This is a genomic window from Kitasatospora sp. NPDC008050, assembly GCF_042957465.1.
Taxonomy (GTDB): Bacteria; Actinomycetota; Actinomycetes; order Streptomycetales; family Streptomycetaceae; genus Kitasatospora.
Map to the genome: position 1 here is coordinate 75,768 of NZ_JBIBIJ010000013.1, position 57,671 is coordinate 133,438.

Annotated in this window: 3 protein-coding genes (2 of these 3 cut by a window edge); all 3 read right to left on the reverse strand. The window is 74.4% G+C overall.

What is annotated here, in order from left to right:
- A protein-coding gene (locus ACFZB9_RS24635; RefSeq protein WP_391450479.1) for an SDR family NAD(P)-dependent oxidoreductase crosses the window boundary here: on the reverse strand, positions 1–27,012 show its 5' portion. The gene continues 4,308 nt to the left of window position 1, outside the view; the window shows 27,012 of its 31,320 coding nt (coding positions 1–27,012); the start codon lies at positions 27,010–27,012; its stop codon lies off the left edge, out of view.
- An 85-nt stretch (positions 27,013–27,097) separates the two neighbouring features.
- Complete coding sequence (locus ACFZB9_RS24640; protein ID WP_391450481.1) at positions 27,098–42,655, reverse strand: type I polyketide synthase; 15,558 nt, start codon at positions 42,653–42,655, stop codon at positions 27,098–27,100.
- Positions 42,656–42,830: 175 nt separating this feature from the next.
- Positions 42,831–57,671, reverse strand: the 3' portion of a protein-coding gene (locus ACFZB9_RS24645; RefSeq protein ID WP_391450483.1) for a type I polyketide synthase. It continues 909 nt past the right edge of the window; the window shows 14,841 of its 15,750 coding nt (coding positions 910–15,750); its start codon lies beyond the right edge, outside the window; its stop codon occupies positions 42,831–42,833.

Sequence of the window (57,671 nt, forward strand, 5' to 3'; positions counted from 1 at the left end):
CGACTTCACCGACCCCAGCCAGAGCGGCCGTTCGGCGGACCGGTCCTGACCGTACGTCGCGATCAGCGCCTGCGCCTCGATCGGATCGCCCAGCCTCGTCCCCGTGCCGTGGGCCTCCACCGCGTCCACGTCGGCAGCCGACAACCCACCACTGGCCAGCGCCTGCCGGATCACCCGCTGCTGCGAGGGACCGTTCGGCGCCGTCAGACCGTTCGACGCGCCGTCCTGGTTCACCGCGCTGCCACGCACCACCGCCAACACCTGGTGCCCGTTGCGCCGTGCGTCGGCGAGCCGTTCCAGCACCACCATCCCCACGCCCTCGCCCCAGCCCACACCGTCCGCCGCCTCGGCGAACGCCTTGCTCCGGCCGTCCGCCGCGAGGCCTCGCTGCCGGGAGAACTCCACGAACGTCGTCGGGGTGGACATCACCGTCACACCGCCGGCCACCGCCAACGAGCACTCACCACTGCGCAGCGCCTGCGCCGCCAGGTGCATCGCCACCAGCGACGAGGAACACGCCGTGTCCACCGTGACCGCAGGGCCCTCCAAGCCCAGCGTGTACGACACGCGGCCTGACGCGATGCTCGGCGCGCTGCCGCTGCCCTGGTAGCCCTCGAACTCGCGTCCGCCCAGCAGACTCGCGTAGTCGCTGTACATCACACCGGCGAAGACACCGGTCTGACTGCCGCGCAGCGAGACAGGGTCGATCCCGGCCCGCTCGAACGCCTCCCAGGACGTCTCCAGCAGCAACCGCTGCTGCGCATCCGTCGCCAACGCCTCACGCGGACTCATCCCGAAGAACTCGGCATCGAACGCCGCCGCGTCACGCAGGAACCCGCCCCACTTCGTGGAGGACGTGCCGAGGTGCTCCGGGTCCGGGTCGTAGAGCGTCTCCACGTCCCAGCCACGATCGGTCGGGAAGCCCGAGATCGCATCCACGCCCTCCGCGACCAGCCGCCACAGACCCTCCGGCGACCGCACCCCACCCGGGTACCGACAGGCCATCCCCACGATCACCACCGGATCGTCCGCCACCGACGGCAACGCCCTGAGCGGAAGCGCCACTTCGGCCTCGCCACCGACCAGCTCGTCCAGCAGGAACCGGACCAGCGCCTCCGCCGACGGATAGTCGAACACCACCGTCGCCGGTAGCCGAAGACCCGTCACCGCCCCGAGCCGGTTCCGCAGCTCCACGGCGGTCAGCGAATCGAACCCGAGGTCCTGGAACGCCTTCCTCGCATCCACCTCGGCCGTACCGGCATGACCGAGCACCAGGGCGATCTGAGTACACACCAGATCGAGCAGCGCCTCGCCACGCTCCTCCGCCCCCAGGGCGGACAGACGCCGCACCAGGTCGGTAGCGCCCTCGGCCGTCACGCTCCGACGGATCGGCGTGCGGATCAGGCCGCGCAGCAGCACCGGCACCGCACCCTGCGCCCGGAGCGCCGCCAGGTCCAGCCGGACCGGGAGGACAGTCGGCTCCGCCTGGGCCAGGGCCGCCTCGAAGAGCGCCAGCCCCTGCTCCGGGGAGATCGGCGGCATCCCGGCCCGTGTCATCCGCTCGATGTCGGACTCGCTCAGGGCGCCGGTCATGCCACCGTCCTGGCTCCACGGCCCCCACCCCAGTGACACACCCGGCAGACCGGCAGCGCGACGGTGCCGAGCCAGCGCGTCCAGGAAAGCGTTGCCCGCCGCATAGTTCGCCTGCCCCGCGTTGCCGAACGTCCCCGCCACCGAGGAGAAGAGGACGAAGGCCGCGAGGTCCAGACCCCTGGTCGCCTCGTGCAGGTTCCATGCCGCGTCCACCTTCGGACGCAGCACGGCTGCCAGCCGCTCGGGGGTCAGCGAACCGATGACGCCGTCGTCCAGCACACCCGCCGTGTGCACCACCGCCCGCACCCGGTGACGGGCGACCAGCTCGGCCACCGCCGCCCGGTCCGCGACATCACACGCCTCGACCACCGTCTCCGCGCCCAACGCCGCCAGCTCGGCAACGAGTTCGGCCACGCCATCGGCCTGCGCACCACGGCGGCTGACCAGCAGCAGACTCCGCACCCCGTGCTCCACCACCAGGTGACGAGCCACGAGCCGGCCCAGGCCACCGGTACCACCGGTCACCAGCACGGCACCGTCACCGTCACCGGCCCACGACGGGGCACCCGCCTCGGCCGCCGCCGACACCCGCACCAGCCGCGCCGCCAGCACCTCACCAGCACGCACCAGCAGCTGCGGCTCATCCAATGCCAGTGCACCCGACGGCAGTTCGCCCTCGCCCTCCAGATCCACCAGGCCGAACCGGCCCGGATTCTCCGACGACGCCGACCGCACCAGACCCCACACCGCCGCACCCGCCAGATCCGCACCCGACACCGCACCACGCGTCACGAAGACCAACCGCGAGCCCACGAACCGCTCCTCGACCAACCACGACTGCACCAGACCCAACACCCGCGACGCCACCGCATGCACCGACTCCACCACGCCACCGGACGCACCAGCGGGAAGCTCGACCACCACCACAGCCGGCACCTCCACCAGCGACGACAGCTCCACCTCCAGCCCGACCCTCACATGCGACACGGACTCGGCGTCCACCGGCTGAACCGCCGTCCAGTCGAGCCGGAACATCGCATCCCGCGCAACCGACGCCGACCCGCCCAACTGCTCGGCACTGATCGGCCGGACCACGAGCGACTCCACCCAGGCGACCGGCGCCCCTGCGGCATCCGCGACCGCCAGCGACACACCGCCGGCACCAGCACGCGACAACCGCACCCGCACCGACGACGCACCCGCCGCATGCACCGACACACCGGACCACGAGAACGGCACACCCGCCGAGCCCTGGCCCTCCCCACCATCACCGACAAGGGCCGACGCATGCAGACACGCGTCCAACAAGGCCGGATGCAGACCGAACGCCCCACCCTCCACGCCCTCGGGGAGCAGGACCTCGGGGAGCAGGACCTCGGCGAACAGGTCGTCGCCGAGCCGCCAGGCAGCCCGAAGGCCCTGGAACACCGGACCGTACTCGAAACCCGCCTCCGCGAAACGATCGTAGAGACCGGTCACGTCCAGCGGCTCGGCACCAGCCGGCGGCCATGTCGTCGCGTCGAAGGCCACCGGAGCCGCGCCGGACGCCAGCACGCCGCTCGCATGCAAGGTCCAGGCCTGCTCAGCCGCACCGTCCTCGGACGAGTGCACGCTGACCGCACGGCGGCCGGAATCGTCCAGCTCGCCCACCCATACCTGCACCCGCACACCGCCCTCGTCCGGCAGCACCAGCGGCGTGGCGAGCGTCAGCTCCTCGACCAGGTCGCAGCCGACCTCGTCACCCGCACGGATCGCCAGCTCCAGCAGCGCCGCGCCCGGCACCAGCACCGAACCCAGCACCACGTGTCCGGCGAGCCACGGCTGCGCCTGCACCGACAGCCGGCCCGTGAACAGGAACCCGGCCGAACCCGCCAGCTCCACCGCGCCCGAGAGCACCGGGTGCGCCAGGGACTTCAGCCCGACGGACTCGGCGCTGCCGGCGAAGGTCATCGTCGCCGGCCAGAACCGCCGGTGCTGGAAGGCGTAGGTGGGCAGGTCGATCCGGCGGGCGCCGGTTCCGGCCAGCGCAGCCGTCCAGTGGACCCGCACGCCATGGACGTGCAATTCGGCCAGCGCGTGCAGCGCGGTCGCCGACTCGTCCCGGTCCCTGCGCAGCGCAGGGAGCACGACGGCCTCCTCCGGCAGGGAGTGCCGAGCCATCGCGGACAGTACGCCGTCCGGTCCCAACTCCAGGAACCGGCTGACCCCGTGTGCCTGCAATGTGCGCACACCGTCGGCGAAGCGCACGGCCTCGCGGACGTGGCGCACCCAGTACTCCGGCGAGCGGAGCTGCTCGCCTGTCGCGAGGCCGCCGGTCAGGTTGGAGACGACCGGGATGGCCGGCGCGGCGAAGGACAGGCCATGGAGCACGGCACGGAACTCCTCCAGCATCGGGTCCATCAGCAGGGAGTGGAAGGCATGCGACACCCGCAGCCTGGACGCCTTGCGGCCCAGCTTCTCGACCTGCGAACGAAGCGCCTCCACCGCCTCCTCGGCACCCGAGACCACCACCGACGACGGCCCGTTGACGGCCGCGATCGAGACGAACTCACCCAGCAGCGGGAGGACTTCCGCCTCCGTCGCCTGCACCGCGAGCATCGCGCCACCGGCGGGCAGCGCCTGCATCAGGCTGCCGCGCGCCGCCACCAGGGTGCACGCGTCCGCCAGCGAGAACACCCCGGCCACATGCGCCGCAGCCACCTCACCGATCGAATGTCCGGCCACGAAGTCCGGCTTGACGCCCCAGGATTCGAGCAGCCGGAACAGCGCCACCTCGATGGCGAACAACCCCGCCTGAGCGTGAATCGTCCGGTTCAGCAGCTCGGCATCCGTACCCCACACCACCTCGCGAACGGCACCGAAGCCCGGCTCCGCGCACACCGCGTCGAAGGCTTCGGCGAACACCGGGAACCGCTCGTACAACTCCCGTCCCATGCCGAGCCGCTGCGCCCCCTGTCCCGAGAACAGGAACGCCAGCAGTCCTGCCGTCCGAGCACCGGTGGGCGACTCGCCGCGCGCCAACGCACCGAGCCCGGTGAGCAGTTCCTCCCGATCGGCGGCGACGACCACCGCGCCGTGGTCGAGCGCGGCCCTCGTCGTGACGAGGGAGTAGGCGAGGTCGACCGGGCGCAGGGCCGGTTCACGCGTGACCAGCGCGAGCAGCCGCTCAGCCTGCGCCCGCACGGCCTCCGGCGTCGCGGCCGATACCACGCACGGCACCGAGGCGGCCGCTGGCGCGGGCTCGGACTGGGCGAGGGCCGGTACAGCGGCCGGTGCCTCCTCCACCAGCACATGCGCGTTGGTGCCGCTGATCCCGAACGACGAGACGCCCGCGCGGCGCGGACGGTCACCCGCACCCCACTCCCGCGCCTCGGTCAGCAGCTGGACCGCCCCCGCCGTCCAGTCGACCTGGTGGGTCGGTTCGTCCACGTGCAGCGTGGACGGCAGCGCCCCGTGGCGCATCGCCATCACCATCTTGATCACACCGGCCACACCGGCGGCCGCCTGCGTGTGACCGATGTTCGACTTCACCGACCCCAGCCAGAGCGGCCGTTCGGCGGGCCGGTGCTGACCGTAGGTCTCCAGCAGCGCCTGCGCCTCGATCGGGTCGCCGAGCCTGGTCCCTGTGCCGTGCGCCTCCACCACGTCGATCTGGTCGGCGGCCAGGCGCGCGTTGGCCAGCGCCTGGCGGATCACCCGGCGCTGGGAGGGGCCGTTCGGCGCGGTGAGACCGTTGCTCGCACCGTCCTGGTTGACGGCGGAGCCGCGGACCAGGGCGAGCACGGGGTGGCCGTTGCGCACCGCGTCGGAGAGCCGCTCGACCACCAGGAAGCCCGCGCCCTCGGCGAATCCGGTGCCGTCGGCAGCCGTCGCGAAGGACTTGCACCGGCCGTCCGAGGCGAGCGCGCCCTGCCGGCCGAACTCGGCGAAGACACCAGGGGTGGCCATCACGGTGACACCGCCGGTCACGGCGAGGGAGCACTCCCCCTGGCGCAGCGCCTGCACCGCCAGGTGCAGCGCCACCAGCGAGGAGGAGCAGGCAGTGTCGACCGAGACGGCGGGCCCTTCGAGGCCGAGCTTGTAGGAGACGCGGCCCGAGACCACGCTGCCGTTGCCGTCGCTGCCCGGGTAGTCGTGGTACATCACACCGGCGAACACGCCGGTGCGGGAGCCGCGCAGCGAGGTCGGGTCGATCCCCGCCCGCTCCAGTGCCTCCCAGGAGAGTTCGAGTGTCAGCCGCTGCTGCGGATCCATGGCCAGCGCCTCGCGCGGGGAGATCCCGAAGAAGCCCGGGTCGAACTCCGCGGCCCCGTCCAGGAAGCCGCCCTCGCGGGTGTAGTAGGCGGTCGGACGCTCGCTGTTCGGGTCGCGCAGAGAGGAGAGGTCCCAACCGCGGTCGGTCGGGAAGCCGGAGATTCCGTCACCGCCGGACATCACCAGCTGCCACAGCTCCTCCGGGCTGGTCACACCGCCCGGGTAGCGGCAGGCCATGCCGACGATGGCGATCGGCTCGTGCTGGGAAGCGGTGAGCTTGCGACTGTGCGCCCGCAGCCGGGCGGCCTCCTGCCGAGCGGCGCGCAGTGCGGCGCCGTCGGCCGGGTCGTCGTCGGCAAGCTCGGCGGGCTCGGCGGGCTCGGCAGGCACGCCGGCGAACAGGGCGTCGCCCTCGTTCTCCTCGTCGCCCTCGCCGCCCTCGCCGCCCTCGGTGGCCGGGGAGGACGCGACGCGGACCTCCGCCAGCTCCAGCAGGCTCTCCATCAGCCCCGCGTCGCGGAGTCGGCTGGTCGGGATCGACCGGAGAGCCGTGCGGATCGCGTCCTCATCGGTGCGGTCGCCGTCACCGTCGCCGAGCATCGTCAGGATGTGGTCGGCGACCGCCCGGGCGTTGGGGTGGTCGAAGGCGAGGGTGGCGGGCAGGCGCAGGCCGGTCAGGGAGTTCAGGTGGTTGCGCAGCTCGGTTGCTGCCAGGGAGTCGAAGCCGAGTTCCTGGAAGGCCCGCTCCGCCTCGACCGCCTCGGCCGAGGTGTGGCCCAGCACAGCGGCGACCTCGGTACGGACGAGCTGCAGCACCGCGCGCTGCCGCTCCGGCAGGGCCAGGCCCGCGAGCCGCTCCCCCATCGTCGCCGCCGGTGCGGAGCTCGCCGCCGCGGCCCGCCGCACCATCGGCGTCAGGCCGCGCAGCAGCGCGGGAACCTCGTCGGTGCGGGTACGCAGGGCGGTGGTGTCGATCCGGATCGGCACCACGGTGGCCCGCTCGGAGCGCAGGCCGGCCGCGAAGAGCGCCAGGCCCGCCTCGTGCGTGAGTGCGGGGATGCCCTGGGTGGCCATCCGCTTGCGGTCGACCTCGGTGAGGAACTGGCCCAGACCCGCGCCCACCTCCCACAGCCCGAAGGCCATCGAGGTGGCCGCCAGGCCCTCGGCGCGGCGCCGGGCGGCGAGCGCGTCGAGGAAGACGTTGGCCGCCGCGTAGTTGCCCTGCCCCGCCGTCAGCACCAGGCCACCGGCCGAGGAGAACAGCACGAACGCCGCCAACTCCATGCCGCGGGTCAGCTCGTGCAGGAACCAGGCCGCATCCGCCTTCGGCGCCAGCACGGAGTTCAGCTGCGCCTCGGTGAGGGAAGTCACCAGAGCGCTGTCACCGGTGCCGGCCGCGTGCACGACCGCCGTCAGCGGCCGCTCGGCCACGATCCCGGCGACCAGCTCCGCCAGCGCGTCCCGGTCCGAGACGTCGCAAGCCGTGATCCGCACGAGCGCGCCGAGCGCGGTGAGTTCCTCGACCAGCTCCGGCGCGCCCGGCGTGCCCAGGCCGCGCCGGCTGGTCAGCACCAGGTGCCGCACACCGCGCTCGGTCACCAAGTACCGCGCCACCACCGCACCCAGACCGCCGGTACCGCCCGTGACCAGCACCGCACCCTCGGCATCGAGCAGCACCTCACCCGCGCCAGGAGCCAGCCGGACCAGCCGCGGCACCAGCACCTCACCCGAACGCACCGCCGACTCCGGCTCACCCGAAGCCACCGCCACCAAGGCGAGGGCCGGATCGACACCCGCCTCCAGGTCCACCAGCACGAACCGCCCCGGATTCTCCGCCTGCGCCGACCGGACCAGACCCCACACCGGAGCCTGCACCACATCCACCGCCAGCTCCTCGGCCACAGCCACCGCACCACGCGTCACCACCACCAACCGCGCCCCGGCGAACCGCTCGTCCGCGAGCCAGGACTGCACCACCCCCAACACGCGACCCGTCACCGCACGCACCCCACACGGCACATCCGTCCACGCCCCCACCCCGCCACAGTCCAGCACCACCACATCCGGCGCCGGACCCGACTCCGACAATCCCTCCCACCCCGACCACGACACCCCCGCCGCCGCCCCCGCGGGCACCACCGACCACTCGATCCCGAACAACGGGCCGTCAGCAACCGCACCCAACTGCTCAGCCGACACCGGACGCCCCACCATCGACCCGACCGACATCACCGGCCGACCCGACACATCGGCGAGGGCCAAGGACCAGCCGCCGTCACCGGCCCGGGCCAACCGGACCCGCACCGACGACGCACCCACCGCGTGCAGCGAGACGTCGTTCCACACGAAGGGAATCGCCAACTCGCCCGAGCTGGTGAGGATCGCGGCATGCATCGCCGCGTCCAGCAGCGCGGGGTGCAGACCGAACGCCCCGCCGTCGACACCCTCGGGCAGCGCGACCTCGGCGAACAGCTCCTCACCACGCCGCCAGACAGCCCGCAGGCCCTGGAACACCGGCCCATAGCCGAACCCGGCGTCCACAAAGCCCTCGTAGGCGCCGTCGACGGACACCGTCTCGGCCCCGGCCGGCGGCCACTCGGTCAGCTCGAGCGCGCCGCCGGAACCGGCGGAAGGCGTGGTCAGGAAGCCGGAAGCGTGCCGGGCCCAGCCGTGTTCCGGACCGTCCTGGGGGCGGGAGTGCACGGTGACCGGGCGCCGCCCGGACCCGTCGGGCTCGCCGACCCAGACCTGCAGCTGCACGCCGCCCTGCTCGGGCAGCACCAGCGGCGCGGCGAGCGTCAGCTCCTCCACGTGATCGCAACCGGCCTCGGCGCCGGCCCGCAGGGCCAGTTCGAGCAGGCCCGTACCGGGCACCAGCACCCGGCCCAGGACGGTGTGGTCCGCCAGCCACGGGTGTGACTCCAGCGAGACCCGGCCGGTGAACAGGAACCCGTCCGCGTCGACCAGTTCGACGGCCGCGCCGAGCAGCGGGTGGTCCGCCGAGCCCACACCGGCCGCGCTCAGGTCGGCGAGCGGGCTCGTGGCGTCGAGCCAGAACGGCCGCCGTTGGAAGGCGTAGGTGGGCAGCTCGACCCGGCGGGCACCGGTACCGGCGAAGAAGGCCCGCCAGTCCACGGGAGTTCCGGTCACGTGCAGTCGGCCGGTGGCCGCCACCAGCGTCGAGACCTCGTCCCGGCCCGCGCGCAGCAGCGGGACCACGAGCGTCTCCGCCGCCTCCGCGAGGCAGTCCCGCGCCATCCCCGTGAGGACGGCATCGGGCCCGAACTCCAGGAACCGGGTGACCCCGTGTGCCTGCAATGTGCGCACGCCGTCGGCGAAGCGCACCGCCTCGCGGACGTGGCGCACCCAGTACTCCGGCGAGCGGAGCTGCTCGCCCGTCGCGAGGTCGCCGGTCAGGTTGGAGACGACGGGGATGGCCGGCGCGGCGAAGGACAGGCCCTGGAGCACGGCACGGAACTCGTCCAGCATCGGATCCATCAACGGGGAGTGGAAGGCATGCGACACCCGCAGCCTGGACGCCTTGCGGCCCAGCTCCTCGACCTGCGAACGAACCGCCTCCACCGCCTCCTCGGCACCCGAGACCACCACCGACGACGGCCCGTTGACGGCCGCGATCGAGACGAACTCACCCAGCAGCGGCAGGACTTCCGCCTCCGTCGCCTGCACCGCGAGCATCGCACCACCGGCGGGCAACGCCTGCATCAGACTGCCGCGCGCCGCCACCAGGGTGCAGGCATCGGCCAGCGAGAACACCCCGGCCACATGCGCCGCAGCCACCTCACCGATCGAGTGACCGGCCACGAAGTCCGGCTTGACGCCCCAGGATTCGAGCAGCCGGAACAGCGCCACCTCGATGGCGAACAACCCCGCCTGAGCGTGCGCGGTGCGGTTCAGCAGCTCGACGTCCTCGCCCCACACCACCTCCCGGACCAGGCCCAACGCGGCACACACCGCGTCGAACGCCTCCGCGAAGACCGGGAAGCGCCCGTACAGCTCCTGTCCCATCCCCAACCGCTGCGACCCCTGCCCCGCGAACAGGAACGCCAGCGGACCACCGCCACGGGCGGACCCGGTGAAGACGCCGGGCGCGGCCTCGCCCTCGGCGAGAGCGCGAAGTCCGGCCAGCAGCTGCGCGCGGTCGCCACCGACCACCACGGCACGCCGTTCGAGCGCGGCCCGGGTGGTCGCCAGCGAGTGTGCCGTGTCCTGCGGTGCCAGCTCCGGCTGGGACGCCACGAACGTGTGCAGCCGCTCGGCCTGCGCACGCAGTGCCTCCGGCGTCGCGGCGGAGACCAGCCACGGGAGCGCCGTACCGGACCCCTCGGGTGCCCCGGCTACCTCGGTCGCCCCGGCTACCCCGGTGTCCCTGCCAGCCGGCCGCGCGGCCGGCTGCGGGCCCTGCTCAAGGACGACGTGCGCGTTGGTGCCGCTGATCCCGAACGCCGACACGCTCGCCCGGCGCGGCCGGCCGGTCGCCGGCCACTCCTTGGCCTCGGTCAGCAGCTCGACCGCACCCTCGCTCCAGTCCACGTGCGGGGAGGGCTGATCGACGTGCAGGGTCTGCGGCAGCAGACCGTGACGCATCGCCAGCACCATCTTGATCACGCCCGCCACACCCGCAGCCGCCTGTGCGTGGCCGATGTTCGACTTGATCGACCCCAGCAGCAGGGGCTGTTCGGGAGCCCGGCCCTGCCCATAGGTGGCGAGCAGCGCCTGCGCCTCGATCGGGTCGCCGAGCGTCGTCCCCGTGCCGTGGGCCTCCACCGCGTCGACCTCGGCGGCCGACAGACCGGCGCTCGCCAGCGCCTGGCGGATCACCCGCTGCTGCGAGGGGCCGTTGGGGGCGGCGAACCCGTTGCTCGCACCGTCCTGGTTCACCGCCGTGCCGCGCACCACCGCGAGCACCTGGTGGCCGTGGCGCAGCGCGTCCGACAGCCGCTCGACCAGCAGCACGCCGACGCCCTCGGACCAGCCCACGCCGTCGGCCGCACCGGCGAACGCCTTGCAGCGCCCGTCGACGGACAGGCCGCGCTGCCGGCTGAACTCGATGAACATGCCCGGGGTGGACATCACGGTGGCGCCGCCGGCCAGCGCCAGCGAGCACTCGCCGGTGCGCAGCGCCTGCACCGCCAGGTGGAGCGCCACCAGCGAGGACGAACAGGCCGTGTCCACCGTCAGCGCCGGGCCCTCCAGGCCGAGCGTGTACGACACCCGGCCCGAGACGACGCTGCCGCCGCTGGTGCCGGAGGGGTTCGCGTTGAGCGCGTAGTCGTGGTACATCACGCCGGCGAACACGCCGGTCCTGCTGCCGCGCAGCGTGGCCGGATCGATGCCCGCCCGCTCCAGCGCCTCCCACGCGGTCTCCAGCAGGAGCCGCTGCTGCGGGTCCATGTAGAGCGCCTCGCGTGGCGAGATGCCGAAGAAGCCCGGGTCGAACTCGGCCGCGTCGTGCAGGAAGCTGCCGCGACGCGTGTAGCTCCGGCCCTCCTTGCCCGGCTCGGGGTCGTAGAGGTTCTCGATGTTCCAGCCGCGGTTGGTCGGCAGGTCCGAGACGGTGTCCGCACCGTCGACCAGCAGCTGCCACAGCTCCTCGGGCGAGCTCACGCCGCCCGGGTAGCGGCAGGCCATGCTGACGATCGCGATCGGCTCGTCGTCCGTGCCGCGCACGTCGGTGCGGTGCGTCGCGGCGTCGGCATCGGTGTCGGCATCGGTGTCGGCATCGGTGTCGGTGTCGCCGAGCAGCGCGAGGATGTGGGTGGCGACGGCGCGGGCGTTGGGGTGGTCGAAGGCGAGGGTGGCGGGCAGGCGCAGTCCGGTGCGGGCGTTGAGCTGGTTGCGCAGCTCGGTCGCGGCCAGGGAGTCGAAGCCGAGCTCCTGGAAGGCCCGTTCGGGTGCGATCGCCTCGGCCGAGGCGTGGCCGAGCACGCCCGCGACCTGGGCCCGGACGATCTGCAGCACGGCACGCTCACGCTCGCCCGTGGTCAGCCCCGCGAGCCGCTGCTCCAGCACGGCCGCCGAGGCGGTGCCGCGGGAGGCCCCGACGCGCCGGGTACGCGGGGTCAGGCCGCGCAGCAGCGCGGGAACCTCGTCGGTGCGGGTGCGCAGGGCGGTGGTGTCGACCCGGATCGGCACCACGGTGGCCCGCTCGGAGCGCAGGCCGGCCGCGAAGAGCGCCAGGCCCGCCTCGTGGGCCAGGACGGGGATGCCCTGGGTGGCCATCCGCTTGCGGTCGACCTCGGTGAGGAACTGGCCCAGGCCCGCGCCCACCTCCCACAGCCCGAAGGCCATCGAGGTGGCCGGCAGGCCCTCGGCACGGCGCCGGGCAGCGAGCGCGTCCAGGAAGACGTTGGCCGCCGCGTAGTTGCCCTGCCCCGCCGTCAGCACCAGGCCACCGGCCGAGGAGAACAGCACGAACGCCGCCAACTCCATGTCCCGGGTCAGCTCGTGCAGATACCAGGCCGCATCCGCCTTCGGCGCCAGCACGGCGCCGATGCGCTCGGGCGTCAGCGCGCCGATCAGGGCGTTGTCGCCGATGCCGGCCGCGTGCACGAGCGCCGTCAGCGGACGCTCGGCCACGATCCCGGCGACCAGCTCCGCCAGCGCGTCCCGGTCCGAGACGTCGCAGGCCGTGATCCGCACCCGCGCGCCGAGCGCGGTGAGCTCCTCCACCAGCTCCGGCGCGCCCGGGGCATCGAGGCCGCGCCGGCTGGTCAGCACCAGGTGCCGGACATTGCGCTCGGTTACGAGGTGGCGGGCGACCACCGCGCCCAGACCGCCGGTACCGCCCGTGACCAGCACCGCACCCTCGGCATCGAGCAGCACCTCACCCGCGCCAGGAGCCAGCCGGACCAGCCGCGGCACCAGCACCTCACCCGAACGCACCGCCGACTCCGGCTCACCCGAAGCCACCGCCACCAGGGCGAGGGCCGGATCGACACCCGCCTCCAGGTCCACCAGCAGGAACCGCCCCGGATTCTCCGCCTGCGCCGACCGGACCAGACCCCACACCGGAGCCTGCACCACATCCACCGCCAGCTCCCCGGCCACAGCCACCGCACCACGCGTCACCACCACCAACCGCGCCCCGGCGAACCGCTCCTCCACCAGCCAGGACTGCACCACCCCCAACACACGACCCACCACCGCACGCACCCCACACGGCACATCCGTCCACGCCCCCACCCCACCACAGTCCAACACCACCACATCCGGCACCGGACCCGACTCCGACAACCCCTCCCACCCCGACCACGACACCCCGGCCCCAGCACCACCAGCCGGCACCACCGACCACTCGATCCCGAACAACGGACCGTCAACGACCGCACCCAACTGCTCAGCCGACACCGGACGCCCCGTCACCGAGCGCACGGAGAGCACCGGCCGGCCGGCCGGGTCGGCAACCGCCAGCGACAACCCGCCGTCGCTGAGCCGCGTCAACCGCACCCGCACTGCCGATGCACCCACCGCATGGAGGGACACGTCGTTCCAGGCGAACGGGATCACCGTCTCGCCGCTGCCACGTCCGCTGTCCAGGATCGCGGCGTGCATCGCCGCGTCCAGCAACGCCGGGTGCAGGCCGAACGCCCCGCCGTCGACACCCTCGGGCAGCGCGACCTCGGCGAACAGCTCCTCACCACGCCGCCAGACAGCCCTCAGGCCCTGGAACAGCGGCCCGTACCGGTAGCCCTGCTCGGCGAACATCTCGTACGCGCCGTCGACCGGCAGCGACTCGGCTCCGGTCGGTGGCCAGAACGCCGCATCGAACGGCAGCGGCTCGGCACTGCCGTCGGCCAGCACACCCCGGGCGTGTTCGGCCCAGACCTCGTGCTCCTGATCCTGGTCGTCCGGCCGGGAGTGCACGCTCAGCGCGCGCCGTCCGGAGTCGTCCGGCACGCCGACGCGCACTTGGAGGCGCACGCCGCCCTGCTCGGGCAGCACCAGCGGCGCGGCGAGCGTCAGTTCCTCCAGCAGCTCGCAGCCGACCTCGTCCCCGGCCCGCAGGGCCAGTTCGACCAGGCCCGTGCCGGGCAGCAGCACAGTGCCCTGCACCGCGTGATCGGCGAGCCACGGGTGCGACTGCACCGAGAGGCGGCCGGTGAGCAGGACTCCGCCGTCCTCGGCCAGTTCGACGGCCGCACCCAGCAGCGGGTGCTCGGGCGACTCCAGGCCGGCGAACCGGACGTCACCCGTGCGCGCCACGGAGCCGGTGGGCCAGAAGTGCTGGTGCTGGAAGGCGTAGGTGGGCAGGTCGACGCGACGGGCGCCGGTGCCGGCGAGGACGGCGGTCCAGTCGACCCGCACACCGTTCACGTGCAACGCGGCCAGCGCGTGCAGCGCGGTCGTCTCCTCGCCCCGGTCCTTGCGCAGGACAGGGACCGTGAGGACGTCCTCGGTGAGCGTCTGCTGGGCGAGTGCGGAGAGCACACCGTCCGGGCCAAGTTCGACGAAGCGGGTGACGCCCTGGGCGTGCAGCGCGCGCACGCCGTCGGCGAAGCGGACGGCCTCGCGGACGTGGCGCACCCAGTACTCCGGCGAGCGGAGCTGCTCGCCTGTCGCGAGGTCACCGGTCAGGTTGGAGACGACCGGGATGGCCGGCACGCCGAAGGACAGGCCCCCGACCACCTGGGTGAACTCTTCGAGCATCGGGTCCATCAGCGGCGAGTGGAAAGCATGGCTCACCCGCAGGCGGGACGTCTTGCGACCCAGCTCCTCGACCTGCGAACGAACCGCCTCCACCGCCTCCTCGGCACCCGAGACCACCACCGACGACGGCCCGTTGACGGCCGCGATCGAGACGAACTCACCGAGCAACGGCAGGACTTCCGCCTCCGTCGCCTGCACCGCGAGCATCGCACCACCGGCGGGCAACGCCTGCATCAGGCTGCCGCGCGCCACCACCAGCGTGCAGGCGTCGGCGAGGGTGAACACCCCGGCCACGTGGGCAGCAGCCACCTCACCGATCGAGTGCCCGGCCACGAAGTCCGGCCGCACGCCCCAGGATTCGAGCAAACGGAACAGCGCCACCTCCACCGCGAACAACCCCGCCTGAGCGTGCACGGTCCGGTTCAGCAGCTCGGCGTCCGCACCCCACACCGCCTCCCGGACCGAACCGAAACCCGGCTGCGCGCACACCGCGTCGAAGGCTTCGGCGAACACCGGGAAACGGGCGTACAGCTCCCGTCCCATGCCGGGCCGCTGCGAGCCCTGTCCCGAGAACAGGAACGCGCGCTTGCCCGCACGCACCGAACCCTGCACCACATCCGGCGTCGGCTCGCCCGCCACCAGCGCGGCGAGCCCGGCCTCACGGTCCGAAGCCAGCACCACCGCACGGTGGTTGAACACCGAGCGCTCGGCGGCCAGGGACAGGGCGATGTCCACCGAGGAGTGCTCGACCCGCTCCTGGAGGTGGGACAGCAGACGCGCCGCCTGCGCGCGCAGCGCGGCCTCACTCCGGCCCGCGAGCACCCACGGCACCACACCAGGCGTGACCACCGACTGCTCAGCCGACGGCAGTTCGGCCGGCTCGCCCTGCTCCAGCACAACATGGGCGTTAGTGCCGCTGATCCCGAACGAGGACACCCCCGCCCGGCGCGGACCGGCACCCTGCGGCCACACCTGACTGTCCGTCAGAAGTTCGACCGCGCCTTCGCTCCAGTCCACGTGCGAGGACGGCGCATCCACGTGCAGCGTCTTCGGCAGCACGCCGTGACGCATCGCCATGACCATCTTGATCACGCCCGCCACACCCGCAGCCGCCTGTGTGTGACCGATGTTCGACTTGAGGGATCCCAGCCGGACCGGCCGGTCCTCGGGTCGGTCCTGTCCGTAGGTGGCGAGGATGGCCTGCGCCTCGATCGGGTCACCCAGGGTGGTCCCGGTGCCGTGGCCCTCCACCACGTCCACATCCGCCGGGGCCAGGCCACCACTGGCCAACGCCTGCCGGATCACCCGCTGCTGCGAGGGACCGTTCGGCGCCGTCAGACCGTTCGACGCACCGTCCTGGTTCACCGCGCTGCCACGCACCACCGCCAACACCCGGTGCCCGTTGCACCGTGCGTCGGACAGCCGCTCCAGGACCAGCATGCCGACACCCTCGCCCCAGCCCACCCCATCCGCCGAGTCCGAGAACGAACGGCAGCGACCGTCGACCGACAGACCGCCCTGCCGGGAGAACTCCACGAAGGTGCTCGGGGTCGACATCACCGTCACGCCGCCGGCCACCGCCAGCGAGCACTCGCCACTGCGCAGCGCCTGCGCCGCCAGGTGCATCGCCACCAGCGAGGAGGAACACGCCGTGTCCACCGTGACCGCAGGGCCCTCCAGCCCCAGCGCGTAGGAGACCCGGCCCGAGGCAATGCTTCCCGCGCTCCCGCTGCCCTGGAGTCCCTCGAAGTCGCGCCCGCCCAGCAGGCTCGCGTAGTCGTGGTACATCACACCGGCGAAGACGCCGGTCCGGCTGCCGCGCAGCGAGACCGGGTCGATCCCGGCCCGCTCGAACGCCTCCCAGGACGTCTCCAGCAGCAACCGCTGCTGCGCATCCGTCGCCAGCGCCTCACGCGGACTCATCCCGAAGAACTCGGCATCGAACTGCCCTGCCTCGTACAGGAATCCGCCCGAGCGCGTGTACGAGGTACCCGGCACCTCACGATCCGCGTTGAACAGCCCCTCTACATCCCAGCCACGATCGGTCGGGAAGCCGGAGATCGCATCCACCCCCTCCGAGACCAACCGCCACAGACCCTCCGGGGACCGCACCGCACCCGGATACCGGCACGCCATCCCCACGATCACCACCGGATCGTCCACCACGGACGGCAGCGTCCCGACCGGAACAGCAACCTCGCTCTCGGCACCGAACAACTCCTCCAGCAGGAACCGGACCAGCGCCTCCGCCGACGGATAGTCGAACACCACCGTCGCCGGCAGCCGAAGACCCGTCACTGCCCCGAGCCGGTTCCGCAACTCCACGGCGGTCAGCGAATCGAACCCGAGATCCTGGAACGCCTTCGTCGCCTCCACCTCGGCCGCACCCGCATGACCCAGCACCAGCGCGATCTGAGCGCGCACCAGGGCGAGCACCGCCTCGCGACGCTCCTCCGCCCCCAGGGCGGAGAGACGGCGGGTCAGGTCGACGGCCGTGGTCGAGCCGGCCACGGCCGACCGGCGCGAACGCGCACGGATCAGGCCCCGCAGCAGCGCGGGCACCTCCCCTTGGGCCCGCAGGGCCGCCAGGTCCAGCCGGACCGGAAGCGTCACCGGCTCCCCGTCGGAGAGCGCGGCGTCGAAGAGCGCCAACCCGACGTCGGGGGTGAGCGCCGGCATGCCCAGTCGGGCGATGCGCTCGATGTCGGCCCGGCCCAGGGCGCCGGTCATGCCACCGTCCTGGCTCCACGGACCCCACCCCAGCGACACACCCGGCAGACCGGCCGCGCGACGGTGCCGAGCCAGCGCGTCCAGGAAAGCGTTGCCCGCCGCATAGTTCGCCTGCCCCGCGCTACCGAACGTCCCCGCCACCGAGGAGAAGAGGACGAACGCCGCGAGGTCCAGATCCCGGGTCGCCTCGTGCAGATTCCACGCCGCGTCCACCTTCGGACGCAGCACGGCTGCCAGCCGCTCGGGGGTCAGCGAACCGATGACGCCGTCGTCCAGCACACCCGCCGTGTGCACCACCGCCCGCACCGGGTGACGGGCGACCAACTCGGCCACCGCCGCCCGGTCCGCGACATCACACGCCTCGACCACCGTCTCCGCACCCAACGCCACCAGCTCGGCGACGAGTTCGGCCACGCCATCGGCCTGCGCACCACGGCGGCTGACCAACAGCAGACTCCGCACCCCGTGCTCCACCACCAGGTGACGGGCCACGAGCCGGCCCAGGCCACCGGTACCACCGGTCACCAGCACGGCACCGGCACCGTCACCGTCACCGTCACCGTCACCGGCCCACGACGGGGCACCCGCCTCGGCCGCCGCCGACACCCGCACCAGCCGCGCCACCAGCACCTCACCAGCACGCACCAGCAGCTGCGGCTCATCCAACACCAGTGCACCCGACGGCAGTTCGCCCTCGCCCTCCAGATCCACCAGGCCGAACCGGCCCGGATTCTCCGACGACGCCGACCGCACCAGACCCCACACCGCCGCGCCCGCCAGATCCGCACCCGACACCGCACCACGCGTCACGAAGACCAACCGCGAGCCCACGAACCGCTCCTCGACCAACCACGACTGCACCAGACCCAACACCCGCGCCGTCACGGCATGCACCGACTCCACCACGCCACCGGACGCACCAGCCGGAAGCTCGACCACCACCGCAGCCGGCACCTCCACCAACGCCGCCGGCTCCACCTCCAGCCCAACCGTCACGAACGGCACCGCAGCGCCCTCGCCCACGGCAACCGGCACCCACTCCACCCGGAACAGCGCATCCCGAGTGGCCGCCCCCGACCCGCCCAACTGCTCGGCGCTGATCGGCCGGACGACGAGCGACTCCACCGAGGCAACCGGCGCCCCTGCGGCATCCGCGATCGCCAGCGACACACCGTCCGCACCCGCGCGCGACAACCGCACCCGCACCGACGACGCGCCCACCGCACGCAGCGACACACCGGACCACGAGAACGGCACACCCGCCGAGCCCTGGCCCTGCTCGCCGCCGCCGACGAAGGCCGAGGCGTGCAGGCACGCGTCCAGCAGGACGGGATGCAGACCGTACGCACCACCCTCCACCTCTTCGGGCAGCGCGACCTCGCCGAACACCTGCTCGCCCAGCCGCCACGCCGACCGCAGGCCGTGGAACACCGGGCCGTACTCAAGACCGCTCTCGGACATCCGCTCGTAGAGACCGGTCAGGTCCAGCGGCTCGGCACCGACCGGCGGCCACACCGCCGCGTCGAAGAGCACCGGCGCCGCTCCCGAGGCAAGCACACCACTGGCGTGCAGCGTCCATGTCGCCTCATCGTTGCCGGCGGGGCGGGAGTGCATGCTGACGGCCCGGCGACCGGAAGCGTCCAGCTCGCCCACCCACACCTGCACCCGCACGTCCCCCCGGCCGGAGAGCACCAGGGGCGCCGCCAGGGTCAGCTCCTCGACCAGGTCGCAGCCGACCTCGTCACCCGCACGGAGCGCCAGCTCCACCAGCGCCGCACCGGGCACCACCACCGTGCCGAGGACGACGTGGTCCGCCAGCCACGGATGCGACTCCACCGACAGGCGCCCGGTGAACAGGTACCCGTCCGTGTTGACCAGCTCCACCGCCGCGCCCAGCAGCGGATGCGCTGCCGATTCCAGCCCCGCGAAGCGCAGATCACCCGGTCGGAGCACCGCACCGACGGGCCAGAAGTGCTGGTGCTGGAAGGCGTAGGTGGGCAGGTCGACGCGACGGGCGCCGGTGCCGGCGAGGACGGCGGTCCAGTCGACCCGCACACCGTTCACGTGCAACGCGGCCAGCGCGTGCAGCGCGGTCGTCTCCTCGCCCCGGTCCTTGCGCAGGACAGGGACCGTGAGGACCTCCTCGGTGAGCGTCTGCTGGGCGAGTGCGGAGAGCACACCGTCCGGGCCCAGTTCGACGAAGCGGGTGACGCCCTGGGCGTGCAGCGTACGCACGCCGTCGGCGAAGCGCACGGCCTCGCGGACGTGGCGCACCCAGTACTCCGGCGAGCGGAGCTGCTCGCCTGTCGCGAGGTCACCGGTCAGGTTGGAGACGACCGGGATGGCCGGCACGCCGAAGGACAGGCCCCCGACCACCCGGGTGAACTCTTCGAGCATCGGGTCCATCAGCGGCGAGTGGAAAGCATGGCTCACCCGCAGGCGGGACGTCTTGCGACCCAGCCCCTCGACCTGCGAACGAACCGCCTCCACCGCCTCCTCGGCACCCGAGACCACCACCGACGACGGCCCGTTGACAGCCGCGATCGAGACGAACTCACCGAGCAACGGCAGGACTTCCGCCTCCGTCGCCTGCACCGCGAGCATCGCACCACCGGCGGGCAACGCCTGCATCAGGCTGCCGCGCGCCACCACCAGCGTGCAGGCGTCGGCGAGGGTGAACACCCCGGCCACGTGGGCAGCAGCCACCTCACCGATCGAGTGCCCGGCCACGAAGTCCGGCCGCACGCCCCAGGATTCGAGCAAACGGAACAGCGCCACCTCCACCGCGAACAACCCCGCCTGAGCGTGCACGGTCCGGTTCAGCAGCTCGGCGTCCGCACCCCACACCACCTCGCGAACCGAACCGAAACCCGGCTGCGCGCAGACCGCGTCGAAGGCTTCGGCGAACACCGGGAAGCGGCCGTACAGCTCCCGTCCCATGCCGGGCCGCTGCGAGCCCTGTCCCGAGAACAGGAACGCGCGCTTGCCCGCACGCACCGAACCCTGCACCACATCCGGCGTCGGCTCGCCCGCCACCAGCGCGGCGAGCCCGGCCGCATGGTCCGAAGCCAGCACCACGGCACGGTGGTCGAACGCCGAGCGCTCGGCGGCCAGGGACAACGCGACATCCACCGAGGAGAGTCCGGCCCGCTCCTGGACGTGGGACAGCAGGTACGCCGCCTGCGCCCGCAGCGCGGCCTCGCTCCGACCCGCGAGCACCCACGGCACCACCCCGGGCACCACCACCGGCTGCACAGCCGACGGCAGTTCGGCCGGCTCGCCCTGCTCCAGCACGACGTGGGCGTTGGTGCCGCTGATCCCGAAGGACGACACACCCGCCCGACGCGGCCCCGCACCCTGCGGCCACACCTGACTGTCCGTCAACAGCTCGACCGCGCCCGCACTCCAGTCCACGTGCGAGGACGGCGCATCCACGTGCAGCGTCCTCGGCAGCACACCGTGGCGCATCGCCATGACCATCTTGATCACACCCGCCACACCCGCAGCCGCCTGCGTGTGCCCGATGTTCGACTTCACCGAGCCCAACCACAGCGGCCGCTCCGCAGCCCGCTCCCGACCGTACGTCGCGATCAGCGCCTGCGCCTCGATCGGGTCACCGAGCGTCGTCCCCGTACCGTGCGCCTCCACCGCGTCCACATCAGCGGCCGACAACCCACCACTGGCCAGCGCCTGCCGGATCACCCGCTGCTGCGAGGGACCGTTCGGCGCCGTCAGACCGTTCGACGCGCCGTCCTGGTTCACCGCGCTGCCACGCACCACCGCCAGCACCCGGTGACCATGACGCCGGGCGTCCGAAAGACGCTCCAGCACCACCATCCCCACGCCCTCGCCCCAGCCCACACCATCCGCCGCATCGGCGAAGGAGCGGCAGCGGCCGTCGGCCGACAGTCCGCCCTGCCGGGAGAACTCCACGAAGGTGCTCGGCGTGGACATCACCGTCACGCCGCCGGCCACCGCCAGCGAGCAGTCACCGCTGCGCAGCGCCTGCGCCGCCCAGTGCAGCGCGACCAGGGAGGACGAGCACGCGGTGTCCACCGTGACCGCAGGGCCCTCCAGCCCCAACGCGTAGGAGACCCGGCCCGAGGCGATGCTCGGGGCACTGCCGTTGCCCCGGAAGCCTTCGAACTGGTCGCCGCCGAGCAGGTCCCGGTAGTCGGTGTACATCACTCCGGCGAAGACACCCGTCTGGCTCCCCCGCAGTGACTGGGGATCGATCCCGGCCCGCTCGAACGCCTCCCAGGACGTCTCCAGCAGCAACCGCTGCTGCGCGTCCGTCGCCAGCGCCTCACGCGGACTCATCCCGAAGAACTCGGGGTCGAACTCCCCCGCCTCGTACAGGAATCCGCCCGAGCGCGTGTACGAGGTGCCCGGCACCTCACGATCCGCGTTGAACAGCCCCTCCACATCCCAGCCACGATCGGTCGGGAAGCCGGAGATCGCGTCCACGCCCTCCGAGACCAACCGCCACAGGCCCTCCGGCGACCGCACCCCGCCCGGGTAGCGGCAGGCCATCCCCACGATCACCACCGGATCGTCCGCCACCGACGGCAACGCCCCGACCGGAACCACCACTTCGGCCGCACCACCGAACAACTCGTCCAGCAGGAACCGGACCAGCGCCTGCGCCGAGGGGTAGTCGAAGACCACCGTCGCCGACAATCGCACGCCCACGGCCTTGTTCAGCTGGTTCCGCAGCTCGACAGCGGTCAGCGAGTCGAAGCCGAGGTCCTGGAACGCCCGCGTGGCGTCCACCTCGGCCGCACCCGCATGTCCCAGCACCAGCGCGATCTGAGCGCGCACCAGGTCGAGCAGCACCTCGCGGCGCTCCTCCTCCCCCAGGCCGGACAGGCGCTGCACCAGGCCTGCCGCCGTGGCCGAACCGGCCACGGCCGACCGGCGCGCCCGCGCGCGGACCAGGCCGCTCAGCAGCGCGGGCACCTCGGCCCGGGCCCGCAGGGCCGCCAGGTCGAACCGCACCGGCAGGACCACGGCCTCGTCGACGGCGAGCGCCGCGTCGAACAGGGCCGCGCCGTCCGCCGGCGAGAGCTCGGGCATCCCCGTGCGAGTGATCCGCTGGAGGTCGACGGCGGAGAGCGTGCCCGTCATGCCGCCGTCCTGGGTCCACGGACCCCACGCCAGCGACACCCCCGGCAGGCCTGCCGCGCGGCGGTACCGCGCCAGCGCGTCCAGGAAGGTGTTGCCGGCCGCGTAGTTGCCCTGCCCGGGGCCACCGAAGGTGCCGGACACCGAGGAGAAGACGACGAAGGCCGCGAGGTCCAGGTCCTTCGTGGCCTCGTGCAGATTCCACGCCGCGTCCACCTTCGGACGCAGCACCGCCGCCAACCGCTCGGGGGTCAGCGAGCCCACCACGCCGTCGTCCAGCACACCCGCCGTGTGCACCACCGCCCGCACCGGGTGCCGGCCGATCAGCTCGCCCACCGCCGCCCGGTCCGCGACATCACACGCCTCGACCAGCGCCTCCGCACCCAACGCCGCCAGCTCGGTGACGAGTTCGGCCGCGCCGTCGGCCGCCGCCCCGCGACGGGAGACCAGCAGCAGCCTCCGCACACCGTGCTCCACCACCAGGTGACGCGCCACCACCCGGCCCAGACCACCCGTACCACCCGTGACCAGCACCGTGCCGTCGCCCTCCCACGACGGCGCGCTCGCCGACCGAGCGGAAGCCACCCGCGCCAGCCGGGCCGCCAGCACCTCATCACCACGGACCAGCAGCTGCGGCTCGTCCAACACCAGTGCACCCGAGGGAAGTTCGCCAGAGCCCTCCAGGTCCACCAGGCCGAACCGGCCCGGATTCTCCGACGACGCCGACCGCACCAGACCCCACACCGCCGCGCCCGCCAGATCCGCACCCGACACCGCACCACGGGTGATGAAGACCAACCGCGAGCCCGCGAACCGCTCCTCGGCCAACCAGGACTGCACCAGACCCAACACCCGCGCCGTCACGGCATGCACCGACTCCACCACGCCACCGGACGCACCAGCCGGAAGCTCGACCACCACCACAGCCGGCACCTCCACCAACGCCGCCAGCTCCACCTCCAGCCCAACCGTCACGAACGGCACCGCAGCGCCCTCGCCCACGGCAACCGGCACCCACTCCACCCGGAACAGCGCATCGCCGGTGCCGGCAGCACCCGCCCGGGTCACCTGGTCGGCCGAGACCGCGCGCAGGACGAGCGACCCCGCCGAGGCGACCGGTCGGCCCTCGCCGTCGGCGAGCGCCACGGAGACCGAGTCCTCGCCGGTGCGCACCACCCGCACCCGCACCGAGGAGGCGCCCGAGGCGTGCAGCGAGACGCCCTCCCAGGAGAACGGGACCACGCCCCGGGGCAGGCCGTTGAAGGCCGACACGTGCAGGGCGGCGTCCAGCAGGGCGGGGTGGAGCCCGAACGGCCCACCGTCCACGCCGTCGGGCAGCGCGACCTCGGCGAAGACCTGCTCGCCCAGTCGCCACGCCGCCCGCAGCCCCTGGAAGACCGGGCCATAGGCGAAACCGCCCTCGGACATCCGCTCGTAGAGGCCGGTCAGGTCCACGGGCTCGGCGCCGGCGGGCGGCCACACCGAGGCGTCGAAGTCGGCGATCCGCTCCCCGGGCGCGAGGACACCGGTCGCGTGCTGGACCCACGGGCGCTCGTCGGCCGCCTCCTGCCGGGAGCGGACATCCAGGGTGCGACGGCCGCTCTCGTCGGCCGCTCCCACCCTCAACTGCAGCCGAGTCCCGCCGCTTTCGGCGAGCACCAGCGGCGCCGCCAGCGTCAGCTCCTCGACCAGGTCGCAGCCGACCTCGTCGGCCGCGCGGATCGCCAGCTCCAGGAAGGCCGTACCCGGGAGCAGGACCGAGCCCAGGACGGCGTGGTCCGCCAGCCACGGGTGGGACCGCACCGACAGCCGTCCGGTGAACATCAGCCCGTCACCGTCGGCCAGTTCGACGGCGGCGCCGAGCAGGGGGTGGTCTGCCGGCGCCAGGCCGGCGGCACTGACGTCGGCGGACGCCGAGAGATCGGCGGTGGGCCAGAAGCGCTGGTGCTGGAAGGCGTAGGTGGGCAGGTCGACGCGGCGGGCGCCGGTGCCGGCCAGCAACGCGGTCCAGTCGACCGTCGTTCCACGAACGTGCAGGATCGCCATCGCACCGAGCAGCGTCGCCTCCTCGTCCTGTTCCCTGCGCAGTGCCGGTACCAGCAGCGCATCGTCCGGCAGGCAGGTCGCGGCCATCGCCGACAGGACACCGTCCGGGCCCAACTCCACCCAGCGGCTGACGCCCTGGGCCTGCAGCGTGCGCACGCCGTCGGCGAAGCGCACCGCCTCGCGGACGTGGCGCACCCAGTACTCCGGCGAGCAGAGCTGCTCGCCCGTCGCGAGGTCACCCGTCAGGTTGGACACCACCGCGATGACCGGCTCAGCGAAGGAGAGACCCGCCAGCACCGCCCGGAACCCGTCCAGCATCGGATCCATCAACGGCGAGTGGAAGGCATGCGAGACCCGCAGCCGCGACGCCTTGCGCCCCAGCTCCTCGAAGTGGACACGGATCCGGTCGACCTGCTCCTCGGCGCCGGAGACCACCACCGACGACGGACCGTTGATCGCCGCGATCGACACCAACTCGTCCAGCAGCGGCAGGACTTCGTCTTCGGAGGCCTGCACCGCCAGCATCGCCCCACCCGCCGGCAGCGCCTGCATCAGGCTGCCGCGCGCCACCACCAGCGCACACGCGTCCGCCAGCGAGAACACCCCGGCCACCTGCGCCGCCGCCACCTCCCCGATCGAGTGCCCGGCCACGAAGTCCGGCCGCACGCCCCAGGATTCGAGCAGCCGGAACAGCGCCACCTCCACCGCGAACAACCCCGCCTGAGCATGGACCGTCCGGTTCAGCAGCTCAGCGTCCGCGCCCCACACCACCTCGCGAACCGCACCGAAGCCCGGCTCCGCACAGACCGCGTCGAACGCCTCGGCGAACACCGGGAAACGGCCGTACAGCTCCCGCCCCATGCCGAGCCGCTGCGACCCCTGCCCCGAGAACAGGAACGCCAGCGGGGCCTTGGCCGCGACACCGTCGACCAGCCCAGCGGCGGCTCGGCCCGTGGCCAAGGCGTCCAGGCCACTCAGGAACGCCTCACGGTCACCGGCGACCACGGCGGCGCGGTGCTCCAGCGGGGTCCGGGTGGTCGCCAGCGAAAGGGCGACGTCGGCCAGGGCAAGGTCGGCGTCGGCGTCGGCGCGCAGGTGCGCGGCCAGCCGCGCCGCCTGTGCGCGCAGTGCGGCCTCGGTCCGGCCCGACAGCACCCACGGCACCACCCCGGGCACCCCCACCGGCGGCTCAACGGGCGGCAGTTCGGCCGGCTCGGCCTGCTCCAGCACGATGTGCGCGTTGGTGCCGCTGATGCCGAACGCCGAGACGCCCGCCCGGCGCGGACGGCCGGTCGCCGGCCACTCCTGGGCCTCGGTCAGCAGCTCGACCGCACCCGCGCTCCAGTCCACGTGCGAGGACGGCGCGTCCACGTGCAGCGTCCTCGGCAGCACGCCGTGGCGCAGGGCCAGCACCATCTTGATCACGCCGGCCACGCCCGAGGCGGCCTGCGCGTGCCCGAGGTTCGACTTGACCGCGCCGAGCAGCAGCGGCCGTGCGGGGTCGCGGTCCTGGCCGTAGGTCGCCAGCAGGGCCTGCGCCTCGATGGGGTCGCCCAGCGTGGTTCCCGTGCCGTGGGCCTCCACCGCGTCGACCTGGTCGGCGGAGAGCTGCGCGTTGGCGAGCGCCGCCTTGATCACCCGCTGCTGGGAGGGGCCGTTGGGGGCGGTGAGCCGGCTGCTCGCGCCGTCCTGGTTGACGGCGGTGCCGCGCACCACGGCCAGCACCTGGTGCCCGTTGCGCCGGGCGTCCGCGAGCCGTTCGACCAGCAGGACGCCCACCCCCTCGGCCCAGGAGGTGCCGTCGGCCGCCTCGGCGAACGGCTTGCAGCGGCCGTCGGGCGCGAGCCCGCGCTGGCGGGAGAACTCGGTGAACAGGCGGGTGGTCGGCATCACGGCCACGCCGCCGGCCAGGGCCATCGAGCACTCGCCGGCGCGCAGCGCGCGCACGGCCAGGTGCAGGGCGACCAGGGCGGAGGAGCAGGCCGTGTCGACCGTCACCGCCGGCCCTTCCAGGCCGAGGGCGTAGGAGATCCGGCCGGACAGGACGCTGACCGCGCCGCCGGTCAGCAGGTGACCCTCGGTCTGCGCGGACTGCCGGGCCAGCGAGCCGTAGTCGGTGTCGGCACCGCCGACGAAGACGCCGGTCTCGCTGCCGCGCAGTGCGGCGGGGTCGATCCGGGCGTACTCGACGGCCTCCCAGGCCGACTCCAGCAGCAGCCGCTGCTGCGGGTCCATCGCCAGTGCCTCGCGCGGTGCGATGCCGAAGAGTTCCGCGTCGAAGTCGGCCACGCCGTCCAGGAAGCCGCCGTGGCGCACGTAGCTCCTGCCCGGCGTGCCCGGCGTGGGGTCGTACAGCGCCTCGGTGTCCCACCCTCGGTCGTCCGGCAGCTCGCCGATGGCGTCGACGCCGTCGGCGAGCACCCGCCACAGGTCCTCCGGCGACCGGACGCCGCCGGGGAGGCGGCAGGCCATCCCGATGATGGCGATCGGCTCGCTCTCCCTGGCCTCGACGGTCTCCAGCCGCTGCCTGGTCCGCTTGAGGTCGGCGGTGACCTTCTTGAGGTAGTCGCGGAGCTTGTCCTCGGAGGAGCTGGCCATGGGTGGGAAAACCTCGCTGTTCGGAAAGGGCGTCGCGCGGCGTGCCGCGTGTTCGGTGTGACCCGTGGTGATCGGCTGGGCTGGGTCAGGCGAGGCCGAGTTCGTTGTCGATGAGGTCGAAGATCTCGTCGTCGGTCGAGGTTTCGAGGTCGGCGTCGCCGCCGTCACCGCTGTCGTCCTCGTCGTCGGCGTCGAGCTTCCACTGCAGTGTCCGCAGCCGCAGGACCAGCTGGGCGCGGGTGTCGGCGTCGAGTGCGCAGCCGGCGACGGCCTTCTCCAGGCCGTCGAGTTCGGCGAGGACCGGCGCGGCCGACGTGCCGCCCGGCGTGGTGCCCGAGGCGCTGTCCAGTGCGGTCCGCAGGTGGCGGGCCAGCCCGACCGGGGTCGGGTGGTCGAAGACCGCCGTGGTCGGCAGCCGCAGACCGGTCTCCGCGTTGAGGCGGTTGCGCAGCTCGACTGCCGTCAGCGAAGACATGCCGAGGTCCAGGAAGCCGCGCTCGGCCTCGATCGCCGCGGCGGATCCGTGGCCGAGGACGGTGGCGACATGACCGGTGATCAGCTGGAGCAGCAGCTGCTCCTGCCTGGCCGGGCTCAGCCCGGCCAGCCGGTCCCTGAGCTCCTGCTCCGCGAGCCGCCCCTCCCGCGCCCCGGTATCGGCGCCGGCCGCACTGCCGGCCTGGCGCACCGGGGTGCGGAGCAGCCCGCGCAGCAGTGCCGGGACGTCACCGGAGGTGCGGGAGCGCAGATCCAGCCGGAGGGGGACCAGCAGCGGGCTGTCGACGGCTGCCGCCGTGTCGAGCAGGCCGAGTCCTTGGCGGGCCGAGAGCGGCAGCATCCCGGAGCGGGCGAAGCGGGCAACATCCACGTCGGCCAGGGTGCCCGTCATTCCACTGGATTCTCCCCAGTATCCCCACGCCAGCGAGACGGCGGTCAGACCCTGCGCCCTGCGGTGGTGCGCGAGGGCGTCGAGGAAGGCGTTGGCCGCCGCGTAGTTGGCCTGCCCCGGGCCGCCGGCGAGGCCGGCGAAGGAGGAGAAGAGCACGAAGGCGGAGAGCTTCGTCTCCCGGGTCAGCTCGTGCAGGTGCCACGCGGCGTCCACCTTGGGCCGCAGCACCTGCTCGACCTGGTCGTCCGTCAGGGTCTCCAGCAGGCCGTCCCTGAGCACGCCGGCCGCGTGGACCACGCCGGTCAGCGGGTGCTCGGCCGGGATGTCGCACAGCACGGCGGCGAGCTGCTCCCGGTCGGCGGCGTCGCAGGCGACCACCGAGACTTCGGCGCCGAGGTCGGCCAGCTCCGCGCGCAGCGCCGCGGCTGCGGGGGCGTCGGGGCCGCGCCGCCCGGTCAGCAGCAGGTGGCGCACCCCGTGCCGGGTGACCAGGTGCCGGGCGACCAGGCCGCCGAGCGTGCCCGTCCCGCCGGTGATCAGCACGGTGCCCTCGCCCGTGTCGTCCCACTGCCAGGCGGGGGCAGCGGTGCGCGCCGGGGTGGCGGCCGGGAGCAGGCGCGGCACCAGCGCCGTGCCGTCGCGCAGGGCCAGTTGGGATTCCCCGGCGGCCAGGGCGGCGGCCGTCGCGGCCGCCAGGGCCTGTTCGGAGCCCGCCCGGCCGTCCAGGTCGACCAGCAGGAACCGGCCGGGGTGCTCGGACTGCGCGGAGCGGATCAGCCCCCAGACGGCCGCGTCCGCGGGGGCGGGGACCTCCTCCGGTGCTCCGGTGCCGACCGCACCACGGGTCACCAGGACCAGGCGCGAGGCGGCGAGGCGGGCGTCGGCCAGCCAGCAGCGGGTCAGCTCCAGCACCTCGCGCACGGCCTGGTGCGCCGCCGCGGCGAGCTCGCCGCCGGTCGGCGCCTCGGCCGCGTAGCGCAGCAGCACGGTGTCGGGTGCCGGTTCCAGTTCCCCGGCTGCGAGGGCGGCGCGCAGGTCGGGCAGCCGCTCGAAGCTGCGGGTCGACGGGGCGGGGCGGTCCTCGGCCCGGGTGACGGGCAGTGCGTTCCAGTCGATCCGGAACAGCGCGTCCTGCTGCCCGGCGGTGGCCGGTGGCGTCGCCTCCAGCCAGTAGCGCTCGCGCTGGAAGGCGTAGGTCGGCAGGTCCACGGCCCGGCCGCCCGCGACCGCGCCGCGCCAGTCGACCCGGACGCCGTGCGTGTGCGCCTCGGCCAGCGAGGCCAGCACGCGGGCCGCTCCGCCCTCGTCGCGGCGCAGGGACCCGACCACCACCGCTTCCGCCTCCGCGGCGGCGACGGTGTCCTCGATGCCCATGGTGAGGACGGGGTGCGGGCTGGACTCGACGAAGACGTCGTGGCCGTGGCGCAGCAGGGCGCGCACCGACTCCTCCAGGCGCACGGTGCGCCGCAGGTTCTCGTACCAGTACCGCGCGTCGAGCCGGGTGTCGCCGTCGGCCCAGTCGGCCGTCACCGTGGAGAGGAACGGGATCCGGCCGGGCCTGGTCGCGATGCCGGCCAGGTCCGCCAGCAGGGTCTCGCGGATCCGCTCGACCTGCGCCGAGTGCGAGGCGTAGTCCACGGGGATCCGCTTGGCCCGCACACCCTCGCGGGTGCAGGACTCGACGAGTTCGGCCAGGGCGTCGGGGTCGCCGGAGACGACCACGGCGGCGGGTCCGTTGACGGCGGCCACCGAGATCCGCTCGCCCCAGGCCGTGAGCCGGGCCAGGACCTCGGCGTGCGGCGCGGTCACCGACACCATCCCGCCGTGGCCCGAGAGTCCGGCGGCGATGGCCTTGCTGCGCAGCGCGACCACCTTGGCCGCGTCGGCCGGCGAGAGCAGGCCGGCGACGCAGGCCGCCGCGATCTCGCCCTGGGAGTGCCCCAGCACCGCGGCCGGCTCCACCCCGTGCGCGCGCCACACCTCGGCCAGCGCGACCATCACCGCCCACAGCGCGGGCTGGGCGACGTCCACCCGGTCCAGGTCGGGCGCGCCTGGGGCGCCGCGCAGCACCTCGCGCAGCGACCAGTCGACGTACGGCGCCAGCGCCTGCTCGCACTCGGCGATCCGCTCGGCGAACGCCGGTGAGGTGTCCAGCAGTTCGCGTCCCATGCCGGCCCACTGGGAGCCCTGGCCGGGAAAGACCAGGACGACCTTGCGCTCGCGGCCGGCGGCGTAGCGGCCGTGCACGACCCCGGGCGCCGGCGTGGCGTCGGCCAGGGCGCGCAGCCCGGTGCGCAGTGCCTCGCGGTCCGTGCCGATCACCACGGCCCGGTGTTCGAGGGTGGCGCGGCCGCCGACCAGGGACGCGGCGGTGTCGAGGACCGGGGCCGTCTCCAGGTGGGCGAGCAGGGCCCGGGCCTGGCCGCGCAGCGCGGGCGCGGTGCGGGCCGACAGCACCAGCGGCAGTGTGGGGGGCTCGGGCGCCGGCTCGGCCGGGCCCGGTTCGGCCGGTGGCGCCTGTTCGAGGATGACGTGCGCGTTGGTGCCGCTGATGCCGAAGGAGGAGACGCCGGCCCGGCGCGGGTGCCCGGTGGCGGGCCACGGCGCGGCCTCGGCGAGCAGGCTCACGGCGCCGGTGGACCAGTCCACCTGCGGGGTGGGGGTGTCGATGTGCAGGCTCCTGGGCAGCAGGTCGTGCCGCATCGCCAGCACCATCTTCAGCACGCCCGCGACCCCGGCCGCGGCCTGACTGTGCCCGATGTTCGACTTGATGGAGCCGAGCAGCAGCGGCCGGTCGCCGGGGCGGTCCTGGCCGTAGGTGGCCAGCAGGGCCTGGGCTTCGATCGGGTCTCCCAGCCGGGTGCCGGTGCCGTGCGCCTCGACGGCGTCCACCTGGTCGGCCGTCAGCCCGGCGTTGGCCAGGGCCTGGCGGATCACCCGCTGCTGGGAGGGGCCGTTGGGGGCGCTGAGTCCGTTGCTGGCGCCGTCCTGGTTGACCGCGCTGCCGCGCACCACGGCCCAGATCCGACGGCCGGCCCGCCGCGCGTCGCTGAGCCGTTCGACCACCAGCAGGCCGACGCCCTCGGCGAATCCGGTCCCGTCGGCGGCCGCCGCGAACGGCTTGCAGCGGCCGTCGGCCGCCAGCCCGCGCTGGCGGGAGAAGTCGACCATGATCCCCGGGGAGGACATCACGGTCACCCCGCCGGCCAGGGCCATCGAGCACTCGCCGCCGCGCAGCGCCTGCACCGCCAGGTGCAGGGCCACCAGTGAGGAGGAGCAGGCCGTGTCGACGGTGACCGCCGGGCCCTCCAGGCCCAGGGTGTAGGCGACCCGGCCGGAGACCACGCTGCCGGCGTTGCCGTTGTTGACGTAGCCCGCGAGCTCCTCGGGGATCTGGTGGACCCGGCCGAGGTAGTCGCTGGAGGAGAGGCCGGCGAAGACGCCGGTGCGGCTGCCGCGCAGCGTCCGCGGGTCGATGCCGGCCCGCTCGACCGCCTCCCAGGCGGTCTCCAGCAGCAGTCGCTGCTGCGGGTCCATCGCCAGTGCCTCGTTCGGGCCGATGCCGAAGAAGTCGGCGTCGAACTCGGCGGCGTGGTGCAGGAACCCGCCCTCCAGGGTGCGGGAGCCGCCGAGCTCGTCGGGGACGGCGTCGTAGAGCCGCTCCAGGTCCCAGCCGCGGTCGGTGGGCAGGGCGGCGACGGCGTCGGTGCCCGAGGCCAGCAGGGCCCACAGGTCCTCCGGCGAGCGGACGCCGCCGGGGTAGTGGCAGGCCATGCCGACGATCGCGATCGGCTCGTCGGCGGCGGCCGCCGCCACCGGCGTGCCCGTCTCGGTGCTCCCGCCCGAGAGGCGCGTATCGAGGTGGTCCGCGAGCGCGGCCGGGTTCGGGTAGTCGAAGACCAGGGTGGCCGGCAGCCGCAGGCCGGTGGCGGTGTTCAGCCGGTTGCGCAGTTCGACCGCGGTGAGCGAGTCGAAGCCCAGGTCGCGGAAGGGGCGGCCCGCGTGGACGGCCGCCGGGTCCGCGTGGCCGAGCACCGCGGCGGCGTTGCCGGTGACCAGGTCGAGCAGCAGGGCCCGGCGCTCGGTGGCGGTCAGCGCGGCCAGGGCGCGCCGCAACCCCTCCGGCGCGTCGGCTTCGGTGCGCTCGGCCGTGCGGCGGGCCGTGCCGCGGAAGAGCGCGCGCAGCAGGGCGGGGAGCTGGTCCCGGGTGCGCGAGCGCAGCGCGGCGGCGTCGAGCCGGACGGGGACGAGCAGCGCCCGCCCGGCCGCGACGGCCGCGTCGAACAGGTCGAGCCCGTGCCGGGTGTCCAGGGTCAGCCCGCCGGTCTGCCGCGCGCGGGTCAGGTCGGCGGCGTCCAGGTGCCCGGTCATCCCGCTGGCCTGTGCCCACAGGCCCCAGGCGAGCGAGGTGGTGGGCAGCCCGCGGCGCCGGCGGTGCTGGGCCAGGCCGTCCAGGAAGGCGTTGGCCGCCGCGTAGTTGCCCTGGCCGGCCGAGCCGAAGACGCCCGCGGCCGAGGAGAAGAGCACCAGGTCGGCGAGGTCCAGACGCTCCGTCAGCTCGTGCAGGTGCCAGGCGGCCTCGGCCTTGGGCCCAAGGACGGTGCGCAGCCGGTCCGGGGTGAGCGAGGCGAGCGCGCCGTCGTCCAGCACGCCCGCGGCGTGCACCACGGCGGTCAGTGGGTGCTCGGCGGGGACCGAGGCCAGCAGGCCGGCCAGCGCCGCCCGGTCGGCGGCGTCGCAGGCGGCGACGGTGACGTGGGCACCGAGGGCGGTGAGTTCCGCGCTCAGTGCCTGGGCGCCGGCGGCCTGCGGGCCCCGGCGGCCGGTCAGCAGCAGGTGGCGGACGCCACGTTCGGTGACCAGGTGGCGGACGAGCAGGCCGCCCAGCTCGCCGGTGCCACCGGTGATCAGCACGGTGCCTTCCGGATCCCAGGGACGGGGCACGGTCAGCACGACCTTGCCGGTGTGGCGGGCCTGGGCCATGTGCCGGAACGCCTCGCGGGCGTGCCGGACGTCCCAGCTGGTGATCGGCAGCGGGCGCAGCGCGCCCTGTTCGAAGAGGTCGACCAGCTCGGTCAGCATCTGCTGGATCCGCTCCGGGCCCGCCTCGATCAGGTCGAAGGCGCGGTAGTGGGCGCCCTGGTGCTCCCGGGCGACCTGGTCCGCCGGGCGGATGTCGGTCTTGCCCATCTCGATCAGGCGCCCGCCCGGCCGCAGCACACGCAGCGACGCGTCCACGTACTCGCCGGCCAGCGAGTTCAGCACCACGTCCACGCCGCGGCCGCCGGTGGCGGTGCGGAAAGCCTCCTCGAAGTCGAGGGTCCGGGAGGAGGCCAGCCGCTCGGCGGGCCACCCCTGGGCGCGCAGCGACTCCTGCTTGGCCTCGCTCGCGGTGCCGTACACCTCGGCTCCCCAGAGCCGGGCCAGCTGGGTGGCGGCCATGCCGACGCCACCGCTGGCGGCGTGGATCAGGACCGACTCGCCGGCGGCCAGGCCGGCCAGGTCGCGCAGGGCGTAGAAGGCGGTGAGGAAGACCACGGGGACGGCGGCGGCCTCCGCGAAGGTCCAGCCCCGCGGTATCCGCACCAGCACCCGGTGGTCGGCGACGGCCAGCGGGCCGAAGCCGCCGGTCACCATGCCCATCACCCGGTCGCCGGGGACCAGTCGGGTCACGCCCGGGCCGACCTCGACCACCGTGCCGGCGGCCTCGGAGCCGAGGAAGCGGGCGCCGCCGGGGTACATGCCCAGCGCGTTGAGGACATCGCGGAAGTTCAGGCCGGCGGCCCGCACCGCCAGCCGGACCTGGCCCGGCTCCAGGGCCTGCGCCGCCTCCGGGCCGGGCAGCAGGGCGAGGTTGTCGACGGTGCCCTTCTCGGTGATCTCCAGCCGCCACGGCCCCGCGGCCTGCGGCACGGCCAGCGCCTCGCCCGCCGCGGCCCGGACCAGGCGCGGCGCGTGGGCGGTGCCCTGACGCAGCGCCAGCTGCGGTTCACCCGTGTCGAGCGCGCCGGGCAGCGCCCGCCAGGAGGCGGGCTGTCCGTCGAGGTCGGCGAGCACGATCCGGCCGGGGTGCTCGGTCTGCGCCGAGCGGACCAGCCCCCAGAGCGCGGCACCGGGCAGGTCGAGGAGGTCCGCGCCGGCGTCGGTGGCGACCGCCCCCGCGGTCACCACGAGCAGGCGGGTGGCGGCGAAGCGGTCGTCGGCGAGCCACTCCTGGAGCAGCGCGAGGACGCGCTCCAGCGTCGCGGCGGTCGCCTCGGGGACGCCGGGCAGCGGCTGCGGGGCCGTCAGCAGGACGGTCCCGGGCGCCTCGGCGCCGGCCGGCTCCGTCCAGGCCTCCAGCACCACTTGGGCCTCGGCCAGGGCCGCCGCGTGGCGCGGCTCGGGGCCGATCAGCGCCCACCGGGCGGGCCGGGTGACGGGCTGCTCCGGGAGAGGCACGGCGGTCCACTCGATGCCGAAGAGCGCCTCCCTGACGGCATCCGCCCCGGCATCGCGGGAGCCGGCGTCGAGGGAGCCGGGCGCGAGCGGTCGCACGGCCAGCGTGTCGATCGTGGCGACCGGCCGGCCCGTGCGGTCCGCCATCAGCACGCGGACGCTGTCCGGGCCGGCCGGGCTCAGCCGCACCCGCAGTGCGGTGGCCCCGGCGGCGTGCAGCGAGACACCCGTCCAGCAGAACGGCAGGCCGGGGCGGCCGTCCTGGGCGCGCAGCGGACCGAGGCCGGCCGCGTGCAGTGCGGCGTCCAGCAGCGCCGGGTGCAGGCCGAAGCGGGCCGCCTGCGGCTGTGCCGCCTCGGGCAGCTCCACCTCGGCGAACACCTCCTCGCCCAGCCGCCAGGCCGCCCGGACGCCCTGGAACACCGGGCCGTACGCGTAGCCGGCCTCGTGCAGCGCGGGGTAGAAGCCGTCGACGGGCAGCGGCTGCGCCCCGCGCGGCGGCCAGGCGGCGAGCGCCTCAGCGGGAGTGTCGGCGGGGGTGTCGGCGGGCTCGGCGAGGGTGCCGGTGGCGTGCTCGGTCCAGGACGTGTCCGCCTCGCCCCGGCCGGTGTGCAGGGTCACCGGTCGCAGCCCCCACGCGTCGGGGGCGCCGACGGCGATCTGCACCCGCAGCTCACCGCCCTCGGGCAGCAGGACCGGTGCGTGCAGGGTGAGTTCCTCGATCCGGCCGCAGCCGAGCTCGTCGCCGGCCCGGATCACGGCCTCCACCAGTGCCGCGCCGGGCACGACCAGCACGCCCGCGACGGCGTGGTCGGCGAGCCAGGGGTGGCTGCGCAGCGACCACCGGGCCGTCGCCACCAGACCGTCACCGGCGGCGAGTTCCAGCGCGGCGCCGAGCAGCGGGTGGTGCAGGGCGCCCAGGCCCGCCGCGGTGACGTCACCGGCCGCCGGCGCGGCCTGCGGCCAGAACCGCCGGTGCTGGAAGGCGTAGGTCGGCAGCGGCGCCGGGTGGGCGGGGGTCTGCCCGGCGAAGAGCACGCTCCAGTCGATCCGGGCGCCGTGGTTGCGGGCCTCGGCCAGCGAGAGCAGGAACCGGGTGGGCGAGCCCTCGTCACGCCGCAGCGTGCCGGTCGCGGCGGCGCCGACCGCGGTGGACTCGATGGTCTCCTGTACGCCGGTGGTCACCACCGGGTGCGGGCTGACCTCGATGAAGACCCGGTAGCCGTCGGCCAGCAGGGCCCGGGTGGTCTGCTCGAACTCCACGGTGCGGCGCAGGTTGCGGTACCAGTAGGCGCCGTCCAGTTCGAGGGTGTCGATCGGCGTGCCGCTGACCGTCGAGTAGAACGGGATGTCGGCCGGGCCCGGCGTGATCGGGGCCAGCAGCGCGGCCAGTTCCTCCTCGATGCGCTCCACCTGGGCGGAGTGCGAGGCGTAGTCCACCGGCACCCGGCGGGCCCGGATCCCGTCCTGCTCGCAGGCGGCCAGCAACTCGTCGAGCGCCCCCGGCTCGCCGGAGACCACCACGGAGTTCGGTCCGTTGACCGCGGCCACCGAGGCCCGCGCGCCCCAGGCCCGGACCCGCTCGCGGACGGCCTCGACCGGGGCCGCGACCGAGACCATGCCGCCCAGCCCGGACAGCGCGGTCAGTGCCTTGCTGCGCAGCGCGACCACCCGCGCGGCGTCGTCCAGCGAGAGCGCGCCGGCCACACAGGCGGCGGCGATCTCGCCCTGGGAGTGGCCCACCACGGCCGCGGGCCGCACGCCGTGCGCCCGCCACAGCTGCGCGAGCGAGACCATGACGGCGAAGAGCACCGGCTGGACCACGTCGACGTTCTCCAGGGGCGGCGCCTGCGGCGCACCGCGCAGCACCTCCTCCAGCGACCAGTCGACGTACGGCGCGAGTGCCTGCTCGCACGCGGCGATCCGCTCGGCGAAGACCGGTGCGGTGTCCAGCAGTTCCAGCGCCATCCCGGGCCACTGGGAGCCCTGGCCGGGGAAGACGAACACCGTCTCCCCGTCGCCCTCGCAGGCGCCCTCGCGCAGGGCCGGGTGGGCGCGTCCGTCGGCCAGCGCGTCGAGGCCGGCCAGCAGGGTCGCGCGGTCGGCGGCGACGACGGCCGCGCGGTGGTCCAGGGCGGCCCGGGTGGTCGCCAGCGCCTGAGCGATGCCGGCCGGCTCGGTGCCCGGTGCCCTGAGGTGGGCGGCCAGCCGGCGGGCCTGCTCACGCAGGGCCTGCGGGCTGTGCGCGGACAGCATCCAGGGCAGCGGCGCCGGGTCGGGGGCGGCGTCGGGGGCGGCGTTGGCGTCGGCGGGGGTGTCGGCGGGGGTGTCGTCGGCGGGTACCGGTTCGGGGGCGGCCTCCAGGATCACGTGGGCGTTGGTGCCGCTGATGCCGAAGGAGGAGACGGCGGCGCGGTGCGGGCGGTCGGCGGCGGGCCAGGCGCTCGGTTCGGTGAGCAGTTCGACGGCGCCGGCGGACCAGTCGACGTGCGGCGAGGGCGCGTCGATGTGCAGCGACTTCGGGAGCAGGCCGTGCCGCATCGCCAGCACCATCTTCAGCACGCCCGCCACACCGGCCGCGGCCTGGGTGTGACCGAGGTTGGACTTGACGGAGCCGAGCAGCAGCGGCCGGTCGCCGGGGCGGTCCTGGCCGTAGGTGGCGAGCAGCGCCTGGGCCTCGATCGGGTCGCCCAGCCGGGTGCCGGTGCCGTGCGCCTCGACCGCGTCCACCTGATCGGCCGTCAGCCCGGCATCGGCCAGCGCCTGCCGGATCACCCGCTGCTGGGACGGGCCGTTGGGGGCCGTCAGCCCGTTGGACGCACCGTCCTGGTTCACCGCGCTGCCGCGCACCACCGCCAGCACCGGGTGCCCGTTGCGGACGGCGTCCGAGAGCCGCTCGACCAGCAGCAGCCCCACGCCCTCGCTCCAGCCGGTGCCGTCGGCGGCCGCCGCGAACGGCTTGCACCGCCCGTCCGGCGCCAGCCCGCGCTGGCGGGAGAACTCCACGAAGGTCCCCGGGGTCGACATCAGCGTCACGCCACCGGCCAGCGCCAGCGCGCACTCGCCGCGGCGCAGCGACTGGGCGGCCAGGTGCAGGGCCACCAGCGAGGAGGAGCACGCGGTGTCGACGGTGACGGCCGGGCCCTCGAAGCCGAAGGTGTAGGACAGCCGGCCGGAGACCACGCTCGACGCGCTGCCGGTCATCAGGTAGCCGGCGACGTCGTCCTCGGCGGCCTCCAGGACCCTCGGGTAGTCCTGGAAGTTGGAGCCGACGAAGACGCCGGTGGCGCTGCCGCGCAGCGAGTCCGGTGCCACACCCGCCCGTTCCAGGGTCTCCCAGGCGGTCTCCAGGAGCAGCCGCTGCTGGGGGTCCATCGCCAGTGCCTCGCGCGGCGAGATGCCGAACAGCTCCGCGTCGAAGCCGGCCAGGTCGGCGATGAACCCGCCCTCGCGGACATAGCTGGTGCCCGGGTGCTCCGGGTCCGGGTGGTAGATGCGCTCGGTGTCCCAACCGCGCTCCGCCGGGAAGGCGCCGATGCTGTCCGTCCCGTCGGCGAGCAGCTGCCACAGGTCCTCCGGCGTGCTCACCCCGCCGGGGAAGCGGCAGGCCATCGCCACGATCGCGACGGGCTCCTCGGAGCCGGCCGGGGCGGTGGCGGTGCGGGCCGGGGCTTCCTGACCGTCCGTCAGTTCGGCCCGCAGGTGCGCGGCCACCGCGAGGGCCGTCGGGTGGTCGAAGAGCAGCGTGGCCGGCAGGCGCAGGCCGGTGACGGCGGTCAGCCGGTTGCGCAGCTCGACCGCCGTCAGCGAGTCGAAGCCCAGCTCCCGGAAGGCACGCTTGGCGTCGACGGTGCCCGGGGAGGCGTGCCCGAGCACCTGGGCGATCTGCTCGCGCAGCAGCTCGACCAGGAGGCGCTCCTGCTCGGCCGCGGACAGGCCGGCCAGGCGCTGCCGCAGCGGCGAGGGGGCGGTTGCGGTGGCAGCCCGCAGCGCGCGCACCTCGGGCAGGTCGGCGATCAGCGGGCCGGGGCGGGCCGCCGTCAGGACGGCGGCCAGCGCGGGCCAGTCCACATCGGCCACGGTCACGCAGGTCGTCCCCCGGGCCACCGCCCGGCGCAGGGCGGCCAGCGCCGACTCGGGCGCCATCGGGGCCAGCCCGCCGCGCCGCGTCCGCTCGGCCGGCAGCTCGGTACCGGCGGCCATGCCGGCGCCGGCCCAGGGGCCCCAGGCCACCGAGGTCGCCACCAGGCCCTCGGCCCGGCGCTGCTCGGCCAGCGCGTCCAGGTAGGCGTTGGCCGCCGCGTAGTTGGCCTGGCCGGCGTTGCCCAGCACGCCGGAGATCGAGGAGAAGAGCACGAACATCGCGAGCTCGTGGTCACGGGTCAGCTCGTGCAGGTGGCGTGCCGCCGCGGCCTTGGCCCCCAGCACGGTCGCGAAGCGCTCGGCGGTCAGCGACGCCAGCACGCCGTCGTCCAGCAGGCCGGCCGCGTGCACCACGCCGGTCAGCGGCAGCTCCGCGGGGATCTCGGCGAGCAGCCCGGCCAGCGCCGCCCGGTCCGCGACGTCGCAGGCGGCCACGGTCACCCGGGTCCCCCGGGCCGTCAGCCGCGCCACCAGGTCGGCCGCGCCCTCGGCGGCGGCGCCCCGGCGGCCGACCAACAGCAGGTGCTCGGCCCCCGCGGCGGCCAGCCAGTGCGCCACCTGCGCGCCCAGGGCGCCCGTGCCGCCGGTGATCAGCACCGTGCCCCCGGGCGCCGTCCAGCCGTCCTCGGGGGCCGCGCTCCGCGGATCGGCCGGGATCCGGGCCAGCCGGCGGGCGAGCACGCCAGAGCCGCGGAGCGCGAGCTGGTCCTCGCCGACACCGGCGAGGACGCCGGCCAGTCCCGCCAGGATCCGGCTGTCCAGCTCGGCCGGCAGGTCGACCAACCCGCCCCACAGCTGGGGGTGTTCCAGCGCGGCGACCCGCCCCAGGCCCCAGAGCCCGGCCTGCGCCGCCCCGGGCACCTGGTCCGCGGCGTCGACGGCCACCGCCTCGCGGGTGACGCACCACAGCGGTGCCTGGACGCCCGCCCGCTCCAGGGCGCGCAGCAGCGCGGCCGTCGCGGCCAGGCCCTGCGGCACCGCCGGGAACTCGGGGTGCGGGCGCTCGTCCAGGGCCAGGGCGCAGAGCACCCCGGCCGGCGGCTGGGCCCGCAGGCGGGCGGCGACCTGCTCGATGTCCGTGCCCGGCACGACCAGGCGCTCGACCAGCGTGCCGCGGGCGGCCAGGCCGTCGCAGAGCGCGGCCGACCAGTCGTCATCGGCGGCGCTCTGCGGCAGCAGGACCAGCCAGTGACCGGACGGCACGCCGTGCGGGCGGGTGGTGAGCGGGGTCCAGAGCGTGCGGTAGCCCCAGCCGTCCACGGTGGAGGCGACCCGGCGCCGGCGCCGCCAGGCGGCCAGCACCGGGAGCAGGTCGTCGAGTGAGGCCTCGGCCGCACGGCCGTCGATCCCCAGCACGGTGGAGGCCGCCCGCAGGTCGCCGCGCTCCACCGCCGCCCAGAAGGCGGCCTCCACCGGATCGGCCGGCGACTCGCCCACCAGGACGTCCAGTGCGCCGGTCGGCGGCCAGAACCGCCGGTGCTGGAAGGCGTAGGTCGGCAGCTCGACCCGGCGCCCCCGCGAGCCGGACAGCGCGGTCCAGTCGACCCGCACCCCGTGGACGTGCAGGGTGGCCAGCGCGTGCAGCGCCGTCGCCTCCTCGCCGCGGTCCTTGCGCAGGACGGGCAGCAGGACGGCGTCCTCGCCGGCCGACTCCTGGGCCGGCCCGGACAGCACCCCGTCCGGGCCCAGCTCCAGGAAGCGGGTGACGCCCTGGGCCCGCAGCGTGCACACACCGTCGGCGAAGCGCACCGCCTCGCGGACGTGGCGCACCCAGTACTCCGGGGAGCGGAGCTGCTCGTGGGTCGCGAGCTCGCCGGTCACGTTCGACACCACCGGCAGCGTGGGCGCGTTGAAGGACAGGCCCGCCAGCACCGCCCGGAACGCCTCCAGCATCGGATCCATCAACGGCGAGTGGAAGGCGTGCGAGACCCGCAGCCGGCTCGTCCTGCGGCCCTGCTGCTCGAACCGGACGCGGATCGCGTCGACCGCCTCCCGCGCGCCCGAGACCACCACCGACGTCGGCCCGTTGACCGCCGCGATCGAGACGGAGGCGCCGAGCACCGGCCGGACCTCGTCCTCCGTCGCCTGCACGGCGAGCATCGCCCCGCCCGGCGGCAGCGCCTGCATCAGCCGACCGCGCGCGGCGACCAGCGTGCAGGCGTCCGCCAGTGAGAAGACTCCGGCCACGTGCGCGGCCGCGATCTCACCGATCGAGTGCCCGGCCACGAACTGCGGCTTCACGCCCCAGGATTCGAGCAGCCGGAAGAGCGCGACCTCGACGGCGAACAGCGCGGCCTGCGCCTGCTCGGTCCGGTCGAGCAGCTCCGCGTCCCCGCCCCAGACGACCTCGCGCAGCGGGCCGTCGAAGCCCGCGCACACGGCGTCGAAGGCCGCCGCGAACACCGCGAACCTCTCGTACAACTCCCGCCCCATGCCGAGGCGTTGCGATCCCTGACCGGAGAACAGGAAGGCCAGCGGCGCCTTGGCCGCGACACCGTCGACCAGCCCGGCGTCGATCAGTGCGGCGTCGGCCCGGCCCTCGGCCAGCGCGTCCAGTGCCCGCAGCGCCTGCGCGCGATCGGCGGACAGCACGACGGCGCGATGCTCCAGCAGGGCCCGCGTGGCAGCCAGGGAGTGGGCGACGTCCGCCGCGTCGAGCTCCGGACGGGCCCGCAGGTGCGCGGCCAGCCGCTCGGCCTGCGCGCGCAGCGCCTCGGTGCTCCTGGCCGACAGCAGCCAGACGGGGAGGGAGGGTTGATCGGCGGGCAGTTGCTCGTCGGAGGCCTCGGGCGCCTGCTCGATGATCACGTGGGCGTTGGTCCCGCTGACACCGAAGGAGGAGACGGCGGCGCGGCGCGGGTGGTCGGCGGCGGGCCAGGGGGCCGGTTCGGCGAGCAGCTCGACGGCGCCGGCGGACCAGTCGACGTGCGGCGAGGGGGCATCGATGTGCAGCGACTTCGGCAGCAGGCCGTGCCGCATCGCCAGCACCATCTTCATCACACCCGCGACGCCCGAAGCCGCCTGGGTGTGACCGATGTTGGACTTCAGCGAGCCCAGCAGCAGCGGCCGGCCCGGCGGCCGGTTCTGCCCGTAGGTGGCGAGCAGGGCCGCCGCCTCGATCGGGTCGCCCAGCCGGGTGCCGGTGCCGTGCGCCTCGACCGCGTCCACCTCCGCCGTGGCGAGCCCGGCATCGGCCAGCGCCTGGCGGATCACCCGCTGCTGGGACGGGCCGTTGGGGGCCGTCAGCCCGTTGGACGCACCGTCCTGGTTCACCGCGCTGCCACGCACCACCGCGAGCACCGGGTGCCCGTTGCGAACCGCGTCGGAGAGCCGCTCGACCAGCAGCAGCCCAGCGCCCTCGCTCCACGCGGTGCCGTCGGCGGCCGCCGCGAACGGCTTGCAGCGGCCGTCCGCCGCCAGCCCGCGCTGCCGGGAGAACTCCACGAACATCTGCGGGGTCGACATCACCGTGACGCCGCCGGCCAGCGCCAGCGCGCACTCGCCGCGGCGCAGCGACTGCACCGCCAGGTGCAGGGCCACCAGCGAGGAGGAGCACGCGGTGTCGACCGTGACGGCCGGGCCCTCCAGGCCGAGGGCGTAGGAGATCCGCCCGGAGGCGACACTGACGGTGTTTCCGGTCAGCAGGTGTCCGCCCACCTCCTCGCTCCGCGGTCGCCCGGTGAGCACCGTGTCGTAGCCGCCATGACCCGTGCCGATGAACACACCGGTGGGCGTGCCGTGCAGCGAGTCCGGGGAGATCCCGGCGCGCTCGACGGCCTCCCAGGCGGTCTCCAGCACCAGCCGCTGCTGCGGGTCCATCGCCAGCGCCTCGCGCGGCGAGATGCCGAAGAAGGCGGCGTCGAACTCGGCCGCCTCGTGCAGGAAACCGCTCGCGCGGGTGTAGGTGGTGCCCGGGTGGTCCGGGTCGGGGTCGAACAGGGCGTCGAGGTCCCAGCCGCGGTCGGCGGGGAAACCGCAGACCGCGTCCACCCCGTCGCGCACCAGCTCCCACAGCTCCTCGGGCGAGCGGACACCGCCCGGATAGCGGCAGGCCATCGCGACGATCGCGATCGGCTCCCGGCTCCGCTCGTCCGCCTCGCGCAGTTGCTCGCGAGTCTCGTGAAGGTCTGCGACGGCCCGCTTCAGGTAGTCGCGGAGCTTCTCCTCGTTCGACATCACGATGTCAACCTCTCGGGGTGGGATGCCGGGCTCCTGACCTCCAGGGCCGACCCGCCGCCCAGTCTGACCACGGTCGACTGCGGTTTTCCCTAGGGCTTGGAGCCGGAGTCCCCGGGACGGGCGCGCCGGGCACCCCCGACGGGGTGCCCGGCGCGCCCGGCCTGCGGTTCGCTCACTCCACCGCTTCGGCGGCGCGCAGCCACTCCTCCACGAGCTGTGCCGTCCGCGCCGAGTCCTCCCGGATCATCGACAGGTGGTCCGCCTCGACCAGGCGCACCTCCGCGCCCGGGACCAGCTGGTCCTTCTCCTGCCGCGCCGGCGCGACCGGTTCGGCGCCGCCCGCCCCGCCGAGCAGCGGCCTGCCGCACTGGACCAGCAGGACGGGGGCCGTGGTGTGCCGCACCTCCAGTTGGTTCAGCAGGACCATCCAACGCCCCATCGCCGACAGCCTGGAGTTGGTCAGCCGCACCGGGGAGGCGTCCGCCTGGGTGAAGTTGAGCCGCATCAGGCCGGAGTAGTCGACGCCCTCGCCGGCGTTGTGCCGAAAGCTCAGGGTGTCCAGCAGGACCACGCCCGCGGGCCTGATCCCCCAGGTGCTCTCCAGCAGTCCGGCGGCCGCGTAGGCGAAGGAGCCGCCGGAGGAGTGGCCGACCAGGACGAAGGGGTGACCTTCGCTGGCCCGCAGCGCGCTCTCGGCGATCACCCGCACCGCGACCTCCGGCGAGGCCGGCAGCCGCTCGCCGGTGGCGAAGCCGACCAGCGGCAGCGCCGAGACGTCCCGGTCACCGCGGAAGTGCGCGGCGAGCCTGGCGTACTGGTGGATGCCGGCGTTGGCCGTCGGAGCGCTGACGCAGATCAGGCGCGGCTTGCGCGGGCCCTCGGCCAGCGTGGCCGCCCACGGCAGGTCCTCCAGCTCCGCGGTCGCCTCGAAGGTCGGGCGCAGCGCGGCCACGGTCGCCAGCATCCGCTGGGCCTCGCCGACCTTGCCCACCGCCAGGGCCTGCGTGAACAGCCGCTCCAGCGAGTCGATCTCCTGCCCGCCGCCCGGCAGCGCGACGGCCCCGTTCTCCGCCGCCTGCGGACCGGGCTGCGCGGACAGTTCGCTGCGCAGCCAGGCGGCCAGCTCGGTGGGCGTGCGGCTGTCGAAGACGACCGTCGCGGGCAGCCGCAGCCCGGTGACCGCGGCCAGCCGGTTGCGCAGTTCCACCGCCGTCAGGGAGTCGAAGCCCAGCTCGTAGAAGTCCCGCTCCGCCTCGACCGTGCTGGGCGAGGCGTGGCCGAGCACCGCGGCGATCTCGGCCCGGACGGTCTCGACCAGGAAGCGCTCCCGGTCCCGCTCGCCCAGCTCCAGCAGCTGCCGGCTGAAGCCGGCCGCCGCGGCCGCCCCGCCCGAGGCGCCGGCGGCGGTGCGCCGGGCGCTGCGGACCAGCCCGCGGAAGAGCGGCGGCACCTCGCCCTGCGGGCGCATCCCGCCCGCGGCCAGCCCGAGCGGGATGACCAGCGGTTCGGCGCAGCCGGTGGCCGACTCGAAGAGGGCCAGGCCCTGCTCGACCGAGAGCGGCGGCATGCCGCCGGACTGCATCCGGCGCATGTCGGTGTCGGTCAGCTCGCTGGTCATGCCGTCGTCCTGGACCCACGGACCCCAGGCGATCGAGGTGCCCGCCAGCCCCAGCGACCTGCGGTGCTCGGCGAGCGTGTCCAGGAAGGAGTTCGCCGCGGCGTAGTTGGCCTGTCCCGGGCTGCCCATGACGCCCGCGACGGAGGAGAAGGTGAGGAAGGCCGCCAGATCGAGGTGGCGGGTGAGCTCGTGCAGGTGCCAGGCCGCGTCCACCTTCGGCCGCAGCACGTCCGACAGGCGCTGCGGGGTCAGCGCGGTGACGATGCCGTCGTCGAGCACGCCGGCGGTGTGGATCACCGCGGTCAGCGGGTGCTCGGCGGGGAGGCCGGCCAGCAGCGCGGCCGCCGCCTCGCGGTCCGCCGTGTCGCAGGCCGCGACCGTCACCTGGGCGCCCATCGCCCGCAGTTCGGCGGTCAGCTCGGGCGCGCCGGGCGCCGCCGGGCCGCGCCGGCTGGTGAGCAGCAGGTGCCGCGGGCCGGAGCCGGCCAGCCGGCGGGCCAGGTGGCGGCCGAGCGCACCGGTCCCACCGGTGATCAGGACGGTTCCCTCCTGGTCCCAGCTCAGCAGCCGGCTTCCGGTGCCGGTGGTCAGCGCGGCCAGCCGCCCGACGCGCACCACGCCCTCGCGCACCGCGAACTGCGCCTCACCGGCGGCCAGCGGGCCGGCCAGGCCCGCCAGCGCCGCGCTGACGTCCTCGTCCTTCTCGACGTCGAGCAGCACGAACCGGTCCGGGTGCTCGGCGTGGGCCGAGCGGACCAGGCCCCAGGCGGAGCCGCCGGCCAGGTCCCGCACCGCCTCGCCGTCGGCGGCGCTGATCGCGTTGCGGGTCACGAACACCAGGCGCGAACGGGCGAACCGCTGCTGCGCGAGCCACTCCTGGACCAGTGCCAGGACCCGTGCCGTCAGCGCGTGCACGGCGGCGGGCACATCGTCGCCGGCCGGGGCCGGCAGGGCGGCCACCACCAGGTCCGGGACGCCCGCCCGGCCACGGGCCAGCTCCGCCAGGGAGCCGACCGAGTCACCCAGCCCGAACTCGTCGATCCCGAGTGCCACCGAACGCAGGGTGCCGGCGCCGGCGGTCTGCTCGACCGCGGGCCACTCCAGCCGGAACAGCGGCTCCCGGCCGCTCCTCGATCCGGCCGCCGCGAGGTCGGTGGCCGGGGCCCGCAGGGTCAGCGCCCGCACGTCGAGCACCGGTGCGCCCTCGGCGTCGATCGCCGTGACGGACACCGAGTCCTCGCCGAGCCGGGTCAGCCGCAGGCGCAGCGAGGCGGCGCCGCCGGCCCGCAGCGACACCTCGTGCCAGGTGTGCGGCAGCCAGATCCGCCCCTCCTCGCCCAGGCCGAGCAGCACGGCGGCCTGCAGCGCCGCGGCCAGCAGCGCCGGGTGGATGCCGAAGTATCGGGCGTCCTCGGCGAGTTCTCCTGGCAGTTCGGCCTCGACGAAGGCCTCCTCGCCGCGCACCCAGGCGGCCCGCAGGCCGTGGAACGCGGGTCCGTGGCCGGTCTCCCGGTGGAAGCCGTCCAGGTCGATCTCGGCCGCGCCGGCCGGCGGCCAGATCACGCCGTCGAGTTCGGCGGCCTGCTCGCCCGCCCCGGTGGCCAGGGTGCCGGTGGCGCAGCGCGTCCACGGCTCGTCCGGGGCGGCCTCGGCGGGGCGTGCGAAGCAGCTGACGCTGCGCAGCCCCGACGCGTCGGCCGCGCCGACCCAGACCTGGACCACCGGCTCCGCGTCCTCGGAGAGCGGCAGCGGCTCGGTCGTGGTGAAGTCCACGATCCGCTCGCAGCCGACCTGGTCCCCGGCCCGGATCGCCAGCTCCAGGAAGCCGGTGGCCGGGAAGAGGGCCTGCCCCTGGACCGTGTGGTCGAGCAGCCATGGGTGCACCCGCGGTGACAGGCGGCTGGTGAAGAGCACCCCGTCGGAGTCGGCCAGCGGCACGGCCGCGCCGAGCAGCGGGTGCTCCGCCGGCACCAGGCCGACCGAGGTCACGTCACCGGACAGGGCGGCCGGGCGCGGCCAGTAGCGCTCGTGCTGGAAAGCGTAGGTGGGCAGCTGCACGCGGCGGGCGCCGGTGCCGTCGAAGACCCGGGCCCAGTCGACGGGCACGCCCGCGACGTGCAGCCGGGCGAGGCCGGTGAGCAGGGCGGCCTCCTCACCGAGGTCCTTGCGCAGGACCGGGGCGGCCACGCTCGCCTGGTCGAGGGTCTGCTGGGCCAGGGCGGTCAGCACCCCGTCGGGGCCGAGCTCCAGGAAGGCGTTCGCGCCCGCGCCGGCCAACGCCCGCACCCCGTCGGCGAAGCGGACGGCCTCGCGCACGTGCCGGACCCAGTAATCCGGGGAGCACAGCTGCTCGGCCGTGGCCGAGGTGCCCGTCACGTTCGAGATCAGCGGGATCCGCGGCGCGCCGTACGACAGGCCCTCGACGACCGTGCGGAACTGCGCCAGCATCGGGTCCATCAGCGGCGAGTGGAAAGCGTGGCTGACCGACAGGCGGTTGGTCCTGCGGCCCTGGGCCGCGAAGCCTTCGGCGATGCGCAGGACTTCGGCCTCGGCGCCGGCCAGCACGAGCGCCGACGGACCGTTGATCGCCGCGATCGAGACCGATGCGCCGAGCAGCGGCAGGACTTCGTCCTCCGTCGCCTGGACCGCCACCATCGCACCGCCGGCGGGGAGTTCCTGCATCAGGCGGCCGCGGGCGGCCACCAGCGTGCAGGCATCGGCCAGCGAGAGGACGCCGGCCACATGCGCGGCCGCGACCTCGCCGATCGAGTGCCCGGCGACGAACTCCGGCCGGACGCCCAGGGATTCGACCAGCCGGAAGAGCGCCACCTCGACGGCGAACAGGCCGGCCTGGGCGTGCACGGTCCGGTCCAGCAGCTCGGCGTCGGTGCCCCAGACCACCTCGCGCACCATCGCGAAGCCCGGCTCCGCGCAGACCGCGTCGAAGGCGTCCGCGAACACCGGGAACCGGGCGTACAACTCCCGTCCCATGCCCAGGCGCTGCGAGCCCTGCCCGGAGAAGAGCACCGCCAGGGAGCGATCCGTGGCCGTGCCGCGCGCCACCTCGGCACCGTCCAGTGCCGCGTCAGGCAACTTTTGTCGCGACGGGGCGAAGGTTGCCCGACGCGGCACTAGCAGCACCGCCCGCTGTCCGAAGGCGCTGCGCCCCGCCAGCGACAACCCCACGTCGAGCGGCGACCGGTCGGCCGAGGCGACGACCTGTGCCACCCCTGCCAGTTGGGCGTCGAGCGCCGTCTCCGTCCGGCCCGAGACGATCCAGGGCACCGCGCCGGGTGTCAGGGCCGCCTGCTCGACCGTCTCCTCGACGGCCGGCGCCTGCTCGATGATCGTGTGCGCGTTGGTGCCGCTGATCCCGAAGGAGGACACGCCCGCCCGCCACGGCCGGCCCACCTCGGGCCAGGCCCGCGCCTCGGTCAGCAGCTCCACCGCACCGGCCGACCAGTCCACGTGCGAGGACGGCCGGTCGATGTGCAGCGACTTCGGCAGCATGCCGTGCCGCATCGCCAGCACCGTCTTGATCACACCCGCCACACCCGCCGCCGCCTGGGCGTGACCGATGTTCGACTTCAGCGACCCGAGCAGCAGCGGGCGCTGCGGGTCGCGGTCGCGGCCGTAGGTCGCCAGCAGCGCCTGGGCCTCGATCGGGTCGCCGAGCGAGGTGCCCGTGCCGTGGCCCTCGACCGCGTCCACCTCACCGGCCGTCAGACCGGCGCTCGCCAGCGCCTGGCGGATCACCCGCTGCTGGGACGGGCCGTTGGGCGCCGTGATGCCGTTGGACGCGCCGTCCTGGTTGACCGCGCTGCCGCGCACCACCGCGAGCACCTGGTGCCCGTTGCGCCGCGCGTCCGAGAGCCGCTCCAGCAGCAGCACGCCCACGCCCTCGGACCAGTTGGTGCCGTCGGCCGCGTCCGAATAGGCCTTGCACCGGCCGTCCGAGGCCAGTCCGCTCTGCACCGTGAACCCGGCGAAGCTCACCGGTGTGGTCATCACCGTGACGCCGCCCGCCAGAGCGAGCGAGCACTCGCCGTTGCGCAGCGCCTGGGTGGCCCAGTGCAGCGCCACCAGCGAGGAGGAGCACGCGGTGTCGACCGTGACGGCCGGGCCCTCCAGGCCGAGGGCGTACGAGATGCGGCCCGACAGCACGCTGGTGGCGAGGCCGGTGCCGGCGTGGCCTCCGATGTCCTCGCGCGAGTTCATCATGAGCGTCGCGTAGTCCAGGCCGTTGGTGCCGACGAACACACCGGTCCGGCTGCCCTGCAGCCGGACCGGGTCGATGCCGGCGCGCTCGATCGCCTCCCAGGAGGTCTCCAGCAGCAGCCGCTGCTGCGGGTCCATCGCCAGCGCCTCGCGCGGCGAGATCCCGAAGAACGGCGCGTCGAAGTCGGCGACGCCCTGCAGGAACCCGCCTTCGAGGGTCGCGCTGCGCCCGCGCCCGTTGCGGTCGCCGAGCAGCAGCGTGCGCAGGTCCCAGCCCCGGTCGTCGGGGAAGTCGCAGATCCCGTCGCGGCCCTCGGCGACCAGCTGCCACAGGTCCTCCGGCGAGGTGACCCCGCCCGGCAGCCGGCAGGCCATGCCGACGATCGCGATCGGGTCGTCGGCGACCGGGGCAGCGGGGAGCTGCCCGTCGGACCGGTCGTGCCGGTCGTGCCGGTCGTCCCGGTCGTGCCGGTCGTCCAGCAGTTCCGCCAGGAGGTGCCCGGCCAGGGCGGTCGAGGTCGGGTAGTCGAAGACGGAGGTGGCCGACAGCTTCACGCCCGTGGCCAGGTTCAGCCGGCCGGGCAGCTCGATCGCGGTCAGCGAGTCGAAGCCCAGGTCGCGGAACTTCCGGTCGGCTGCCACGGCCGCCTTGTCGGCGTACCCCAGCACCGCCGCCACCTGCGTGCGCACGAGGTCGGTCAGCACCGCGAGCCGTTCGGCCGGGCCGAGCAACCGCAGGCGTTGGGCGAGTTCCGAGGCGGTGGAGGCGAACTCCTGACGGGCCGCGTCCGCGTCCGCGATCGCCTGCCGAGCAGCCGGCAGCTCCTTCAGCAGCGGGTTGCCACGCAGACCGACCAGGGTGTCGAGGATCTGCGGCTGGCGCAGGTCGAGCACCACCAGCGTGGGCGCCGGCCGGGTGACGGCCTGCCGCAGCGCGGCCAGGGCCAGCTCGGGGTGGACCACCGGGACCGTGGTGCGGCGCGCCGGGCCGTCCTGCTCCCCGGCGGCCTCGGCCGCCTCCTCGCCGACCCACGCGCCCCAGGCCAGCGAGGTCGCGGCCAGGCCCTGCGCCCGGCGCCGCTGCGCCAGCGCGTCGACCACCGCGTTCGCGGCGGCCACCGCCGCCCGCCCGGGGGTGCCGACCGCACCGGCCACCGAGGAGAAGAGGACGAACGCGGAGAGCTCCCGGTCCCGCGTCAGCTCGTCCAGGTTGAGCGCCGACGCCACCTTCGACCGGTACACCGCGGCGATGCGCTCGGGCGTCAGGTCGTCCAGCACGCCGTCGTCGACGACCGCGGCCGCGTGCACCACCGCCGTGAGCGGCGCCTGCTGGGGGACCTCGCCGAGGACGGCCGCCAGCGCCGCGCGGTCCGCCGTGTCACAGGCGGCCACGGTCACCTCGGCACCCAGCAGGCGCAGTTCCGCCGCCAGTTCCGCCGCACCCGGCGCCTGCGGGCCGCGACGGCTCAGCAGCAGCAGGTGGCTCGCACCCGCGCCGGCCAGCCAGCGGGCCACCCGCCCGCCCCGGCCGCCGGTGCCGCCCGTGATCAGCACGGTGCCGCGGGCGGTGCCCGGGGTCCAGCCCGCGTCCGGGGAACCGGCGGGGGCGGGTACCAGCCGGCGGGCGTACACCGCGGCGGACCGCACGGCGAGCTGGTCCTCACCGTCGAGGCCCGCCAGCACTCCGGCGAACCGCTGCGCCGCCCGCTGGTCGAACACGTCCGGCAGGTCGATCAGGCCACCCCACTGCTGGGGGTGTTCCAGCGCCGCGACCCGGCCCAGCCCCCACACCCCGGCCTGCGCCGGGGCCTGGGGGGACTCGCTGCTGCCGACTGCCACCGCACCGCGCGTCACGCACCACAGCGGCGCCGTGATCCCGGCATCCCGCAGGGCCTGGAGCAGGACCGCGGTCGAGACGACCGCGGCGGGCTCGCCGACACCGGTCGGCGCCGCGGTCGCGAGCAGCGAGACGACGCCCGCGAACTGCTGGTCAGGCGCGGGACGTTCGCGCAGCTGGGCGACCAGCGCGGAGCTGTCCGGGGTCGACCCGGCGGTCTCGGGGGTATCGGGGGTATCGGGGGTATCGGGGGACCCGGCGGTCTCGGAGGTCTCGGAGGTCTCGACGGTGAGGCGGAGCGCCTGCGGTCCGACGGCCTCGGTCACGGCCGCCGTCCACGCCTCGTCGGCGCAGTGCGCCGGGACGACGACCAGCCACGCACCGCCGGGCCGGAGCACGGACACTCCCGACAGCGGCTGCCACGACTCGTGGAAGCGCAGCGCGTCCAGCAGCGACTGATCACGGCGGTGGCGCCGCCAGGAGGACAGCGCGGGCAGCACAGCGCCGAGGGCCTCGGTGTCCACGTCGAGGTCCGCCGCGAGCGCGTCCAGGGCCTCGCCGTCCACGGCGGCCCAGAACCGTGCGTCGAGCGGGTCCTCGCCGCCGCCCTGCGCCCGGTCCGCGGCCGGGCGGGTGTCCGGCCAGTAGCGCTCGTGCTGGAAGGCGTAGGTGGGGAGCACGGTGCGGCGGGCGCCGGTGCCGGCGAAGACCCGGGCCCAGTCGACGGCGACGCCCGCGACGTGCAGCCGGGCGAGGCCGGTGAGCAGGGTGCTCTCCTCGGCGCGGTCCTTGCGCAGGACCGGGGCGGCCACGCTGTGCTCGTCCAGGCTCTGCCGGGCCAGGGCGGTGAGCACCCCGTCGGGGCCGAGCTCCAGGAAGGCGTTCGCGCCCGCGTCGGCCATCGCCCGCACGCCGTCGGCGAAGCGGACCGCCTCGCGCACGTGCCGGACCCAGTACTCCGGGGAGCACAGCAGCTCGGGCGTCGCGATGGCACCGGTCAGATTCGACACCAGCGGGATCTGCGGCGCGCCGTACGAAAGGCGCTCGACGACCGTGCGGAACTCCGCCAGCATCGGGTCCATCAGCGGCGAGTGGAAAGCGTGGCCGACCGGCAGCGGGGTGGTCCTGCGGCCCAGCTGCTCCACGTGGGCGCGGACTGCCGCCACGGCCTCCTGCGCGCCGGAGACGACCACGGACGACGGCCCGTTGACAGCTGCGATGGACACCCACTCGCCGAGCAGCGGAAGGACTTCGGACTCGGTTGCTTCGAGCGCGACCATCGCACCGCCGGCCGGGAGCGCCTGCATCAGGCGACCACGGGCGGCCACCAGGGCGCAGGCGTCGGCCAGCGAGAGGACGCCGGCCACATGCGCGGCGGCGACCTCACCGATGGAGTGCCCGGCGACGAACTGCGGCCGCACGCCCAGGGATTCGACCAGCCGGAAGAGCGCCACCTCCACGGCGAACAGCCCGGCCTGCGCGTGCACGGTCCGGTCCAGCAGCTCGGCGTCAGTACCCCACAGCACCTCGCGCACCGACGCGAAGTCCGGCTCCGCGCAGACCGCGTCGAAGGCGTCCGCGAACACCGGGAACCGGGCGTACAACTCCCGCCCCAAGCCCAGACGTTGCGTGCCCTGTCCGGAGAAGAGCACCACCAGGGAGCGATCCGCTGCCGTCCCGCGCGCCACCTCGGCGCCATCCAGCAGCACCGCCCGGCACTCGAAGGCCGTGCGCTCCGCCAGCGACAACCCCACGTCGACCGGCGACAGTTCGGTCAGGGCAGCGGCCCGTGCCAGCTGCGCGTCCAACGCCGCCTCGGACTTGCCCGACACGACCCAGGGCACCACCGCGGGCGTCAGGACCGACTGGTCGGCCGCCTGCTCGACGGCCGGTGCCTGCTCGACGATCACATGCGCGTTCGTCCCGCTGATCCCGAACGCCGACACCGCCGCCCGACGGGGCTCCTCGCCCTGCGGCCACGTCACCGCCTCCGTCAGCAGCTCCACCGCACCGGCCGACCAGTCGACGTGCGAGGACGGCTGGTCGATGTGCAGCGACTTCGGCAGCACACCGTGCCGCATCGCCATGACCATCTTGATCACACCCGCCGCACCCGCGGCCGCCTGCGTGTGACCGATGTTCGACTTCAGCGAACCGAGCAGCAACGGCCGCCCCTCCGCCCGCTCCTGGCCGTACGTCGCCAGCAGCGCCTGCGCCTCGATCGGGTCGCCCAGCGTGGTGCCCGTGCCGTGGCCCTCGACCGCGTCCACCTCACCGGCCGCCAGACCGGCGTTCGCCAGTGCCTGGCGGATCACCCGCTGCTGCGAAGGCCCGTTCGGCGCGGTCAGGCCGTTGGACGCACCGTCCTGGTTCACCGCGCTGCCGCGCACCACCGCCAAGATCTCGTGCCCGTTGCGCCGGGCATCCGAGAGCCGCTCCAGCACCAGCACACCGACACCCTCGGACCACCCCGTGCCGTCCGCCGCCTCCGCGAACGCCTTGCACCGGCCGTCCGAGGCCAACCCGCCCTGCCGGGTGAAACCCGGGAAGCCCAGCGAGGAGGACATCACCGTAACGCCACCCGCCAGGGCGAGCGAGCACTCGCCGCTGCGCAGCGACTGGGCGGCGAGGTGCATCGCCACCAGCGAGGACGAGCAGGCCGTGTCGACGGTGACCGCCGGGCCCTCCAGCCCGAAGGTGTACGAGACGCGACCGGAGACCACACTGGCGGCGAGACCCGTACTGGCGTGCCCCTCGATGTCCTCCCGGGAGTTCATCACCAGCATGAGGTAGTCCTGGCCGCCGGTCCCGACGAAGACACCGGTCGCGCTGCCGCGCAGGCTCGCGGGGTCGATCGCGGCGCGCTCGATCGCCTCCCAGGAGGTCTCCAGGAGCAGGCGCTGCTGCGGGTCCATCGCCATCGCCTCACGCGGCGAGATCCCGAAGAAGCCGGCGTCGAACTCGGCCACTCCGTGCAGGAATCCGCCCTTGGCCGTGGCGCTGCGGCCGCGGCCGTCCTGGCCACCACGCTGCAGCGTGTCCAGGTCCCAGCCCCGGTCGGCGGGGAAGTCGGCGATCCCCTCCCGGCCTTCGAGGACCAGCCGCCAGAGCTCCTCCGGGGAGGCGATCCCGCCCGGCAGGCGGCAGGCCATGCCGACGATCGCGACGGGGTCGTCCGAGAGCCCCGCCGCCACGGCCGTGGGGATGGTCACGTCACCGTGCTCGTCGAGCAGTTCGGCGAGCAGGTGCTCGGCGAGGACGGTGGGGGTGGGGTAGTCGAAGACCAGGGTGGCCGGCAGGCGCAGTCCGGTGACCGAGGTCATCCGGTTGCGCAGTTCGAGCGCGGTCAGCGAGTCCAGGCCCAGGTCGTGGAAGTCCCGTTCGGCGCCGATGGCCTGCGCGGAGGCGTGCCCCAGCACGGAGGCGGCCTCGGCGCGGACCAGGTCGACCAGGTGACGGATCCGCTCGGTCTCCCGCAGTTCCCACAGCCGGGCGGTGAGCGCCAGCGCCGTTCCGGCCCCGCCTGCGGTGGTGGCGGCCATCCGCCGCCCGCCCCGGACCAGGCCGCGGAACATGGTCGGCACCTCGCCCCGCGGACGCGGTGTGCCCGCGGTCGCGAGCGGGCCGAGCGCGACCAGGAAGGGGTCGTCGGTTGCGGTGGCGGCGTCGAGGAGGGCCAGGCCCTGCGCGACGGTGAGCGGCGGGACACCGGAGGCGGCGATCCGCCGCATCTCCGCCTCGGAGAGCGTCCCCGTCATACCGGCCGAGGGCGCCCAGGCACCCCAGGCCAGCGACTGCGCCGCCAAACCACGCGAGGCACGGAACTGCGCGAGCGAGTCCAGGAAGACGTTACCCGCCGCATAGTTCCCCTGACCCGCACTGCCCATCACCCCCGAAACCGAGGAGAACAACACGAACGCCGACAGGCCCAAGTGCTCCGTCAACTCGTGCAGATACCAGGCCGCATCCACCTTCGGCCGCAGCACCGCCGACAACCGCTCCGCAGTCAGCGCGGTCACCACCCCGTCGTCGAGCACACCCGCCGTGTGCACCACCGCCACCAGATCACCCACCTCCGCCAACACCCCGGCCAACGCCCCACGATCCGCCACATCACACGCAACCACCGCCACCTCCGCACCCAACCCCGACAACTCCGCCCGCAACCCCACCGCCCCCGGCGCGTCCAGCCCCCGCCGGGACACCAACAACAACTTCCGAACCCCATGCTCGACCACCAGATGCCGGGCCACCTCACGACCCAGACCACCCGTCCCACCCGTCACCAACACCGTCCCCGGCACACCCCACACCGACGACCCCGCATCACCGGCCGCCAGCCGAGCCAACCGACCCACCCGCACCACACCACCACGCACCACCACCTGCGACTCGCCCGCCGCCAACACCCCGGCGACCGGCAACTCACCGTCACCGTCCAAGTCCACCAGCAGGAACCGGCCCGGGTTCTCCGACTCCGCCGACCGCACCAGACCCCACACCGCGCCGGCCGCCAGATCCCGCACCGTCTCGCCCGCATCGGCCCGCACCGCGTTGCGCGTCACGAACACCAGCCGCGCCCGCCGCTCCCCCGCCAGCCACTCCCGCACCAACCCCAGTACCCATGCCGCCAGTTCATGCGCCTCACCCGCCACGTCGATGCCCGCGCCCGACACCGGAACCACCACCAGCTCCGCGTCCGCCGGCACATCCGCCAGGTACGACACCTCGGCACCCAGCGTCACGCACCGGGCCGTTCCCACCACCTGACGCGCCGTGGCCGGCACCCACTCCAGCCGCAGCAACCCGTCCCGGCCGGCGTCGGCCAGGGACAGGGGCGACGCCGACGCGGCCCCGAGGGCGAGGCTCTCCACCGAGAGCACCGGCGCGCCCTCGACATCGACCACCGCGAGCGACACCGCGTCCTCGCCGGCCCGGACGATCCGCGCCCGCACCACCGACGCACCCGCCGCATGCAGCGACACACCGTCCCACGCCACCGGCACGAGATCCTCGTCGGCGGCTCGCACCACCGCCGCGAGCAACGCCGGGTGGATCCCGTACTGCTGGGCATCCCGGGCCGTCTCGCCCGCCAGCCGGGCCTCGACGTAGATCTCCTCACCCTGGTGCCATACCGTTGCTGACGGATCGTCAGTGACGATGGCCGCGCCACGTGGCGGCCACGGCGCCGCGTCGAAGTCCGCGATCCGCTCCCCCGTGACCAGCAGACCGGAGGCATGCTCGGTCCACGGGCCCTCCACGACGTCACCGCGCGAGAAGAGCCGCACCGTTCGCGCACCCGCCTCGTCGGGCGCGCCCAGCCACACCTGGACCGTCACCGCGCTGTCCTCGGCCAGCACCAGCGGCGCGGTCAGCGCGAACTGCTCGACACGGTCGCAGCCGACGAAGTCACCGGCCCGGACGGCCAGTTCCAGGAAGCCCGTCGCCGGGAAGGACACCACCCCGGCCACGGTGTGTTCGGCCAGCCACGGGTGTGCCGTCGGCGACAGCCGTCCGGTGAAGAGCACGCCCTCGGAGTTCGCCAGGGCAACGGTCGCGCCGAGCAGCGGGTGCTCTGCGGGCAGCAGCCCCGCGCCGGTCACGTCACCCCGGTGTGCGGCAGGCCTCGGCCAGTACTTCTCGTGCTGGAAAGGGTAGGTGGGGACGTCGGTCCGGCGGGCGCCGGTGACCGTGAAGAGCTCCGCCCAGTCGACGGCCACGCCCGACACGTGCAGCCGGGCCAGAGCCGTGACCAGGGCGCTCTCCTCGGCGCGCCCCTTGCGAAGGACCGGTTCCGCCACCGTGTCCTGGTCCAGCGTCAGCTGCACCAGGCCCGTCAGCACCCCGTCGGGGCCGAGCTCCAGGAACGCGTTCGCGCCCGCGTCGGCCATCGCCCGCACGCCGTCGGCGAAGCGGACCGCCTCGCGCACGTGCCGGACCCAGTACTCCGGCGAACACACCAGCTCGGGCGACGCGATGGCACCGGTCAGATTCGACACCAGCGCGATCCCCGGCGCGCCGTACGACAGCCCCTCGACCACCGCGCGGAACTCCGCCAGCATCGGATCCATCAACGGCGAGTGGAAAGCGTGACTCACCGCGAGACGAGCCGTCTTCCGCCCCTGCGCGGCAAATCCCTCAGCGATCCGCAACACCTGCGCCTCGGCACCGGACACAACCACGGACGACGGACCGTTGACAGCCGCGATCGACACCAACTCACCCAGCAGCGGCAGCACCTCCTCCTCGGTCGCCCGCACCGCCACCATCGCACCACCAGCCGGCAACGCCTCCATCAACCGACCACGCGCAGCCACCAACGCACACGCATCCGCCAACGAGAAGACCCCGGCCACATGCGCGGCCGCCACCTCACCAATCGAATGCCCACCCACGAACTCCACCCGCACACCCAACGACTCGACCAACCGGAACAACGCCACCTCGACCGCGAACAACCCCGCCTGGGCATGCACCGTCCGCTCCAGCAACTCGACGTCCGCGCCCCAGACCACCTCCCGCACCGACGCGAACCCCGGCTCCGCACACACCGCATCGAAAGCCTCGGCGAACACCGGGAACCGGGCATACAACTCCCGCCCCATCCCCAGACGCTGCGCGCCCTGCCCCGAGAACAGCACCGCCAACGAACGCTCACCGGCCCGCCCCCGCGCCACCTCCACACCGTCCACCAGCACCGCCCGGCACCCGAACGCCGTCCGCCCCGCCAACGACAACCCCACATCCACCGGCGACCGCCCGGCCAGCGTGGACACCCGCCCCAACTGCGCGTCCAACGCAGCCTCCGTCCGGCCCGACACCACCCACGGCACCACCGAGGGCACCACCACAGACGGCTCGGCCACCTCCTCCACGACCGGCGCCTGCTCCACGATCACATGCGCGTTCGTCCCACTGATACCGAACGCCGACACCGCCGCCCGCCGCGGCCCCTCGCCCTGCGGCCACGCCACTGTCTCCGTCAGCAGCTCCACCGCACCGGCCGACCAGTCGACGTGCGAGGACGGCCGGTCGATGTGCAGCGACTTCGGCAGCATGCCGTGCCGCATCGCCAGCACCGTCTTGATCACACCCGCCACACCCGCGGCCGCCTGCGTGTGACCGATGTTCGACTTCAGCGAACCGAGCAGCAACGGCCGCTCCGCAGAGTGCTCCTGGCCGTAGGTCGCCAGCAGCGCCTGCGCCTCGATCGGGTCACCCAGCGGCGTCCCCGTCCCGTGCCCCTCCACCACATCGACATCCGCCGCCGTCAGACCGGCGCTCACCAGCGCCTGCCGGATCACCCGCTGCTGCGAAGGCCCGTTCGGCGCGGTGAGGCC

What these genes read in the sequence shown, in the direction of transcription:
- ACFZB9_RS24640 (WP_391450481.1), bottom strand. Translation starts at nt 42,655, where the DNA reads ATGTCGAACGAGGAGAAGCTCCGCGACTACCTGAAGCGGGCCGTCGCA.